Origin of the sequence: Simplicispira lacusdiani (assembly GCF_003604195.1) — a bacterium.
Classification (GTDB): domain Bacteria; phylum Pseudomonadota; class Gammaproteobacteria; order Burkholderiales; family Burkholderiaceae_C; genus Simplicispira; species Simplicispira lacusdiani.
On sequence record NZ_QXGR01000006.1, the window covers coordinates 168,600 to 223,014 of the forward strand.

Annotated in this window: 55 protein-coding genes and 1 tRNA gene (2 of these 56 only partly in view); 29 read left to right on the forward strand and 27 right to left on the reverse strand. The window is 67.2% G+C overall.

Going from position 1 to position 54,415, the window contains the following annotated elements:
* Both chrA and D8S75_RS10300 read left to right on the forward strand, forming a co-directional pair.
* Positions 1-922 carry the 3' portion of a chromate efflux transporter gene (gene chrA / locus D8S75_RS10295; RefSeq protein WP_119966245.1) on the forward strand. The gene continues 329 nt to the left of window position 1, outside the view, so the window shows 922 of its 1,251 coding nt (coding positions 330-1,251); its start codon lies off the left edge, out of view; it ends in the stop codon at positions 920-922.
* Between the two features lie 106 nt (positions 923-1,028).
* Positions 1,029-1,985 (forward strand): AEC family transporter, encoded by a 957-nt coding sequence (locus D8S75_RS10300; protein WP_119966246.1) that lies wholly within the window; start codon positions 1,029-1,031, stop codon positions 1,983-1,985.
* Positions 1,986-1,991: 6 nt separating this feature from the next.
* On the opposite strand, the gene D8S75_RS10305 is transcribed toward D8S75_RS10300, so the two are convergent.
* The 5 genes from D8S75_RS10305 to D8S75_RS10325 form a co-directional block, all read right to left on the reverse strand.
* A complete protein-coding gene (locus tag D8S75_RS10305) occupies positions 1,992-2,393 on the reverse strand; it encodes a GFA family protein (protein ID WP_119966408.1) in 402 nt (133 codons plus the stop codon).
* Between the two features lie 20 nt (positions 2,394-2,413).
* Positions 2,414-2,671, reverse strand: coding sequence for a hypothetical protein (locus D8S75_RS10310; RefSeq protein WP_119966247.1), 258 nt, complete (start codon positions 2,669-2,671; stop codon positions 2,414-2,416).
* An 18-nt stretch (positions 2,672-2,689) separates the two neighbouring features.
* A complete protein-coding gene (gene pdxH, locus D8S75_RS10315; protein ID WP_198673180.1) occupies positions 2,690-3,346 on the reverse strand; it encodes a pyridoxamine 5'-phosphate oxidase in 657 nt (218 codons plus the stop codon).
* 31 nt (positions 3,347-3,377) lie between these two features.
* Positions 3,378-3,896 carry a superoxide dismutase family protein gene (locus D8S75_RS10320; protein ID WP_119966248.1) on the reverse strand — a complete coding sequence of 173 codons (519 nt, stop codon included), beginning with the start codon at positions 3,894-3,896 and terminating at the stop codon, positions 3,378-3,380.
* A gap of 123 nt (positions 3,897-4,019) precedes the next feature.
* Positions 4,020-4,613, reverse strand: a complete 594-nt coding sequence (locus D8S75_RS10325) for a gamma-glutamylcyclotransferase (RefSeq protein ID WP_119966249.1) — start codon at positions 4,611-4,613, stop codon at positions 4,020-4,022.
* A gap of 47 nt (positions 4,614-4,660) precedes the next feature.
* On the opposite strand from D8S75_RS10325, the gene D8S75_RS10330 reads away from it, so the two are divergent.
* Positions 4,661-5,158, forward strand: coding sequence for an OmpA family protein (locus D8S75_RS10330; RefSeq protein ID WP_119966250.1), 498 nt, complete (start codon positions 4,661-4,663; stop codon positions 5,156-5,158).
* 200 nt (positions 5,159-5,358) lie between these two features.
* On the forward strand, positions 5,359-5,952 hold the full coding sequence (locus tag D8S75_RS10335; protein WP_119966251.1) for a lysophospholipid acyltransferase family protein: 594 nt from the start codon (positions 5,359-5,361) through the stop codon (positions 5,950-5,952).
* Between the two features lie 206 nt (positions 5,953-6,158).
* Here D8S75_RS10335 and D8S75_RS10345 read toward each other — a convergent pair whose 3' ends face one another.
* Positions 6,159-6,608 carry an Lrp/AsnC family transcriptional regulator gene (locus tag D8S75_RS10345; RefSeq protein ID WP_119966252.1) on the reverse strand — a complete coding sequence of 150 codons (450 nt, stop codon included), beginning with the start codon at positions 6,606-6,608 and terminating at the stop codon, positions 6,159-6,161.
* A gap of 140 nt (positions 6,609-6,748) precedes the next feature.
* On the opposite strand from D8S75_RS10345, the gene D8S75_RS10350 reads away from it, so the two are divergent.
* Positions 6,749-7,870, forward strand: coding sequence for a saccharopine dehydrogenase family protein (locus tag D8S75_RS10350; protein ID WP_119966253.1), 1,122 nt, complete (start codon positions 6,749-6,751; stop codon positions 7,868-7,870).
* 13 nt (positions 7,871-7,883) lie between these two features.
* Here the strand turns inward: D8S75_RS10350 and D8S75_RS10355 are convergent, their stop codons facing one another.
* From D8S75_RS10355 to D8S75_RS17745, 3 genes are all read right to left on the reverse strand, one after another.
* On the reverse strand, positions 7,884-8,582 hold the full coding sequence (locus tag D8S75_RS10355; protein WP_119966254.1) for a DUF3334 family protein: 699 nt from the start codon (positions 8,580-8,582) through the stop codon (positions 7,884-7,886).
* 111 nt (positions 8,583-8,693) lie between these two features.
* Positions 8,694-10,523, reverse strand: a complete 1,830-nt coding sequence (locus D8S75_RS10360; RefSeq protein WP_119966255.1) for an AMP-dependent synthetase/ligase — start codon at positions 10,521-10,523, stop codon at positions 8,694-8,696.
* 33 nt (positions 10,524-10,556) lie between these two features.
* Positions 10,557-10,748, reverse strand: a complete 192-nt coding sequence (locus D8S75_RS17745; protein ID WP_232829010.1) for a hypothetical protein — start codon at positions 10,746-10,748, stop codon at positions 10,557-10,559.
* 3 nt (positions 10,749-10,751) lie between these two features.
* Between D8S75_RS17745 and D8S75_RS10365 the strand changes: the two genes are divergently transcribed.
* On the forward strand, positions 10,752-11,567 hold the full coding sequence (locus tag D8S75_RS10365) for a tetratricopeptide repeat protein (protein ID WP_119966256.1): 816 nt from the start codon (positions 10,752-10,754) through the stop codon (positions 11,565-11,567).
* 25 nt (positions 11,568-11,592) lie between these two features.
* Here the strand turns inward: D8S75_RS10365 and D8S75_RS10370 are convergent, their stop codons facing one another.
* Entirely contained in the window at positions 11,593-12,234 is a 642-nt protein-coding gene (locus tag D8S75_RS10370; protein WP_119966257.1) for a GntR family transcriptional regulator, read from the reverse strand.
* A gap of 119 nt (positions 12,235-12,353) precedes the next feature.
* On the opposite strand from D8S75_RS10370, the gene scpA reads away from it, so the two are divergent.
* The 6 genes from scpA to bioB all read left to right on the forward strand — a co-directional run bounded on the left by scpA (position 12,354) and on the right by bioB (position 21,439).
* On the forward strand, positions 12,354-14,522 hold the full coding sequence (scpA, locus tag D8S75_RS10375) for a methylmalonyl-CoA mutase (protein WP_119966258.1): 2,169 nt from the start codon (positions 12,354-12,356) through the stop codon (positions 14,520-14,522).
* A 192-nt stretch (positions 14,523-14,714) separates the two neighbouring features.
* A complete protein-coding gene (meaB, locus tag D8S75_RS10385; RefSeq protein WP_119966260.1) occupies positions 14,715-15,743 on the forward strand; it encodes a methylmalonyl Co-A mutase-associated GTPase MeaB in 1,029 nt (342 codons plus the stop codon).
* Between the two features lie 42 nt (positions 15,744-15,785).
* The gene (locus D8S75_RS10390; protein WP_119966261.1) at positions 15,786-17,318 is read left to right on the forward strand and encodes an acyl-CoA carboxylase subunit beta; all 1,533 of its coding nucleotides are present in this window, start codon (positions 15,786-15,788) and stop codon (positions 17,316-17,318) included.
* 27 nt (positions 17,319-17,345) lie between these two features.
* Positions 17,346-19,394: an acetyl-CoA carboxylase biotin carboxylase subunit gene (locus D8S75_RS10395; protein ID WP_119966262.1), complete on the forward strand. Its 2,049-nt coding sequence runs from the start codon at positions 17,346-17,348 to the stop codon at positions 19,392-19,394.
* A 129-nt stretch (positions 19,395-19,523) separates the two neighbouring features.
* Positions 19,524-20,000: a VOC family protein gene (locus D8S75_RS10400; RefSeq protein ID WP_119966263.1), complete on the forward strand. Its 477-nt coding sequence runs from the start codon at positions 19,524-19,526 to the stop codon at positions 19,998-20,000.
* Between the two features lie 392 nt (positions 20,001-20,392).
* Entirely contained in the window at positions 20,393-21,439 is a 1,047-nt protein-coding gene (gene bioB / locus D8S75_RS10405) for a biotin synthase BioB (protein ID WP_119966264.1), read from the forward strand.
* Here the strand turns inward: bioB and D8S75_RS10410 are convergent.
* From D8S75_RS10410 to D8S75_RS10440, 7 genes are all read right to left on the reverse strand, one after another.
* On the reverse strand, positions 21,429-22,613 hold the full coding sequence (locus tag D8S75_RS10410; RefSeq protein WP_119966265.1) for a response regulator: 1,185 nt from the start codon (positions 22,611-22,613) through the stop codon (positions 21,429-21,431). The genes bioB and D8S75_RS10410 overlap by 11 nt on opposite strands.
* Positions 22,610-25,657 (reverse strand): response regulator, encoded by a 3,048-nt coding sequence (locus D8S75_RS10415; protein WP_119966266.1) that lies wholly within the window; start codon positions 25,655-25,657, stop codon positions 22,610-22,612. Before D8S75_RS10415 ends, D8S75_RS10410 begins: the two co-directional genes overlap by 4 nt.
* Before the next feature lie 10 nt (positions 25,658-25,667).
* On the reverse strand, positions 25,668-26,159 hold the full coding sequence (locus D8S75_RS10420; protein ID WP_119966410.1) for a putative pterin-binding protein: 492 nt from the start codon (positions 26,157-26,159) through the stop codon (positions 25,668-25,670).
* 314 nt (positions 26,160-26,473) lie between these two features.
* Positions 26,474-26,668 (reverse strand): YgaP family membrane protein, encoded by a 195-nt coding sequence (locus tag D8S75_RS10425; RefSeq protein ID WP_119966267.1) that lies wholly within the window; start codon positions 26,666-26,668, stop codon positions 26,474-26,476.
* A gap of 52 nt (positions 26,669-26,720) precedes the next feature.
* A complete protein-coding gene (locus tag D8S75_RS10430) occupies positions 26,721-27,167 on the reverse strand; it encodes an OsmC family protein (RefSeq protein WP_119966268.1) in 447 nt (148 codons plus the stop codon).
* A 15-nt stretch (positions 27,168-27,182) separates the two neighbouring features.
* The gene (locus D8S75_RS10435; protein WP_119966269.1) at positions 27,183-27,476 is read right to left on the reverse strand and encodes a rhodanese-like domain-containing protein; all 294 of its coding nucleotides are present in this window, start codon (positions 27,474-27,476) and stop codon (positions 27,183-27,185) included.
* Positions 27,477-27,488: 12 nt separating this feature from the next.
* Positions 27,489-27,698, reverse strand: coding sequence for a YgaP family membrane protein (locus D8S75_RS10440; RefSeq protein WP_119966270.1), 210 nt, complete (start codon positions 27,696-27,698; stop codon positions 27,489-27,491).
* A 150-nt stretch (positions 27,699-27,848) separates the two neighbouring features.
* Here D8S75_RS10440 and D8S75_RS10445 point away from each other — a divergent pair, with 150 nt between their 5' ends.
* Positions 27,849-28,187 carry an ArsR/SmtB family transcription factor gene (locus D8S75_RS10445; protein ID WP_119966271.1) on the forward strand — a complete coding sequence of 113 codons (339 nt, stop codon included), beginning with the start codon at positions 27,849-27,851 and terminating at the stop codon, positions 28,185-28,187.
* A 260-nt stretch (positions 28,188-28,447) separates the two neighbouring features.
* On the opposite strand, the gene D8S75_RS10450 is transcribed toward D8S75_RS10445, so the two are convergent.
* Positions 28,448-28,933 (reverse strand): MarR family winged helix-turn-helix transcriptional regulator, encoded by a 486-nt coding sequence (locus D8S75_RS10450; RefSeq protein ID WP_119966272.1) that lies wholly within the window; start codon positions 28,931-28,933, stop codon positions 28,448-28,450.
* Between the two features lie 53 nt (positions 28,934-28,986).
* Between D8S75_RS10450 and D8S75_RS10455 the strand changes: the two genes are divergently transcribed.
* Entirely contained in the window at positions 28,987-29,538 is a 552-nt protein-coding gene (locus D8S75_RS10455; RefSeq protein WP_119966273.1) for a PaaI family thioesterase, read from the forward strand.
* A complete protein-coding gene (gene gloA / locus D8S75_RS10460; protein ID WP_119966274.1) occupies positions 29,535-29,948 on the forward strand; it encodes a lactoylglutathione lyase in 414 nt (137 codons plus the stop codon). Before D8S75_RS10455 ends, gloA begins: the two co-directional genes overlap by 4 nt.
* A 56-nt stretch (positions 29,949-30,004) precedes the next feature.
* Here the strand turns inward: gloA and D8S75_RS10465 are convergent, their stop codons facing one another.
* Positions 30,005-31,180 (reverse strand): GGDEF domain-containing protein, encoded by a 1,176-nt coding sequence (locus tag D8S75_RS10465; protein WP_157982629.1) that lies wholly within the window; start codon positions 31,178-31,180, stop codon positions 30,005-30,007.
* Positions 31,181-31,413: 233 nt separating this feature from the next.
* Here D8S75_RS10465 and D8S75_RS10470 point away from each other — a divergent pair, with 233 nt between their 5' ends.
* Positions 31,414-31,551 carry a hypothetical protein gene (locus tag D8S75_RS10470; protein WP_232829011.1) on the forward strand — a complete coding sequence of 46 codons (138 nt, stop codon included), beginning with the start codon at positions 31,414-31,416 and terminating at the stop codon, positions 31,549-31,551.
* A gap of 7 nt (positions 31,552-31,558) precedes the next feature.
* Here D8S75_RS10470 and D8S75_RS10475 read toward each other — a convergent pair whose 3' ends face one another.
* The 4 genes from D8S75_RS10475 to D8S75_RS10490 all read right to left on the reverse strand — a co-directional run bounded on the left by D8S75_RS10475 (position 31,559) and on the right by D8S75_RS10490 (position 34,613).
* On the reverse strand, positions 31,559-32,239 hold the full coding sequence (locus D8S75_RS10475; RefSeq protein ID WP_119966277.1) for a hypothetical protein: 681 nt from the start codon (positions 32,237-32,239) through the stop codon (positions 31,559-31,561).
* Positions 32,236-33,225 (reverse strand): MlaD family protein, encoded by a 990-nt coding sequence (locus tag D8S75_RS10480; protein ID WP_119966278.1) that lies wholly within the window; start codon positions 33,223-33,225, stop codon positions 32,236-32,238. Before D8S75_RS10480 ends, D8S75_RS10475 begins: the two co-directional genes overlap by 4 nt.
* Before the next feature lie 20 nt (positions 33,226-33,245).
* Positions 33,246-34,043 (reverse strand): MlaE family ABC transporter permease, encoded by a 798-nt coding sequence (locus tag D8S75_RS10485; protein WP_370807597.1) that lies wholly within the window; start codon positions 34,041-34,043, stop codon positions 33,246-33,248.
* Positions 34,044-34,148: 105 nt separating this feature from the next.
* The gene (locus D8S75_RS10490; protein ID WP_119966280.1) at positions 34,149-34,613 is read right to left on the reverse strand and encodes a Cd(II)/Pb(II)-responsive transcriptional regulator; all 465 of its coding nucleotides are present in this window, start codon (positions 34,611-34,613) and stop codon (positions 34,149-34,151) included.
* A gap of 63 nt (positions 34,614-34,676) precedes the next feature.
* Between D8S75_RS10490 and D8S75_RS10495 the strand changes: the two genes are divergently transcribed.
* From D8S75_RS10495 to D8S75_RS10520, 6 genes are all read left to right on the forward strand, one after another.
* Positions 34,677-35,306 (forward strand): cation efflux transmembrane domain-containing protein, encoded by a 630-nt coding sequence (locus D8S75_RS10495; RefSeq protein ID WP_119966281.1) that lies wholly within the window; start codon positions 34,677-34,679, stop codon positions 35,304-35,306.
* Between the two features lie 12 nt (positions 35,307-35,318).
* Positions 35,319-35,939 (forward strand): hypothetical protein, encoded by a 621-nt coding sequence (locus D8S75_RS10500; RefSeq protein WP_119966282.1) that lies wholly within the window; start codon positions 35,319-35,321, stop codon positions 35,937-35,939.
* A 98-nt stretch (positions 35,940-36,037) separates the two neighbouring features.
* On the forward strand, positions 36,038-36,658 hold the full coding sequence (locus D8S75_RS10505; protein WP_119966283.1) for a YitT family protein: 621 nt from the start codon (positions 36,038-36,040) through the stop codon (positions 36,656-36,658).
* A gap of 131 nt (positions 36,659-36,789) precedes the next feature.
* Positions 36,790-37,317 carry a DUF411 domain-containing protein gene (locus D8S75_RS10510; RefSeq protein ID WP_198673181.1) on the forward strand — a complete coding sequence of 176 codons (528 nt, stop codon included), beginning with the start codon at positions 36,790-36,792 and terminating at the stop codon, positions 37,315-37,317.
* Positions 37,314-38,321 carry a P1 family peptidase gene (locus tag D8S75_RS10515; RefSeq protein WP_119966284.1) on the forward strand — a complete coding sequence of 336 codons (1,008 nt, stop codon included), beginning with the start codon at positions 37,314-37,316 and terminating at the stop codon, positions 38,319-38,321. The genes D8S75_RS10510 and D8S75_RS10515 overlap by 4 nt, the downstream gene beginning before the upstream one ends.
* A gap of 34 nt (positions 38,322-38,355) precedes the next feature.
* On the forward strand, positions 38,356-39,681 hold the full coding sequence (locus tag D8S75_RS10520) for a TAXI family TRAP transporter solute-binding subunit (protein WP_119966285.1): 1,326 nt from the start codon (positions 38,356-38,358) through the stop codon (positions 39,679-39,681).
* 36 nt (positions 39,682-39,717) lie between these two features.
* Here the strand turns inward: D8S75_RS10520 and D8S75_RS10525 are convergent, their stop codons facing one another.
* Positions 39,718-42,066 (reverse strand): DUF1631 family protein, encoded by a 2,349-nt coding sequence (locus D8S75_RS10525; protein ID WP_119966286.1) that lies wholly within the window; start codon positions 42,064-42,066, stop codon positions 39,718-39,720.
* A 49-nt stretch (positions 42,067-42,115) separates the two neighbouring features.
* Complete coding sequence (ettA, locus tag D8S75_RS10530) at positions 42,116-43,777, reverse strand: energy-dependent translational throttle protein EttA (RefSeq protein ID WP_119966287.1); 1,662 nt, start codon at positions 43,775-43,777, stop codon at positions 42,116-42,118.
* 253 nt (positions 43,778-44,030) lie between these two features.
* Here ettA and D8S75_RS10535 point away from each other — a divergent pair, with 253 nt between their 5' ends.
* The 3 genes from D8S75_RS10535 to D8S75_RS10545 all read left to right on the forward strand — a co-directional run bounded on the left by D8S75_RS10535 (position 44,031) and on the right by D8S75_RS10545 (position 48,094).
* Positions 44,031-45,788: a DEAD/DEAH box helicase gene (locus D8S75_RS10535; RefSeq protein WP_119966288.1), complete on the forward strand. Its 1,758-nt coding sequence runs from the start codon at positions 44,031-44,033 to the stop codon at positions 45,786-45,788.
* 278 nt (positions 45,789-46,066) lie between these two features.
* Positions 46,067-47,911, forward strand: a complete 1,845-nt coding sequence (locus D8S75_RS10540) for a M14 family zinc carboxypeptidase (protein WP_119966289.1) — start codon at positions 46,067-46,069, stop codon at positions 47,909-47,911.
* 106 nt (positions 47,912-48,017) lie between these two features.
* Positions 48,018-48,094 (forward strand) — tRNA-Arg (locus D8S75_RS10545).
* 629 nt (positions 48,095-48,723) lie between these two features.
* Here D8S75_RS10545 and thpR read toward each other — a convergent pair.
* The gene (gene thpR, locus D8S75_RS10550; protein WP_157982630.1) at positions 48,724-49,236 is read right to left on the reverse strand and encodes an RNA 2',3'-cyclic phosphodiesterase; all 513 of its coding nucleotides are present in this window, start codon (positions 49,234-49,236) and stop codon (positions 48,724-48,726) included.
* Between the two features lie 106 nt (positions 49,237-49,342).
* On the opposite strand from thpR, the gene D8S75_RS10555 reads away from it, so the two are divergent.
* Positions 49,343-49,678, forward strand: coding sequence for a hypothetical protein (locus D8S75_RS10555; RefSeq protein WP_157982631.1), 336 nt, complete (start codon positions 49,343-49,345; stop codon positions 49,676-49,678).
* A gap of 441 nt (positions 49,679-50,119) precedes the next feature.
* Positions 50,120-50,875 carry a hypothetical protein gene (locus D8S75_RS17450; protein WP_157982632.1) on the forward strand — a complete coding sequence of 252 codons (756 nt, stop codon included), beginning with the start codon at positions 50,120-50,122 and terminating at the stop codon, positions 50,873-50,875.
* A gap of 292 nt (positions 50,876-51,167) precedes the next feature.
* On the opposite strand, the gene D8S75_RS10565 is transcribed toward D8S75_RS17450, so the two are convergent.
* The gene (locus D8S75_RS10565; protein ID WP_119966293.1) at positions 51,168-52,127 is read right to left on the reverse strand and encodes a MerR family transcriptional regulator; all 960 of its coding nucleotides are present in this window, start codon (positions 52,125-52,127) and stop codon (positions 51,168-51,170) included.
* Positions 52,128-52,308: 181 nt separating this feature from the next.
* On the opposite strand from D8S75_RS10565, the gene D8S75_RS10570 reads away from it, so the two are divergent.
* Complete coding sequence (locus tag D8S75_RS10570; RefSeq protein WP_119966294.1) at positions 52,309-53,610, forward strand: NAD(P)/FAD-dependent oxidoreductase; 1,302 nt, start codon at positions 52,309-52,311, stop codon at positions 53,608-53,610.
* A protein-coding gene (locus D8S75_RS10575; RefSeq protein WP_119966295.1) for a DUF1365 domain-containing protein crosses the window boundary here: on the forward strand, positions 53,607-54,415 show its 5' portion. It continues 4 nt past the right edge of the window; 809 of the gene's 813 nt are visible here — the first part of the coding sequence; the start codon lies at positions 53,607-53,609; its stop codon lies beyond the right edge, outside the window. The genes D8S75_RS10570 and D8S75_RS10575 overlap by 4 nt, the downstream gene beginning before the upstream one ends.

Sequence of the window (54,415 nt, forward strand, 5' to 3'; positions counted from 1 at the left end):
CCTGGGGCTGGCCTCCGGCGCCATGGCGCCGGGCGCGGGCGCGCTGCACGGGCTGAAGGTGGTGGCCGTGGCCGTGGTGGCGCAGGCGGTGTGGGGCATGGCGCGCAGCCTGTGCGTGGGCCGTGCGCGGGTCACGCTGATGGCGCTGGCGGCCTGCGCGGTGCTGCTGTGGCCGAACGTGTGGGCGCAGGTGGGCGTGATGCTGGCGGCCGGCGTGGCGGGCTGGTGGCTGTTTGGCCGGGGCCAGGCGGCACGGCCCGGTGCCGTGCCTGCACCCGCCGATGAGGCGCTGCGCGTGCCCGTGCGGCGGCGCACCGGGGCAGCGCTGCTGCTGCTGTTCGCCGCGCTGCTGGTGCTGCTGCCGCTGGCCGTGCGACTGTGGCCGGGCACGCTGCTGGCCCTGTTCGATGCCTTCTACCGCGTGGGCGCGCTGGTGTTCGGCGGCGGCCATGTGATGCTGCCGCTGCTGCAGGCGGTGGTGGTGCCGCCGGGCTGGGTGTCGGCCGACGCCTTCCTGGCGGGCTACGGCGCCACGCAGGCGGTGCCAGGGCCGTTGTTCACCTTCGCGGCCTTCCTGGGCGCGGCCATGGCGCCGTGGCCGGGCGGCTGGCTGGGAGCCGTGGTGTGCCTGGTGGCCATCTTCGTGCCCTCGTTCCTGCTGGTGGCGGGCGCGCTGCCGTTCTGGGAGCGGCTGCGCCGCGATGCGAACGCGCAGGCCGCGCTGGCCGGGGTGAACGCCGCCGTGGTGGGGCTGCTGCTGGCGGCGCTGTACCAGCCGGTGTTCACCAGCGCCATCCTGGGCGCGGCGGATTTCGGGCTGGCGCTGCTGGCTTTCGTGGCGCTGGTGTTCTGGCGCGTGCCGCCCTGGGCCGTGGTGCTGGCCAGCGGCGTGGGCGGAGCCCTGCTGGCGCATGGGGTATAGGTTTTGCATAAAAATGGCCTCCAGCGCTTGATGGACAAGCGCCAGCAGCTATCAAATCAATAGTATTCAATCCCCGCCGCGCAGTGCCTTGCGGGCGATTCGCACCTTGAACTCACCTGTCTTCAACGCCCTGGTCCCGGTGATCCTGTTCATCGCCATGGGCTTCATCGTGGGGCGCCGTGGCTGGATACGCGCAGCGGCCGTGAAGGACCTGTCCAACCTGGTGTTCATGGTGCTCACGCCCGCGCTGCTGTTCCGCACCATGAGCACGGTGCATGTGCAAGACCTCGATTTCGGGCCCATCGCCATCTATTTCGCCGCGGCAGGGCTGGTGTTCGCGGCCACGCTGGCCATGACGGGCTTCTCCAGCTTGGCGGCGGCGCGGGCGCTGGCCCACACGTTCAGCAACACCATCATGATCGGCGTGCCGCTGGTGGGGCTGGCGTTCGGCCAGCAGGGGCTGGTGACGCTGTTCACGCTGATTTCGGTGCATTCGCTGATCCTGCTGACCTCGGCCACGGTGGTGTTCGAGCTGGCCGTGGCGCGCGAGCACCGCAGCCGCGCGGGCCATGCCCACCAGGCCCTGTGGCGCACGGTGCTGCAGGCGGTGCGCAACGGCATCGTGCATCCGGTGCCGCTGCCAATCATCGCAGGCCTGCTGTTCGCGCAGACCGGGCTGGTCGTGCCGCAGGTGGTCGACAAGCCGCTGCAGTTGCTGGGCCAGGCGCTGGGCCCGCTGGCGCTGCTGCTGGTGGGGGTGACGATGGCGTTCTCCACCGTGGGGGCGCATTTCCGGGCGGCGCTGCGCATCGCACTGGTGAAGAATCTCGCGCTGCCGCTGGTGCTGGCCGCGCTGGGCTGGGCCGCTGGGCTTTCCGGCCTGCCGCTGGCGGTGATGGTGGTGGCGGCCTCGCTGCCCGTGGGCGCCAATGTGTTCCTGTTCGCCCAGCGCTACGAGGTGGCGCAGGACGAGGTGACGGCCAGCGTGGCCGTGTCCACGGCGCTGGGGCTGCTCACGGTGCCGGTGGTGCTTTTGCTGGTGGCGCGGTACGTGCCGGCCTGAGCGGGTTCACAGGTGGCCGCAGAAGGCGGGGGCGCTGTCCCAGCGGTCGTGCATGCCGTCCACGTGCACGATGGCCAGCCTGGAAAGCTCTTCCTCTGAAATGCCTTCCAGGCAACCCAGGTTCACGCCGTACATCTTGCCGATGGGCGTCTCGGTGCCGATGCCGAAGGGCCGCACGCCGCAGTGCCGGCAGAAGTAGTGCTGGTTCTTGCGGCTGTTGAACAGGTATTGCGTCAGTTCCTGCTCGCCCGCCAGCAGCCGAAAACCGCCCTCGCGCGCCACGGCGGGCCAGAAGCGCGTGCGCCGGCAGATCGAGCAGTTGCAACGGTAGGTGGGTTCGCTGAGGTCCAGGTCGGCCTCGAAGCGCACCGCACCGCAGTGGCAGGAGCCTTGGTAGGTTTGCAGCATGGCCGGTCCTTTCGTGGCGGTCATCGGTGTTCGCGTGGATGGCTGTGCCGGTCCATGGCCAGCCCGACCACGGCGGCACCGAGGGAGGATGCCACCAGGCTGACCAGCACCGCGATAGGCCAGAACGGGTCCAGATGGCCCAGGTACAGCCAGTTGGCCGCCTGGAACAGCACCGGGGGCAGCAGCACCGCGACGGCCAGGGCCATGCGGCCCCGCAAGTACCGGAAAGCGGGCACGCCCACCAGCACGATCAGGGCGGCAAGCAGCAGGTAGGCCATGTGAGCCTCGGAGGGGGCTCAGGGTGCCAGCCGCTCGCGCACCCAGCCTTCGCCCTCCTGGCGGTAGCGCAGGCGGTCGTGCAGGCGGCTCTTGCGGCCTTGCCAGAATTCCCACTGGTCGGGCTTGAGGCGGTAGCCGCCCCAGTGCGGCGGGCGCGGCGGGCTGAGCATGAACTGGGCGCCGTACTTGGCGGCGTTGGCCACCAGCACGCCGCGCCCGGCGATCACCTGGCTCTGCGGGCTGGCCCAGGCGCCGATGCGCGAGTCGAGCGGGCGGCTGTGGAAGTATTCGTCGCTCTCGGCGTCGCTCACCTTCTCCACGGTGCCCTCGATGCGCACCACGCGCTCCAGCTCCAGCCAGTGGAACTGCAGCGCCGCATAGGGGTTGCCCGCCAACTGACGGCCCTTGCGGCTTTCGTAGTTGGTGAACCAGACGATGCCGCGTTCGTCGTAGCCCTTGATGAGCACGATGCGCGTGCTGGGCCGCAGGTCGCTGCCCACGGTGGCCACGGTCATGGCGTTGGGTTCGGTGACCTGCGCGTCGAGGGCTTCCTTGAGCCACTGGTCGAACTGCCGCAGCGGGTCGGCGTGCGAGGCGTCTTCGTTGAGTTCGGCGCGCTCGTAGCTCTTGCGCAGATCGGCGATGGATGTGGAGGGGCTGCTCATGCCCGCCATTGTGCCGTGGCCTTATATCGTCAACACGTTCTTAGTCGCGCTGGATGACTGCGCAAGCGAGGCGCGGGCCGGCGTTGCCAGTCGGCTGGGTGGCGTAGTCGTCGGGATCGCGGTGCACGATCAGGCCTCGGCCCACCACGTCGGTGCTGCCGCTGCCCAGGCGGATGCTGCGCGAGTCGAAGCTGAACCGCGCCACGCCCTTGGCGTCGGCCTTCAGGCTGGGCAGGTCGCCCGTGTGGTGCATGCCTTCGCCGTGGCGGCCGTGCGCCTGGCCGGCGGGATTGAAGTGACCGCCGGTGCTCAGGCCGTCGCCGCTGGAGCAGTCGCCTTTTTCATGGATGTGGAAGCCGTGCTCGGCGCCGGGCTTGAGGCCGCTGATCTGGCCGCTGACCTGCACCACGTCTCCCATCTGCGCGAAGCGCACCGTGCCCGCCACGGCGTTGCCGCGCGTGGGTTCGAGCGCGGCGCGGGCCGAGGGGCCGGACGGGTAGGCTGAGCAGCCGGCGATCGCGAGAGCGGCCAGGGCGAGCAGGGTGAACCGTGGTGTCATGGCGTGGATTCCTTGATGCAAGTTAAGAAAACCCGCACTCTAAGCCCGCTCCGGCTTTCTTGCAGCGGCGCGTTCCGGCCGCTGCGGCAATAAGTCACGTCCGGCGCATGAACGTGCAGCCGCCTAGGGTTTCCTTGGCGAGAGCCTGAGCAGTTGGCCCAGCGCCCGGTCGTGGATGCCGACCTTGCGCAAGCCGTGGTAGGTGTCGTGTGCGTAGTCGTGCGTGCTGCCATAGCGGCCGCTGGCCTGCAGGAAGATGCGGCGGTATTCGTCGGGGTGCAGTTCACCCGTGAAATTGGGGCTGCTGCGCGAGAGCGTGAAGGCCAGCGCGCGCACCGTGCCCTGCGGTGTGTGGCAGGGGAGCCAGCGCGGGTCGTACACGCCCGTGGGCATTTCGCGCTGCCACAGGTTCACCAACACCTGGCGGGCGTGGCGCTGCTCGACGCGGAACACCACGCCCCGGCAACTGCCGCCCGAGAGCATGCCGAACACCAGGCCCGGGCATTCGGGCGTGCCCCGGTTGACGCGGCTCCACATCTTGAGCGCACGGTGCCAGCCGTGCACGCGGGCGGGGCGCTGCTCGGCGAAATCGAAGTCGGGCCGCCAGATCAGCGAGGCGTAGCCGAAGACCCACAGGTCGTCCTGGCCCCCCCAATCCTGTAGCGCCCGCTCCAGCATGGGCGCGGGGTCGCGGGTGGGTGCGGTGAAAGTGCTCATAGAATCAAGGGTTTCCCCGACCCTCATTATTCACGGAGTCTTTCCCCATGTCCTTCAGCAGTTCCGACGACGACGGCCAGCAGCGCTTTGCCCTGGGTTTCCTGTTTGCCCTGATCACGCTGATCGTGGCCACCGTGGTGGGCGTGGCTGTCCACAAGAGCGGTTCCGCGCGGGCCCCCAAGACCGTGGCCGCCGCCGTGGCGGCCGAGGATGCCGCCAGCGTGCGCGTGGAAAACGGCGTGGTGAAGTTCTTCTTCGCCACGGCCAAGGCCGACCTGGCCGTGGGCGCCGCCGAAGCCCTGGCCGATGTGGTCAAGGGCGTGGCCGAGGGCAAGAAGGCCATGGTCTCGGGCTTCCATGACGCCACCGGCGATGCCGCGCAGAACGCCGAGCTGGCCAAGAGCCGCGCGCTGGCCGTGGCAGAAGCCCTCAAGGCCCTGGGCGTGGCCGAGGACCGCATCGAGCTGAAGAAGCCCGAGCAGACCGAAGGCAGCGGCAGCAACGCCGAGGCCCGCCGCGTGGAAGTGGCGCTGTCGGCCTCCTGATGCGCTGAGCCTCACTGCGCACGCACCACGGCGTTGCCGGGCACGGGCCCGCAACGCCGTTTTTCATGGGGCGCGTGGAGCAGGGTGGGGCTTGTAGTCTTGCCTTGGGTCAAGTCGGCATGGGCATGGCTTGGTACACTCGCGCCGATTTGTAGCAGGAAGTATCAAGAGCCCTTGGTGCATTCAAGCAGCGCGTTTCCATGCACCACCACACCATTTTCGATACGCCGGTCGTCAACACCCTGCTGCGCGGGCTGTCCATCGGTATCCTTCGCGCCACCGGCTGGAAGGTGGAGGGGCAGCTTCCGGCGCACGCCGCCAAAAGCGTGCTCATCGCCGCCCCGCACACCAGCAACTGGGACCTGCCCTACACGCTGATGCTGTCTTTCGTGCTGCGCCTGCGCGTGTACTGGATGGGCAAGCAAAGCATCTTCCGCTGGCCGTTCGGCCCTCTCATGCGCTGGCTGGGCGGCATCCCGGTGAACCGCAGCCAGGCCAACAACCTCGTGGCCAGCTCGGCGCAGGCCATGCGCGAGGCCGAAGGCCCCATGCAGCTCATCGTGCCGCCCGAGGGCACGCGCGGCAAGACGCGGCATTGGAAGACGGGCTTCTACTTCATCGCCCAGCAGGCCGGCGTGCCCATCGTGCTGGCCTTCGTGGACTACGAGCGCAAGGTCGGCGGCCTGGGCCCGCTGTTCGAGCCCACGGGCGACGTGGAGGCCGACATGGCCCGCATCAAGGCCTTCTACGCGCCCATCAAGGGCAAGAACGCGCACCAGTTCGATATTGGATGAAAATCGGCTCTAACGCTTTATAGGTAAGCGTTAGTAGCTATAAAAATATTGCATTTTTGCGCTCTGCGCACGACGCATGCTACTGGCCTGGCCCAGGTCAGCGGCCACCGCGCAAGGGCCGCCCCGCCGCGCTGGTGGCGTCCCCCTGCCCGCATCGCGTTGCGATGCGAGAGCGGGGGGAAGGCGCGCAGCGCCACAGGGGGGTGTTACCCCACACTCCGGCGGTCGATCTTGCGGCTGAGCACGATGCTGGTCTGCGTGCGGTGCACCCCGTCCATCTGCCCGATCTGGTCGAGCAGGGCGTCGAGCCGCTCGTGGCTGGGGCAGCGCAGGAACACCAGGTAGTCGAACTGGCCGCTCACGGCTGACACCTCCTCCACCTCGGGCATCGCGCCCAGCGCGCGCAGCACGGCCGGCGCCGTCTGCGGCAGCACGCTCAGGCTGCACCAGGCGCGCACGGCGGCGCTGTCCATGCGCGCGCCCAGGCGCACGCCGTAGCCCGCCACCACGCCCTCGCGCTCCAGCCGCGCGATGCGCGAGACCACGGTGGTGCGCGCCAGGCCCAGGCGCCGCGCCAGGGTGGCGGTGCTTTCGCGCGCGTTGGCCTGCAGCAGGCTCAGGAGCTGGCGGTCGGTGTCATCCAGGGGGTGGGTCATGGTGTGTCGTTCAATTTCGCCGGAATGACGAATATTAAAACGATATTCGTCGATTTAGATGCTACACATTGACAGCACCTCGGCCTAGCATGTCCCTGGGCCGCACGACGGCCGAAACCAACGACACGAGGAGACACACCATGACCACCCCCCGCCGTTCCATCACCATCCTGGGCGCCGGCCACATTGGCTTCGCCATGGCCCTGCTGCTTGCCCGCAGCGGCGACTACGACGTGCTCGTGGCCGACCGCGACCCGCAGCGCCTGGCCGCCGTCGCCGCGCTGGGGCTGCCCACGCAGGTGGCCGGCAACGACGACGCGCTGCGCCTGGCCGTCGAGGGCCGCTTCGCCGTGCTCAACGCGCTGCCGTTCCATTGCGCCGTGGGCGTGGCCACGCTGTGCGCCCGGGCCGGCGTGCACTATTTCGACCTGACCGAGGACGTGCGCAGCACCCAGGCCATCCGCTCGCTGGCCGAAGGCGCGCGCAGCGTGCTCATGCCGCAGTGCGGCCTGGCGCCGGGCTTCATCGGCATCGTGGGCAACGACCTGGCACGGCGCTTCGACGAGCTGCACAGCCTGCGCATGCGCGTGGGCGCGCTGCCGCGCTACCCGCAGGGCGCCCTGCGCTACAACCTGACCTGGAGCACCGAGGGGCTGATCAACGAATACTGCAACCCCTGCGAGGCGATCGTGGACGGCGCGACCACCACGGTGCCGGCGCTCGAAGGGCTGGAAACCTTCGCGCTCGACGGCGTGGAGTACGAGGCCTTCAACACCTCGGGCGGCCTGGGCACGCTCACCGAGACGCTGGCGGGCAAGGCGCGGCAGGTGGATTACAAGTCCATCCGCTACCCCGGCCACTGCGCCATCTTGAAGCTGCTGCTCAACGACCTGCGGCTGCGCGACCGGCGCGACCTGCTGAAGGAAATCTTCGAGGCCGCCATTCCGACCACCGAGCAGGACGTGATCGTGGTGTTCGCCAGCAGCACGGGCCTGCGCGGCGGGCATCTGGTGCAGGATTCGTACTCGGCCCGCATCGTGGGCACCGAGGTGGCGGGGCACCGGCTCAGCGCCATCCAGCTCACCACGGCGGCGGGCATCTGCACCGCGCTGGACCTGGTGGCGCAGGGCCGGCTGCCGCAGGCGGGTTTCGTGGGGCAGGAGCAGGTGGCGCTGGACGACTTCCTGGCCAACCGCTTTGGCTGCGTGTACGGCGCGCAGGCCCACGAGAACGCACTGGTGTGCGACGTGGGCTGCGTCTGATGGAAAAGGCTTCTTACATCCCCAGCGACCGCAGCAGGTCGTCGGTGTCGGAGGCCGCGTTGGCGGCCGCTGGCGCCGGGGCGGCGGGCGCGGCGGCCTGGGCATGGGCCTGGGCGATCAGCGCGTCGGGGTCGGGGATGTCCTGGGCCTCGAAGTCGTAGAGCTTGACGAACTCCGTCTTGTCGATGGCCAGCTCCAGATAGAAGATGTTGTTGGCGCCGGTGTAGAAGGTCACGCGCCGGGCCTCGGGCTGGTCGAGGTTGGCGTCCACGCTGAGCATCACCTGCTTGTTCAGCACCAGCATCTTGGGCTGGTTCTGGGTGATGTGGGTGTGCAGCTCGCGGTGCACCTTGCCGGTGAAGTCGCCCACCACCTGGTTCATCAGCTCGCCCATCACGTTACTGACCTCGTCCGAGGTGTAGGAGCTGGCCAGGTCGCTCTTGGACAGGCCCATGTTGAGCAGGTAGTTGGAGTACAGCTCCATGGCCGCCTGGGCCGAGAAATTGATGATGACCAGGCCCGAGAAGCCGCCGTCGAACAGCACGAAGCAGCCGATGTCGGGCTTGAGGCAGGTGCGCGTGATGCGCTGGATCATGCCGGAGTAGCGGATCTGGCTCTGCGTGGCCACGGTGAGCACCCGGGTCACCGAGTTGCACAGGCTGCTCAATAGGTCTTCGGTGCCGAAGACGACGGTTTCTTCTGGGGACTTCATGGGCCGGGCGGGGTGCTGTAAGTAAACGTATGCGTAGCATAGGGCACGGCGCCCGCGCCGGCCAGATGTTTCGGCGGGTTTGCACTCTGGCGCGCCTTTTGCGCCACGCCGTCAGCGCTTGTACATCGCTTCGATGGCCGCCGCGAAATGCGCCATGAGGTTGCTGCGCTTGAGCTTGAGCGTGGGCGTCATGAAGGTGTTCTCGATGGTCCAAGGCTCCAGCGTGAAGTACACGGCGCGCGGCACGGCGTAGCGCGCGAAGCTGGCCGTCTGCCGGGCGATGCGTTCGAGCGCCGCCTTGTGCACGGCGGGGTGGTTCAGGCTGGCTGGGTCCTTGGCGTCCAGGCCCGTCTCGCGCGCCAGGCGCAGCCATTCCTCGCGGTGCAGCACGGCCACGCAGGCGATGAACGGCAGGTTCTCGCCCACCACGAAGGCCTGCTCGAACAGCGGATCGGCCATGATGGCCAGCTCCAGGTCGGCCGGCGGCACCTTCTCACCCGTGGAGGTGACGATGATTTCCTTGATGCGGCCCCGGATGTGGATGCGCCCGTCGATGATCTCGGCCTGGTCGCCCGTGCCCAGCCAGCCATCGGTGGAGAGGATGCGGGCCGTGTCTTCCGGGCGGTTCCAGTAGCCCTTCATGACGATGGGGCCGCGCACCTGCAGTTCGCGGTTGTCGCCGATGCGCACCTCCACGCCGGGCAGGGCGCGGCCCACGCTGGCGGGGCGGTTGTCCTTGGGCGTGTTCACCGACACCACGGGTGCCGTCTCGGTCATGCCGTAGCCCTGCAGCAGCGGCAGGCCCAGGCCCAGGAAACAGCGCGCGATGGCGGGCGAGAGCGGCGCGCCGCCGCTCACGGCCACGCGCACGCGGCCGCCAAACTGCTCCAGCAGCGGGCGGGCCACCAGCGGCTCCAGCACGATCCAGGGCAGCCTAGCCCAGGCTCCGGCGGCGCGTTCCTCGTCCGCGCCGGGCGTGGGCAGGCCGTGCACCAAGCTAAAGCGCCGCCAGCCCACGGCCACCGCGGCCTCGAACAGCCGCGTCTTGAGGCGCGAGGACGCCAGCTTTTCCAGCACCTTGGCATGCACGCGCTCGTAGATGCGCGGCACGGAGATCAGCACCGTGGGGCGCACGGTGCGCAGGTCTTCCGCCAGCAGCGCCACCGAGCGCGCATAGGCGACGCAGCTGCCCGCCGCCATGGGCAGGTAGTAGCCGGCGGTGCGCTCGAAGGTGTGTGACAGTGGCAGGAAGGACAGGAACACGTCCTCCACCGTGGGCTGGATGCGCTGCAGCACGGCCTTGACGTCGGAGACCACGTTGCGGTGGGTCAGCATCACCCCCTTGGGCTTGCCGGTGGTGCCCGAGGTGTAGACGATGGCCGCCAGGTCGGCCGCGCAGGGCGGCGTCTGCATGGGCGGATGCTTCGAGGCGCGGGCCAGCCAGTCGGCCAGCGGAACCACGGGCACGGGGGCGGTGGTGTCGCCGCTGGCGCCGGGGCGGGTGAGCACCACGGCCTTGAGCTGGGGCAGCGGCGTGCCCACGGCTTGGATGCGCTGCCACTGCTCCACGTCTTCCAGCACCAGCAACGAGGCTTCGCAGTCCGAGAGGATGTAGGCGATGCTGCCCGGGTTGTCGATGGCGTGCAGCGGCACCGGCACGCAGGCATAAGCCAGCGTGGCCTGGTCGATGCTCATGGCGTCGAGCCCATTGGGCAGCAGGATGGCCACGCGCGCGCCCGTGGGCAGGCCCATGGTGGCCAGGGCGCGGGTCCAGAGGCCCACGCGCTCGCGCGCCTGTGCCCAGGTCAGGCTGGCCCAGGCCTGGGCATTGTTGTCGTAGGCGCGGTAGGCCTCGGCGTTGGGGGTGGCGGCGGCGCGGTAGGCCAGCAGCTGGGGCAGCGTGTGCACGCTGGCGAGGTCGGCGGGGGCGAAGGTCGTCATCAAGCTCAAAGGGAGGCGGCTGCAATCCCTGCATCAGGGGCGCGCGGCTTGCGCAGGAGCCTGCGCAAAGCTTTTGATCATATCCTTCGACTGCAAAGCGGCCCCCAGGCGGTCATTGACGGGAGAGAAATGGTTTGTTCCTGGTTGCGGAATAATGGTCTCGATGAAATACGTGCCAAATGCCTGTGCGCGAAAGGTGCGGGGCGTTGATTCAGCAAGGCCCATGCAATGAAGAACGAGCGCCAGGGATTTGTCAATGCGCTTCTCTTCGTGCTACTGCTGAGCCTTGCGTTCTTTGCGTGGAAAAACGCCATGCGCTACGGCAATATGGCCCATCGGAACGCGAACTACGGCCTTGCCAGCATGTGGTACCACCTTGCGGCCCATACCGGAGATGCCAATGCGCAGAACAATCTGGCGGGCTTCTATGCGCAAGGCCTGGGCGTGGCGCGCGACGATGCGGTGGCCGCGGCATGGTTTGAGAAGGCCGCGACCCAAGGGGTGTCCGCGGCCAAGTTCAACTTGTCCAATTTCTATGAAGAAGGGCGCGGAGTCCCTAGGGATATTCGCAAGGCGGTGGCATTGCTCGAAGAGGTCGCCCAGCAGGGGGACGCCGTGGCGGCTTTCAACCTGGGCCATATCCACGCCACCGGACGCGATGACTTTCCGCAGAATATGGAGCGGGCTGTTTTCTGGTACGAGAAATCGGCAAAAACCGGATACACCTCGGCCGAATACAACCTTGGCGTTCTTTATTCCACGGGTACCGGCGTGCCCCGCGATTTTTCGCTGGCCGCGCAGTGGATTTTGAAAGCGGCACAGAAAAACCACCACAAGGCGCAAATGGACTATGGGTTCATGCGGATGCTCGGTGCCGGTGTGCCGATGGACAGAGAAAACGGCCTGGAATGGCTCAAGCGCGCGGCGCAGGACCCGGCGACGCTCGTGCTGATGAAGGAAAAGTTAGTGCTCCTGTGCAGGGCGAACCCCGACGCGGCGCGGCGGGAGGCCTGTCTCAGGTGGGTGGAGCAAGGTCCGAAGTAGCGCAGCGGCGCAGGCTGCCGCACCGTCAATGGGGGCTCGCCGCCTCCAGCCCCTGCGCGAAATGCGCCTGCATGGCACGCACCGTGGCGTCGGCGTCGCGCGCCGCCAGCGCCTCCATGATCGCGCGGTGCTCGGCCAGCGAATCCTCGATGCGGCCCTGCTTGAGCAGCGAGTTGTGGCGGTTGAGTTTCATCACCTTGCGCAGGTCGGCCACCATCTGGCTGCGCCAGCGGTTGTCCGACAGCTCCAGCAGCCGCATGTGGAAGCGCTCGTTCACCGCGAAGAAGCGATCGCGCTCGGCCGTGGCGGCCTCCAGCTCGGCGTGCAGGTCTTGCAGCGAGCGCAACTGTTCGGCCGTGGCGGTGCGCGCCACCACGCCCGCGCCGTCGCTCTCCAGCAGGCTGAGCAGGTGGTAGACGTCGCGCAAGTCCTTCTCGGACATCTCGGTCACGTAGGCGCCGCGCCGTACCTTCATGGTCACCAGGCCCTCGGCGGCCAGCACCTTGAGCGCCTCCCGCAGCGGCGTGCGGCTGATGCCGAACTCCTCGGCGATCTTCAGCTCGTCGATCCAGCTCCCGGGCTCCAGTTCGCGGCGGAAGATGCGCTGGCGCAGCAGCTCGGCCACTTCTTCATAGAGTGCGCGGGGCGTGAGGGTGAGGGCAGACATGGACGGGATTGTAAGCCGCAAAGAATATTTTGAATGAATAATTATGAATGATGTAAACTTGCCGTTACACCAGGGAATGCCCTGAAGCTGTCCAATGCAACCGTCGGAGAACACCCGCAATGAGTGACCACCCCAACAAGACCACGCCCGAATTCGCCAGCGCGAGCCTCGAAGCCTGGAACAAGGCCGCCGCCAAGTCGGCGCCGGGCGGGGACGTGAACGCCCTGAACTGGGTCACGCCCGACGGCATCACCGTCAAGCCGCTCTACACCGCGCAGGACACGAAAGACCTGCCCTACGCCGACACGCTGCCGGGCTTCGAGCCCTTCCTGCGTGGCCCGCAGGCCACCATGTACGCAGTGCGCCCCTGGACGATTCGCCAGTACGCGGGCTTCTCCACGGCCGAGGAATCCAACGCCTTCTACCGCAAGGCGCTGGCCGCCGGCGGGCAGGGCGTGTCGGTGGCGTTTGACCTGGCCACGCACCGGGGCTACGACAGCGACCACCCCCGCGTGACCGGCGACGTGGGCAAGGCTGGCGTGGCGATCGATTCGGTGGAGGACATGAAGATCCTGTTCAACGAGATCCCGCTCGACAAGGTGAGCGTCTCCATGACCATGAATGGCGCCGTGCTGCCGGTGCTGGCGGGCTACGTGGTGGCGGCGGAAGAGCAGGGCGTGTCGCAAGACAAGCTCAGCGGCACCATCCAGAACGACATCCTCAAGGAGTTCATGGTCCGCAACACCTACATCTACCCGCCCAAGCCGAGCATGCGGATCATCGGCGACATCATCGAGTACACGGCCAAGAACATGCCGAAGTTCAACTCGATCTCGATTTCGGGCTACCACATGCAGGAAGCCGGCGCCAACCAGGCGCTGGAACTGGCCTTCACCCTGGCCGACGGCAAGGAATACGTGAAGACCGCCATCGCCAAGGGCATGGACGTGGACGAATTCGCCGGGCGCCTCTCCTTCTTCTGGGCCATCGGCATGAACTTCTATCTGGAAGTGGCCAAGATGCGCGCCGCGCGCCTGCTGTGGTGCCGCATCATGAAGGGCTTCAACGCCAAGAACCCCAAGAGCCTGATGCTGCGCACGCACTGCCAGACCAGCGGCTGGAGCCTGACCGAGCAGGACCCGTACAACAACGTGGTGCGCACCACCATCGAGGCCATGGCGGCCGTGTTCGGCGGCACGCAGAGCCTGCACACCAACGCGCTCGACGAAGCCATCGCGCTGCCCACCGAGTTCAGCGCCCGCATCGCGCGCAACACGCAGCTCATCATCCAGGAAGAAACCCACATCACCAACGTGATCGACCCCTGGGCCGGCAGCTACATGATGGAGAAGCTGACGCAGGACATGATGGACGCCGCCTGGAAGATCATCGAGGAGGTCGAGGCCATGGGCGGCATGACCCAGGCCGTGGACAGCGGCTGGGCCAAGCTGAAAATCGAAGCCGCAGCCGCCGAAAAGCAGGCGCGCATCGACTCCGGCAAGGACGTGATCGTCGGCGTGAACAAGTACAAGCTGGCCAAGGAAGACCCCGTGGACATCCTGGAGGTGGACAACCTCAAGGTGCGCGACGGCCAGATCGAACGCCTGAAGAATATCCGGGCAAAACGCGATGCAGCCCAGGTGGAAAAAGCGCTGGCTGCTCTCACTTCTGCAGCAGAATCCGGCCAGGGCAACCTGCTTGACCTGGCCATCAAGGCCGTGCGCCTGCGCGCCACGGTGGGTGAAGTTTCCGACGCGCTGGAAAAGGCCTTCGGGCGCCACCGCGCCGACACGCAAAAGGTGACCGGTGTGTACGCTGCTGCCTACGATTCCGCCGAAGGCTGGGACAAGCTCAAGTCCGAGATCGACGCCTTCGCCGCGCAAGAGGGCCGCCGCCCCCGCGTGATGATCGCCAAGCTGGGCCAGGACGGCCACGACCGGGGCGCCAAGGTGGTGTCCACCGCCTTCGCCGACCTGGGCTACGACGTGGACATCGGCCCGCTGTTCCAGACCCCCGAGGAATGCGCGCGCCAGGCCATCGAGAACGACGTGCATGCCGTGGGCATCTCCACCCTGGCCGCCGGCCACAAGACGCTGGTGCCGGCCATCATCAAGGCCCTCAAAGAGCAGGGCGCGGACGACATCATCGTCTTCGTCGGCGGCGTGATCCCGGTGCAGGACTACGACTACCTCTACGAAGCCGGCGTGAAGGGCATCTACGGCCCCGGCACGCCGATCCCGGCCAGCGCCAAGGATGTGCTGGAGCAAATCCGCAAGGCCCGCGCGTGATGCCATGACCAAAGTGGGACGTGCGGGGGGCGCTCTGGGCTGCATGGCCATCTTCACTGTCTTTGCGGCAGTGTGCTGGCTTGAGAGCATGCATGGCGTGTCCTTCCTCTTGCTTGCCCTTGGCGTGTGCTTCATGCTCATCTTTACTTTTGCGTCTGAGGACACCATCAAATTGATCGGATCGTGGTGGGTATGAACAGCGAGCAATTGGTTCACGGTGTGCTGAATGGTGGGGCCGCAGCCCAGCGTCGCGCCATGGCCAAGGCCATCACGCTGCTCGAATCGACCCGCGCCGACCACCGCGCGCAGGGCGATGCGCTGCTCACGCAGCTGCTGCCGCACACGGGCAAGGCGTTCCGGCTGGGCATCAGCGGCGTGCCCGGCGTGGGCAAGTCCACCTTCATCGAGGCGCTGGGGCTGTACCTGATCGCCCAGGGCCTGCGGGTGGCCGTGCTGGCGGTGGACCCGTCGAGCAGCGTCTCGGGCGGCTCCATCCTGGGCGACAAGACGCGCATGGAGCACCTCTCCATGCACGAGCAGGCCTACATCCGCCCCAGCCCGAGCAGCGGCACGCTGGGCGGCGTGGCCGAGAAGACGCGCGAAAGCATGCTGGTCTGCGAGGCTGCGGGCTACGACGTGGTGATCGTCGAGACCGTGGGCGTGGGCCAGAGCGAAACGGCCGTGGCCAACATGACCGACATGTTCGTGCTGCTGCAGCTGCCCAACGCGGGCGACGATTTGCAGGCCATCAAGAAGGGCGTGATGGAGATCGCCGACCTGGTGGCCATCAACAAGGCCGACATCGACAAGGCAGCCGCCACGCGCGCCGAGGCGCAGATCGCGTCCAGCCTGCGCCTGCTGAGCCAGCACGGCAACCCCGAGCACGCCCACCACGACACCACGCAGTGGCACCCGAAGGTGGTGCAGATCAGCGCGCTGCAGGGGCAGGGCATCGACGCCTTCTGGGCGGCCGTCACGCAATACCGCCAGCTCCAGACCGCCAACGGCCGCCTGGCCGCGCGGCGCGAGAAGCAGGCCCTGGCCTGGATGTGGGAGCGCATCGACGCCGGCCTCAAGCACGCCTTCCGCCAGCACCCGCAGGTGCGCGAGCTTTTGCCGCGCCTGCAGCAGGACGTGGCAGCGGGGCGCGTGGCGGCCTCGACTGCGGCAAGAAATCTGCTTTCAGCCCAATATGGGCAAGCGCAAGCAGCTATAGATTAAGTAGCAAACAACACCACCCAAAGTTCACACAAAGGACGAACCATGCAAGACATCCTGGACCAACTGGAGAAAAAGCGCGAGCTTGCGCGCCTGGGCGGCGGGCAAAAGCGCATCGACGCGCAGCACGCCAAGGGCAAGCTCACGGCGCGCGAGCGTATCGAGCTGCTGCTCGACGACGGCACCTTCGAGGAATGGGACATGTTCGTCGAGCACCGCTGCACCGACTTCGGCATGGAAGGCAACAAGATCCCCGGCGACGGCGTGGTCACCGGCTACGGCATGATCAACGGCCGCCTGGTGTTCGTGTTCAGCCAGGACTTCACCGTGTTCGGCGGCGCGCTGTCGGAAACGCACGCCGAGAAGATCTGCAAGGTCATGGACCAGGCCATGAAAGTGGGCGCCCCCGTGATCGGCCTGAACGACTCGGGCGGCGCGCGCATCCAGGAAGGCGTGGCATCGCTGGGCGGCTATGCCGACGTGTTCCAGAAGAACGTGCTGGCTTCCGGCGTGGTGCCGCAGATCAGCATGATCATGGGCCCCTGCGCGGGCGGCGCGGTGTACTCGCCCGCCATGACCGACTTCATCTTCATGGTGAAGGACAGCAGCTACATGTTCGTGACCGGCCCCGAGGTGGTCAAGACCGTGACGCACGAGGAAGTGACCGCTGAGGAACTGGGCGGCGCCATCACCCACACCAGCAAGAGCGGCGTGGCCGACATGGCGTTCGACAACGACGTCGAGGCGCTGCTCATGCTGCGTCGCCTGTACAACTACCTGCCGCTGAACAACCGCGAAAAGGCCCCGGTGCGCCCGAGCAACGACCCGGCCGACCGCGCCGACCTGTCGCTCGACACCCTGGTGCCCGACAACCCGAACAAGCCGTATGACATGAAGGAACTCATCGTCAAGACGGTGGACGACGGTGACTTCTTCGAGCTGCAGCCCGAATACGCCAAGAACATCATCATCGGCTTCGCCCGCATGGAAGGCCAGACCGTAGGCATCGTGGCCAACCAGCCCCTGGTGCTGGCCGGCTGCCTGGACATCAAGTCGAGCATCAAGGCCGCGCGCTTCGTGCGCTTCTGCGATGCCTTCAACATCCCCGTGGTCACCTTCGTGGACGTGCCCGGCTTCATGCCCGGCACCAGCCAGGAATACGGCGGCATCATCAAGCACGGCGCCAAGCTGCTCTACGCGTATGCCGAGTGCACCGTGCCCAAGATCACCGTCATCACGCGCAAGGCCTACGGCGGCGCCTACGACGTGATGAGCTCCAAGCACCTGCGCGGCGACGTCAACTTCGCCTGGCCCAACGCCGAGATCGCCGTGATGGGCGCCAAGGGCGCCGTGGAAATCATCTTCCGCGAGGACAAGAACGACCCCGTCAAGCTCGCCGCCCGCGAGGCCGAGTACAAGCAGCGCTTCGCCAACCCCTTCGTGGCCGGCGCGCGCGGCTTCATCGACGACGTGATCCTGCCGCACGAGACGCGCAAGCGCATCTGCCGCTCGTTGGTCATGCTGCGCGACAAGAAGCTCGACAACCCCTGGCGCAAGCACGGGAACATTCCGCTCTAAGAAGAACAAGAACCCAGGAGATCACACATGTTCACCAAAATCCTGATCGCCAACCGTGGCGAAATCGCCTGCCGCGTGATTGCAACGGCCAAGAAGATGGGCATCCAAACTGTCGCCGTCTACTCCGACGCCGACAAGGAAGCCCGCCACGTCAAGCTGGCCGACGAGGCCGTGCACATCGGTGCGGCGCCCTCGCGCGAGTCGTACCTGCTGGCCGACAAGATCATTGCCGCCTGCAAGCAGACCGGCGCGCAGGCCGTGCACCCGGGCTACGGCTTCTTGAGCGAGAACGAAGCCTTCGCCAAGCGCTGCGAGGACGAGGGCATTGCCTTCATCGGCCCCAAGGCGCATTCCATCGCGGCCATGGGCGACAAGATCGCCTCCAAGAAGCTGGCTCTGGAAGCCAAGGTCAACACCATTCCCGGCTACAACGACGCCATCGCCGGCCCCGAGCAGGCGGTGGAGATCGCCAAGGGCATCGGCTACCCCGTGATGATCAAGGCCTCGGCCGGCGGCGGCGGCAAGGGCCTGCGCGTGGCGTTCAACGACAAGGAAGCGTTCGAAGGCTTCGCTTCCTGCCAGAACGAGGCACGCAACAGCTTCGGCGACGACCGCATCTTCATCGAGAAGTTCGTGCAGGAGCCGCGCCACATCGAGATCCAGGTGCTGGGCGACAGCCACGGCAACGTGATCTATTTGAACGAGCGCGAATGCTCCATCCAGCGCCGCCACCAGAAGGTGATCGAGGAAGCGCCGTCGCCCTTCATCAGCGAGGCCACCCGCAAGGCCATGGGCGAGCAGGCGGTGCAGCTGGCCAAGGCCGTGAAGTACCAGTCGGCCGGCACGGTGGAGTTCGTGGTCGGCAAGGACCAGGACTTCTACTTCCTGGAGATGAACACCCGCCTGCAGGTGGAGCACCCGGTGACCGAGTGCATCACCGGCCTGGACCTGGTCGAGCTGATGATCCGCGTGGCCGCCGGCGAGAAGCTGCCGCTCACGCAAGCCGACGTGAAGCGCGACGGCTGGGCCATCGAGTGCCGCATCAACGCCGAGGACCCGTTCCGCAACTTCCTGCCCTCCACCGGCCGCCTGGTGCGTTTCGCGCCGCCCGAGGAGAGCATGTTCCAGTCCGACACCAGCAAGAAGCATGGCGTGCGCGTGGACACCGGCGTGTACGAGGGCGGCGAGATCCCGATGTACTACGACTCGATGATCGCCAAGCTCATCGTGCACGGTACGGACCGCAACGACGCCATCGCCAAGATGCGCGCCGCGCTCAACGGCTTCGTCATTCGCGGCATCAGCAGCAACATCCCGTTCCAGGCCGCGCTGCTGGCGCACCCCAAGTTCGTCACGGGCCAGTTCAACACCGGCTTCATCGCCGAGCACTACGGCAAGGGCTTCTCGGCCGAGGACGTGCCGCACGACGACCCGGACTTCCTCGTCGCGCTGGCCGCCTACATGAACCGCCGCTACCGCGCGCGCGCCTCGGGCATCAGCGGCCAGCTGGCCGGCCACGAGGTGAAGGTGGGCGAGCAGTTCGTGGTGGTGACGCTGGGCCACGAGGGCCAGAACACGCACACGGCCGTGACGGTCTCCGATTTTGAAGACAAATCGGGCTCCAGCGTCGTGCAGGTGAGCGCCAAGAGCTATCAGATCAATAGCACCGCGACGCTGGGCCAGATCCGCGTGCAGGGCAGCTGCAACGGCCAGGGCTTCACCGCCCAGGTGGAGCGCGGCGTCGGCAAGAACCCGCTGGCCCTGCGCATCGCGCACAACGGCACGCAGATCGAGGCCATGGTGTTCTCGCCCCTGGGCGCGCAGCTGCACCAGCTCATGCCCTACAAGGCGCCGCCGGACCTGTCCAAGTTCCTGCTCTCGCCCATGCCGGGCCTGCTGGTCGATGTGGCCGTGCAGCCCGGCCAGAAGGTGCAGGCCGGCGAAAAGCTCGCCGTGATCGAGGCCATGAAGATGGAGAACATCCTCTTCGCCGCGCAGGACGGCGTGGTGGGCAAGATCGTGGCCGGCAAGGGCGAGTCGCTCGCGGTGGACCAGGTGATCCTGGAATTCCAGTGATCCCGCACGCGGTCAAAAACAGGGGCCTCGTGCCCCTTTTTTGAGTGTTTTTGGCCTCTGGCGCTTATGCAGCAAGCGCGAGCAGCTATCAATAATGAAGCGGCCTGGGTGCCGCAACAGGAGAAACCCATGACAGCCAACACCCCGCAACGCCCCTTCAAGGTGCTCGGTATCCAGCAGGTCGCCATTGGCGGCATCGACAAGCAGCGCATGAAAACCCTGTGGGTCGACATGCTGGGCCTGCAGCAGACCGGCACCTTCCAGAGCGAGCGCGAGAACGTGGACGAGGACATCCTGGCCATGGGGCAGGGCGCCTTCAAGGTCGAGGTGGACATCATGCAGCCGCTCGACATCGAGAAGAAACCCGCCGTGCACACCACGCCACTCAACCACATCGGCCTGTGGATCGACGACCTGCCCAAGGCCGTGGAATGGCTCACGGCCCAGGGTGTGCGCTTCGCGCCCGGCGGCATCCGCAAGGGCGCGGCGGGCTACGACATCACCTTTCTGCACCCCAAGAGCAACGACGAGTTCCCGATCGCGGGCGAGGGCGTGCTCATCGAGCTGGTGCAGGCGCCGGCCGACGTGATCGCGGCGCTGGGCTGATACCGGCCGGGCATTTCCTTTGGAGCGAGGCGGGAGCGATCCCGCCTCGCTTTTTTTGTGCCTGTCGCGGGATGGACCCTGCGCCGCTGCCGCGAACGTCGCGTCATGAAGCGGCGTTTTGTGCGCCGTTGGCTGCGGGTTTGCGTGATTGTCTTGATCGTGCGCTCATTGGCCGCTATCCCTCTGACATCGGCATGCAAAACCGCAGATGGAAGCGCGCAGATCAACCACGAATGAATTGGCAGGATTTATTACCTTGCGAGCGATTCATTCTCCGAAATATGGGCGCAGAATCGCTGCCGCGCCACAGTCCGCCATGCCAACGGTGGCGCAATTTGTTACCAACCGCGAACCCATGCCATGGGTCTCGCCGTACTCGGAGGACTCTCTTCATGCCCACCACTGCCACGCCCCATCCCGTCACAGTGCACCCACGCCCCGCGCCCATCGCGGCCACGGGCCCCTGGACGGTGGAAGCCGTGCAGGCCCTGCTGGACCGGCCGCTGCTGGACCTGGTGTACGAGGCGCAGACGGTGCACCGCCAGCACTGGCCCGACGCCAGCATCGAGCTGGCCACGCTGCTGTCGGTGAAGACCGGCGGTTGCCCCGAGAACTGCGGCTACTGCCCGCAGGCGGCCGAGTTCGAGACCGGCGTGAAGGCCGAGAAGATGCTGGCCGTGGACGAGGTGCTGCGCAACGCCCAGGCCGCCCGCGACGCCGGCGCCACGCGCTTTTGCATGGGCGCGGCCTGGCGCGCGCCCAAGGACCGCGACATCGAGAAGATGGCCGAGCTGATCGGCGCCGTGAAGGGTCTGGGCCTGGAGACCTGCGCCACGCTGGGCATGCTCGAAGCCCACCAGGCCCGGGCCTTGAAGGAAGCCGGGCTGGACTACTACAACCACAACCTCGACACCGCGCCCGAGTACTACCAGGACGTGGTGAGCACGCGCCAGTACCAGGACCGGCTCGACACCCTGGAAAACGTGCGCGCGGCCGGCGTCAAGGTGTGTTGCGGTGGCATCGTGGGCATGGGCGAGGCGCCGGTGCACCGCGCCGGGCTGATCGCGCAACTGGCCAACCTGGGGCCGTACCCGGACTCGGTGCCCATCAACAGCCTGGTGCGCGTGCCCGGCACGCCGCTGGCCGACAGCGAGCCCATCGACCCGTTCGATTTCGTGCGCGTGATCGCCGTGGCCCGCATCACCATGCCCAAGGCGCGGGTGCGCCTCTCCGCCGGGCGCCAGCAACTGGGCGAGGCGGTGCAGGCGCTGTGCTTCCTGGCCGGGGCCAACTCGATCTTCTATGGCGACAAGCTGCTGGTGACAGGCAACCCCGACGCGGACGCCGACGCGCGGTTGCTGGCCCGGCTGGGCCTGCGGGGCTACCAGGCCACCACCAGCGTGGACGACACGCTGCCGGTGCAGCCGGTCAGGGCTTGAAGTCCGGCGCGCCGGCTTCGTCGGGCAGGTCCTTGGCCAGCCGTTCGCGCTGGGCGTGCAGGGTCTGCTCGCCATCGGCGAAGCGCAGCGCGATCTGGCGGAACTCCTCGGACAGTTCCATGAAGGAGTCCACCAGGTCGGGATCGAAGTGGCTGCCCCGGCCGTCCTGGATGATGCGCACGGCCTCCTCGTGGCTGAAGGCGCGCTTGTACACGCGCTCGGAGATCAGCGCGTCGTACACGTCGGCCACGGCCATGAGCCGCGCCGACAGCGGGATGGTGTTGCCCATGAGGCCCTGCGGGTAGCCCGATCCGTCCCACTTTTCCTGGTGGCTGTAGGCGATTTCCTTGGCGTAGCGGAAGAAGGGGTTGCCGTGCGAGGTCTGGCTCTCCGCCGCCAGGATGGCTTCCAGGCCCAGCGTGGTGTGGGTCTTCATGACCTCGAATTCCTCGGGCGTGAGCTTGCCGGGCTTGAGCAGGATGCGGTCGGGAATGCCCACCTTGCCAATGTCGTGCAGCGGCGCGGACTTGAAGATCATGTCGATCGCGTCGTCGGTCAGCTCGTCCTTGAAGCGCGGGTGGTCCTTGAGCTGGAGCGCCAGCGCCTTCACGTAGTACTGCGTGCGCTGGATATGGTTGCCGGTTTCGTTGTCGCGCGTTTCGGCCAGGGAGGCCATGGCGCGGATGGTCACGTCCTGCAGCTCGGCCACCTCGCGGGTGCGGCGCGCCACCTCCAGCTCCAGGTAATGGTTGTGGTTGGTCAGGATGTCGCGCGCCCGCTTGACCTGCAGGTGGTTGCGCACCCGCGCCAGCGTGATGGCGGGGTTGATGGGCTTGGTGATGTAGTCCACCGCGCCCAGCTCCAGGCCCACGGTTTCGTCGTCCGAGGCGCTCATGGCCGTGAGGAAGATGACCGGAATGTCCTCGGTCTCGGGGTTGAACTGCAGGCGGCGCAGCACCTCGTAACCGTCCATCCCGGGCATCATGATGTCGAGCAGGATCAGGTCGGGCTTGCTTTCGCCGGTGGCGATCTCCAGCGCGCGTTCGCCGCTGTTGGCGAGCTTGACCTTGTAGTCGGTGCGCAGCAGGCTGCTCATCAGCGTGAGGTTGTCGGGGGTGTCGTCCACCACCAGCACGGTGCATCGGCCCTGGGGTTCCAGTAGCGGGTTGGTCATGGTGCGTTCCCTCCTTGTGTCGTTGTGTGCGGCGTGGCGCGCAGCGCGGCCAGCGCCCGTGGAAAATCAAACTGCTCCAGCGCGTCCGCCAGGCTGGCATGGGCCGGGCCGAGAACGGCCCGGAGCGTGGGCGCGGATTCATGGAACAGCGCAATGGCGTCCGCGTCGTCGTCGGCCAGCAGGGTGTCGAGCCGCGCGAGCAGCGCGCGCGCGGCTCCATCGTCCGGCCCGGCGCTGTGCTCGGGGGCCGCCATGGCGGCGGCGGGCGTCGGGTCTGGCAACGCATCGCGCAGCGCCTGCACCAGCCGGGCGCAGCCGGCCTCGGTGGGGGAGAGCAGGGCATCGAGCGTGTCCATGGGGGCCTGCCGGGCAATGGCCAGTTCGGCCGCCTGCGCCTGCTCGGCCAGCGTGGCGGCGCCGATGGTGGCGGCCGTGCCCTTGAGGGTGTGCAGGGTGCGCTGCGCGTCCTGCCACTGGCCGGCGGCCAGTTGCGCGCGGGCTTGCGCCACGGCGTCGGCCTGCCCCACGGCGAACCGGCGCAGCAAGCCTTCGTAGGCATCGGCCTTGTGCAGCACGCGGCGCAGCCCGGCGGTGGTATCCAGGCCATCGATGCGGCGCAGTGCCTCGCCCAGTGCCGCAGCCCCGGGCGGCGCAGCGGCCGGTGCGGGAGGCGCGTCCGCCTGGGTGCGGGGGGCTATCCAGCGCAGCAACTGGCCGAACAGTTCCTCGGGATCGATGGGTTTGGCGATATGGCCGTTCATGCCGGCCTGCAGGCAGCGGTCCCGGTCGGCGCTCATGGCGTTGGCCGTCATGGCCAGCACGGGCAGCCCCGCCCAGGCCGGGTTCTGCCGCAGCAAGCGCGTGGCCGTGAGCCCGTCCATCACGGGCATCTGCATGTCCATCAGTACCGCGTCGTAGGGGTTGCGGGCCAGCATGTCCAGGGCCGCCTGCCCGTTGTCGGCCACGTCCACCACCAGGCCCGCCTCGCCCAGCAGCTCGGCGCCCACCTGCTGGTTCAGGTCGTTGTCGTCCACCAGCAGCACGCGCGCGCCGCGGATGGACTGCAGTGCCTCCAGCGTGGCGCTGCTGTGCGGTGCCGGTGGCGGCGCGTCGTGGCTGGCCAGCGCGGAATGCCCGAGCGCGCGCATGGCGGCGTCGAACAGCTGCGAGGGGCTGACCGGCTTGGTCAGCATGTGGGCGATGCCGCTGCGCTCCAGTTCCTTGAGGGCGTCGTCGCGGCCATGGGCGGTGACGAGCACGGACGCGGGCGGCGCGGCCAGCCGCGCCAGTTCGGCGTGGGTGGCGAAGCCGTCCATGCCGGGCATCTTCCAGTCGAGGAAGGCCAGTTCGAAGGGCGAGCCCGCCGCCTCGGCCCGCCGGGCCAGCGCGACGGCCTCCTCGCCCGAACGTGCCGTGGTCACGACAAAGCTCATGGGGCCGAGCATGCCGGCCATGATCTGGCACGCCTGCTCGCTGTCGTCCACCACCAGCACGCGGCGGCCGCGCAGGTCGGGCGTGGGCAGCAGGGCTTCGTGCCGGACCTGCCCCAGGCCGAGGCGCGCGGTGAACCAGAAGGTGCTGCCCTGGCCGGGCGTGCTGGCCACGCCCACTTCGCCGCCCATCAGCTCGGCCAGCCGCTTGGAGATGGCCAGGCCCAGCCCGGTGCCGCCGTATTTGCGCGTGGTGGAGGCGTCGGCCTGCTCGAAGGAGCGGAACAGCCGCGACTGCTGCTCTTCGCTCAAGCCGATGCCGGTGTCCTGCACCTCGAAGCGCAGCAGCAGCCCCGGGCCGGCCGTGCCGTCCGGCGCGGCCTCGCGCACGCGCACGACGATCTCGCCCTCGTCGGTGAACTTGATGGCGTTGTTGGCGTAGTTCACCAGGATCTGGCCGAGCCGCAAGGGGTCGCCGCGCAGTTCGTCGGGCAGGGCGGGGGACACGTCGAACATCAGCTCCAGCCCCTTGGCGGCGCATTTTTCGGCGAGCAGGTTGGCCACGTTGTCGAGCACGCCGCGCAGGTCGAAGTCCACCACCTCGACCTCCAGCTTGCCGGCTTCGATCTTGCTGAAGTCGAGGATGTCGTTGATCAGTCCCAGCAGGTGCTGGCCCGAGCGTTGGATCTTCTGGACATAGTCGCGCTGCTTGGCCGACAGCTCGGTGTTCAGCACCAGGTGCCCCAGGCCGATGATGGCGTTCATGGGGGTGCGGATCTCATGGCTCATGTTGGCCAGGAAGTCTGATTTCATCTGCGAGGCGTCTTCGGCCTTGGCCCGCGCGACCACGAGTTCCTCCTCGTGCTGGCGCAGGGATTCGTTGGCGTCGCGCAGTTCGGCGGTGCGCTGCGCGACGCGGGCCTCCAGGGCCTCCTCGTTGCGCTGCAAGGCCGTCACCAATTCGGCCTGCGCCGCCAGGGCCTGGGATTTGGCCTGTTCGCGCGCCACGAACTGGCGCGCCATGGCGAAGGCCAGCAGAAAGGTCAAGAGCGCCTGGAAGCCGGTAAGCGCCGTGGTCAGCAGCGTCTGGCGCTGCACCTCGGCGTTGCGCTGGTCGCCCAGCAGGGCGGACAGGCGCGCGGCGTTGAGCGCCACTTCCTGCACGGTTTCGCGCAGCCCGCCCAGTTCCTCGCGCAGCAGCGCCATGTTCTTGCGGCTGGAGCCGGCGTCCACGCTCTGGCCGAAATAGTTGTCGCCCATGGACACGAACTGCTGCAGGGCCCTGAGCGCCACCGGGTAGATCGGCTCGTTCTGCATGAGGCTGCGGGCGGTGCCGGCCTCCAGGGCGCTGAAGCGGCTGAGGAACAGGTCGTAGCGCAATGCCACGGTGTCGAGCGGCATGCTCTGCGGATCGGTCACGAACTGGTGGAGCGAGTGGTTGAGCCGCTCGTATTCCACGTTGAGCTGCAGGAAGGACCACAGCGCGTTCACGTCGCCCCGGCGCATGACCGCCTCGACGTTGCGGTACTGCTGGTACTGCACCACGCCGACGGCCACGTACACCAGCACCAGGCCTGCGGTGACAAGTTTCAGGAAATGCTTGCTGCGCAGCATGCACGCCTTGTCAACGGATGCGCAGCACGCTCAGCTGCCAGGCGGCACGGTTGTAGTACAGCTCCGAGCGCAGCTCGGCCTTGGTGTCGAAGGGGTAGACGATGAACAGCGGCCCTTTTTCGCGCACCGGCATGGGTCGGTTGTTCATGAGCCGGGCGACGATGGCGTCGTGGCGGTGGATGTCGTCGAATGGAATCTCGGTCTTGTAGTCGTTCAGCGCCACGGCCGTGATCTTGCTGCCCTTGCCTCCCGCCGCAGCGATCACGTCGCGCAGCAGGGGGCCGGTGAAGGTGACCGCATCGGGATACCAGGGGGTGCGCGTGGTGAAGCTGCGCTGGGGGAGTTTCTCCAGCATCTGCATGTCGAACTGCGCCTTGTTGCCCTGGTTGGTTTCGCTGATACCGCCTTCGATGGTGAGAACCACCGGGCCGGTCGGCTTGTCCAGGGCCCATACCAGGGAGCCGCAAAGCACCAGGCCCAGAGCCAGGGCCGAGGCTTGCATGGCGGCCAGAGCCCTGCGGTAGGGCATGGCATGTGGCAGGCGGCGATCAGACATCGTGCATTCCCCCTCGTGGCGGTTGCCCACGCGGCAAGGGTTCGCCGCGCTGAACACCGGATGGGAATGGTTATAGCAGCCGCCCGTTAATTCTGTAAGGAATATTTGGGGTGCACGCATGTGCCGTGTGGCGTCCGCGCCGCCGCCAGGCCGTTCGCGCCACCGGCCTGGATGCTATCTAAATAATAGCCGCAAGCGCAATACAGACGGCATGAAAGCCGATTTTCATGAAAAATCTTCGGCCTCCACGCCGGGAGCGGCTACTTGCGTTCCATCGGGCAGGTATTGATGCCCAGCAGCGTGTAGGCCGGACAGAAGCGGAACAGCCCGGTGGCCAGCGGCACCACGCCAATCCAGCCCCAGAGGCCCACCGTGCCGGTGGCGGCCAGGCCGATCAGCACCAGGCCCGCCAGAATGCGCAGTACACGGTCCACGGTTCCTACGTTGAGTTTCATGGGAGTTTCCTTTCGTTGACGGTGGCGCGCCGGGATGGCGCGCCTTTTCCATTCATTTCAGGCGCAGGCCCTCGGAGTCGAACACCTGCAGTTCGATGGGAATACCCTGGCCCACGCTCTGGGTCACGGTGCAGTAGGCCTCGAACTGTTCCAGCACACGGTCCAGGTGCTGCAGCGTGGATGCGGGCACGCCCAAATGCAGCGTGGCCGTCATCTTGAGCACGCGCAGGCGCTTTTGCTCATTGCGGCCGACCTCGGCCTCGACGGTGCAGCGCAGGGGCTCGGGTGCTTGCTTGAACTTGCGCAGCGCGAACAGCAGCGAGTCCGACAGGCAGTTGCCCACGGCCGCCGCCAGCAATTGCACCGGCGAAGGCCCCTGGCCCGAACCCAGCGGCGCGGGCTCGTCGGCCACCAGGATGGCGATGGCCGGGCCAAAATCGACATCGAAACGGTAGTCCTGCTGCTGGCGCAGGGTCACGCTTTCAGTGCTTTCACTCATGGTGTCTTTCTGTGGTCAAGGGACACGCCGGATGCCCAGCCCGGTCTGCATGGCCACCATGCCGACCGAGCCGCCATTGCGCACCCGGCTATAGCCGAGCTGCTGCAGCCCGTGCAGCGCCATCTGCGAGCGCGCACCGGAGAGGCAGTAGAGCAGCAGATCAGCCGAAAGGTCCGGGAGCAGGGCGCGGGCGTCCTCCATCAGGCGGTCCAGCGGCAGGTTCAGGGCGCCATCGACATGGCCCGACTGGTATTCGCCTGGGGAGCGAACGTCCACCAGCATCGGCCCCTTGGCTTGGCTTGGCTGCATCGCGTGCTCCGATCAGCAGCCAGGCTGGATGCCCAGCTTGCGCAGGATGTTCTCCAGAAGGCACCATTTGGTCAGCCCGCTCTGCAGCAGGTTGGCGCCGACGAATGCCGTGAAGGCCAGCCACCAAGTATTGACGAACAGCGGGCTGCCCGGCACCCCCAGTGCCAGGGAGAGCAGGATGAAGGTGCCGGCCAACAGGCGCACCACTTGCCAGGAAGTCATGTTTTCTCCTTTGCGTGAGCAGGAATGGATGGTTGAACGAATTATTTAACCAAACAGCTAATTAGTCAAATGCTGTATCATTGAGTTGCCGGCGCACAGGGTGCGCGTGCCGGTGCCTTATGCTTGCACCCTTACCAGGTCTTCCGCGCCATGAAAAATCTTCCTCCCGAGGCCCTGCAGCAGGTGGCCTCCTATTTCCAGACCCTGGCGGAACCCACGCGCCTGCGCATCCTGAACTACCTCCGTGATGGCGAACACAACGTGGGTGAGCTTGCCCAACTCTGTGGCTATACAGCCGCGAATATTTCGCGCCATCTGTCGCTGATGACCCAGCAAGGCCTGGTCCGGCGCGAGAGCCGGGGCACGAGCGTCTACTACAGCATCGCCGATGAATCGGTCTACGCGCTCTGCGATCTGGTGTGCGGCAGCATCGCGCGGCAGTACGAGCGCAACGCCAAGAGCCAGCACGCCATCTTTTCGCGCGAATAGCGAACAGTGGGTGGAACTGGCCCCCTCCAGGTTTTGTTATTTAACATAATATACATCGTATCTACTCAAGCAAGGCGGCAAGCTGCGCCGCCATGACCCGGGCACCCGCCCCTGGCGCGCTTCGCTACGGGCTGCCGGGACGGCTCATTCGGGCACGCCCTGGACCCCCGAGGCCGCGTACTTATCGGTACAGCTGGTATTCGCTGAAGCCGCACGGCTTCGTCGCATCGCTCACATGCAAAGTGAGCCGCTGTGCGGGCCTATTCGTCGTCCTCGGCCTTGCCACTTACCGGGGCGAGCAGGTCAAGCGACTCGTCCACCAGCGCGTGAAGCGCCAGCACGCGTTCCACGCCCAGCAATTGGTTCAGGCTCAGCTGCGCTGTCTTCCAGCAGCGCTGCGCCTCCTCGCGCTTGGCACGGCCCTCTGCGGTGATGCGCACGACGCGGCTGCGCGCGTCGCTGCCCTGTTCCATGACCACCCAGCCGGCATCAAGCAGGGGCCGGAGATTGCGCGTGAGCGTGGAAGGCTGCATCCACATGGCTTGGGCCAGGTCGCCCAGGCGCAGCGGTCCCAGCTTGAGCACATGCGAGAGCAGCGAATACTGCGTGGCCTTGAGACCGCTGGGCACCATGGCCATTTCGTAATGCTGCGCCACGCGGCGCATGAGCTGGCGCAGCTTGAGGTTGGTGCAGCCCTGCGGTATCGCCGCGACGGGTGGCGCCAAGGTGACTTTGGTGGCTTGCATGGTTTTTATTGTATCTGCAATAATTGCATATGCAAATTTAAGTAGAGGCTTTCATGACGAACCATAGCACCCTGGAACAATGGCTGGCGCAGGAACGCGAAACGCAGGCCCGGCTGGATGCCGGCGCGGGCCCCGGCGTGGCCCGGCCCGACCAGATCGCCGGCCTCACCGGCCTGCAGCAGATGCAGGCTTTGCTGCGCGGCGAACTGCCTTACGCCACCATCGCCCGGACGCTGGATTTCCTGATCGTCGAGGTGGACGAAGGCCGCGCCGTCTTCCAGGGCGCGCCCGGCCCGACGCACCTCAATCCCATGGGCACGGTGCATGGCGGCTGGTACGCCACCCTGCTCGATTCGGCCCTGGGTTGCGCCGTGCACACACGCATGGAACCAGGCCGCGGCTACACCACGGCGGAACTGGGCGTGAACCTGGTCAAGGCCATCAGCCCCAAGGTCCAGCGTGTGCGCGCGGAAGGCCGCGTGCTCCACTGCGGGCGCCAGCTGGCCACGGCCGAGGCGCGCCTCGTGGGCCCCGATGGCACGCTGTACGCCCACGCCACGACGACCTGCCTGGTTTTCGATCTGCCGGCACAATCGCGGGCATGAGAATCCTTCACACCATGCTGCGCGTGGGCAACCTCCAGCGCTCCATCGACTTCTACACCCAGGTGCTGGGCATGCAACTGCTGCGCACCTCGGAGAACCCCGAGTACAAGTACTCGCTGGCCTTCCTCGGTTTCGACGGGGGCAACCCCGGGCAAGCCGAGATCGAGCTGACCTACAACTGGGGCGTTGAAAGCTACGACCATGGCAGCGCCTACGGCCACATCGCCCTGGGCGTTGCCGATGCCTACGCGGCCTGCGAGCGCATCAAGGCGGCCGGTGGCAATGTGACGCGCGAGGCCGGCCCGGTCAAGGGCGGCACCACCGTGATCGCGTTCGTGACCGACCCCGACGGCTACAAGATCGAACTGATACAGCGCGCCGAGAGCGCCAGCGGCGCGGGCCTGCGCTGAAATCGCTATCTATTTGGTAGCTGCTGGCGCCCTGTTGGAGGGCGCTAAAGCCATTTTCAATCATCATCGGGCTGCTTGCACACGACGCGGTCACGCCCCTGCTCCTTGGCCAGGTAGAGCGCCACGTCGGCCAGCCGCAGCGCGTCTTCAAGGCGTTGGTGCGATTGCGGCCGCACGTAGGCCAGCCCGATGCTGATGCTGACACGCCCATCCGGCCCGAGGGCCGCATGCGGCAGGTTCAGCGCAGCCACGCCGGTGCGGATCTTCTCCAGAATGGCCCGCAGGTGCTCTTCGCTCACGTCGTACCACAGGCCGACGAACTCCTCGCCACCATAGCGCGCCGTGATGTCCAGCGGGCGGCGCGCGTGGCTGCCAATGACCTGTGCGACCATTCTCAGCGTCTCATCGCCTGCTGCATGGCCGTAGTGGTCGTTGTAGCGCTTGAAGTGATCGACATCCATCATCGCCACGCCCAGCGCATGCCGCTCGCGCAAGGCCTGGCGCCAGTTGCTTTCGGCCCGCGCGCTGAAGGCGCGGCGGTTGAGCAGGCTGGTGAGGAAATCCTTTTCGGCCAGGTCCTGCAGCTGCTTCTGCGCCAGGAAGTTCTGCCGCGCGGCATATTCCAGGAAGTAGCAGCCCACCGAGCCGATCACGTTCGAGGTGCCAAGGAAAAACGCGTTGTACAGCAGCACCGCGCCAGGCATTCCGGCAAGCCATTCCATGCCGAGGTAGGCCGTGCAGGTCAACCAACCGCACAGGGCGGCTGGGACAAAACGCAGGCCCGTGAGGAAGTAGAAATAAAACGTGACGAGAATGATGCCTTCATAGGGCAAGGGAAAGGCGTGGACACGCGCCAGCCAGATGATGGCCACCACGCCCAGCCCGCAGGCGAGCGAGGCCGTGCCGCCTATCCACTGCAGCCAGCGGTGCAGCCGGGGCCGGTAGGTGGCCAGCCAGGCCAGTGCCAGGACCGGCATCAGGCCCAGGCGCAGCGCCAGGATGCGCGAGCGCACCGGCTCGGGCAGGCTGATGGCGTCGAGCACCGCGAACAGCAGGAACAACGCCATGGCCACCAGCAGTGCCCAGCGCATGCGCAGCAGGTACACGGACAGGTGGTAGCGACGAAACTCCTTCTCCAACCCGCCGGCAAACTTCAGCAGGCGCAATCCCTCGGGGTCTTGCCCGGACTGGAGGGTGCCATGGTCTGCTGATTCCGGTCCCGGTGGGTACACGCGCTGCCTTCCTTGGTCCACAAAACTGTGTCACATCGTAACAGCGCCAAAGGCACGCGCAACCATTGGATACGGACTGGGGAATTCGTCTGACAACCATCAAGGCGCGGGATCGCTCTAATCGTTCAGGTAGCCCATGTCCATGGGTGCGCCACTCCACGAAAGGCCCCGCCATGCCCCACCGACTGACACCACCACGCCCACAGGCGCCGCTGCGTGCTCTGGGGGCATTCGTGACCGCCGTTCTGCTGGCCCTGGTGGCTTCCGCTGCACTGCTGCTGCCTGACACGACCGTGCAGTCGGTCGATTCGATGTCCGGCGTGCTCGAAGGCCTGGGCCGCACGCTGGATACGGAACTGGCGGGATACTGAGGCCTGCTCAGGGCAGCGCCCCGCCCTGCTCCACCAGCAAGATGCGCCGCCGCAGGCGCGCGGCCTCCTCGGCCTGCCCCGAGGCTTCGGCGTGCTGTGCCTGCACCAGCAACCAGGCCAGCAGCGGACGGCGCCAGCCTTGCCGGGATGCCGTGTCCACGGCCAGACGCAGGGTGGCGGGATCGGCCTGCCCGGCCTGCAGCAGCACCCCCGCAGCCACCAGCCGGGAGAGCGGATCGGCCATGGCTTCCAGCACGGGGGCCTTGGCACCCGCCGCAGCGGTGGCCGCCGCCCGCTGGGCCGGGGGAAGCAAGGCCGCATCCTCGGGAGGCAGGCGTCCCGCCAAATAGTCGGCATAGGCACGCTCGCTCGCGCCGGCATCCGGGCGCAGGGCATCGAAAGCGCCGCAGGGGCCGAGTTCCAGACTGGCCGCGCGGGCCGCGCACTCCAGCAGAACCACCCGGGCCAGCAGGGCGGGTTGGCCGGTGCGGGCGGTTTCCTGGTGCGCGCGGCTGAATTCCAGCGCGGCCACCCGGGTCTGGCCCGACAGATAGGCCTCCACCGCTTTTTGCGCCGCGCCGTGGGCGTTCAACTGCCAGTCGGGTACCGGCGGCTGGCTGGTGCAGGCGGCCAGCGCCAGGCAGGCCAGCAGGCCAAGCCATCTGCGAGGTGTCGATTGGCTGGTCATGGCAGCGTTACCTCGGTGTCGCGCGCAAAAGGCCATTTGCGGTTGATTTCGTTGACCAGGCCTTCGATCTTGCGCAGGTTGGCTTCGACCTCGGCCCGCAGCGCACCCAGGTCGGCCGTGCCCTCGCGCACGTTGGCGCCCACGGCCTGCGCCTCGGCCAGCACGGCATCGACCTTTCGCAGGCTGGTGCGCGTGTCGGCCAGCAGGCCACCGAGCTGCGCCACCGTGCCCTGTACCTCGGGCAGCACGCCGCGCGGACCGAACACCTGGGTGTCGGCCTTGGCGGCCATGCCGTCGATGCGGGCCAGCAAGGCGTTGGTGCGGTCGAGCGTGGCGACGATCTTGCGCGCATCCTGCTCGTTGCCCATGAGCACCTGCAGCGCGCCGCCCGGCCCCTTGAGGCGCTCGGTGAGTTCCTGCGCGTTGGACAGGCTGGCACCCAGGGCGGAATCCTGCGCCGTGAGGGCATTGAGGTTGGCCAGCAGCTCGCGCGCCGATGCCATGAGCTGCGGGATCTCGGAGGTGGCGTCGCCGCGCAGCACCGGGCGCACGGCACCGTCGGGCAAGGGCGCGTCCTGCAGCATGCCGCTGTAGGCGCGGATGTTCGTACCGCCCACCACGCCGCGCACCAGCGTGAAGATGCTGGAGACACGCAGCCAGTGTGCGTCCTTGCGCGCCACGTCCACGACGATGCGCACATCGCCTTGCTCGGCCAGTTCGATGCGCCGCACCCGCCCGATGGGGAAGCCGGAAAACGTCATGTCCATGCCCACGACCACGCCCTCGGAATCATCGGCCGTGAGCACCAGGGTCTGCGTGGGCTCGAAGGCGCCACGCGCATGGAGCAGGTAGAGGGTCGACCCCGCGATGAGCACCAGCGTGAAGGCCAGCAGGGCCAGCGCCTTGAGGTGCAGGTGAGGCACGGGACGCAGCATCTCCTCGGCCATGCCAGGCGGCGCGGATACGGGCGGTGCGGGGTCTTGCATGGCGCGGCTCCTTCGGGAATTCAGTAGTAGTTGCCCACCAGCGAGGCCACTTCGATCAGCAGCAGCACGGCGAACATGCGTGCCAACCCCCCCAGCTCTGAATCCAGGGCGGAGGTGTCGCCGGAATCGTGCATGGCGCTGGCCATGGGAATCAGCGCCACGGCCAGGCTCGACAGCGCCGTCTTGAGGCCGAAAACCAGCGTGACCGCTGGCGAGAACACATGGCCGAACATGCGCGTGTAGCCCGGCAGGCCCGCCAGATTGAAGCCGTACACGCCCAGGTAGGCCATCACGAGCGCGACCACGCACGAAAGCGCGGCCAGCGTGACGCAGGCGAACATGCCGGCCGCGACGCGCGGCAGCAGCTCCATGCGTACCGGATCCCCTCCCTGGCTGCGCAGGGCATCGAAATGCCCCCGCTGGCGCAGCGCGGCCAGCCGCACGCCGCCGGGGATGGTGCAGCGCATGGCCACGAACAACGCGGCCGTCAGCGGGATGAGTTCAAGCACCAGCACGCGGATGACCATCTCCAGCGCATAGACCGACAGTCCGTAGCTCAGCGCGGTGACCACCACGATGCGCGTGAGCACCAGGCTCAGCAACGCCGCCAGCAGTGTGAAACCGGGCAGGATGGGCACCGTGTCGAGGTAAACCTGGCGGGCCAGGCGCCGCCGCGCGGCCGGGCCGTAGCTCGACGGTGAAAGCAGCAGCACCATGGCCACCGCCCCCAGGTAGACGATGCGGCCCCAGGCCAGCGCCCAGCGCCGCAGCGCGCGCCAGAAGCGGTCGGGCAAGGTGGGGGCCAGCACGCGGGACATCATGGCCGCATGATAGCGCGCGGCTCTTGTTTTTTGGGCAAAAATAGCATCAAACGCTTTAACCACAAGCGCCAGCAGCTATATATTCAATAGCATTTTACCGTCTCATACATGGCGCTTGGTGGCCGGGGCGCGTACCGCGCCCGGCAGCGCCTGCGCATCGGCCCGTGCGTGCAGGGCCTCGATGATGCGGCAGTGATCGCCGCTGCCGTCGCAGCGCTCGCGCAGGGCCAGGAGATCCTGCTCCAGGGCCTGCAATTCCTGCAAGCGCGTGCGTACATGCTCCAGGTGGCTGTCCAGCGTCTCGCGGGCAGCGTCACAGTCGGCCTTGGCGGACAGGTCCAGCTCCAACAGGGTGCGCACCTCGTCGAGCGACATGTCCATGGCCCGGCACAGGCGGATGAAGCGCAGGCGGTGCACGTCCGCGCCGCCATAGAGCCGGTAACTGTTGTCGCCGCGTCCGCCCGGCGTGAGCAGGCCTTCCTTTTCGTAGTAGCGGATATTGGCGGCGCTCACGCCCGACAGGCGGGCGGCTTCGCCGATACGATAGTGGGTCGTGTTGCCGGGCATGCTTGACCTTCGAGTGGCTTGAGGGTTTCCAATCATCCTACATTCACAACGTCCGGAGAAACCATGTCTGCCCATTGCCATGACGGCTGCCACAGCGCCCCCGCCAGCGCCGACCCGCGCTACCGCCGCATCCTGGTCTTCGCGCTCATCGTCAATGCCGCCATGTTCGCCGTCGAGCTGGGCGCCGGCATGCAGTCGGGCTCGGCCTCGCTGCTGGCGGACGCCATCGATTTCCTGGGCGATGCCGCCAACTACGGCGTTTCGCTCTGGGTCCTCGCCATGGCATTGGCCTGGCGCGCGCGCGCCGCGCTGCTCAAGGGCGCCAGCATGCTGGCGTTCGGCATCTTCGTGATCGGCCGCGTGGCCTGGGGGGCCTGGCAAGGCGTGCCGCCCGAGCCCTGGACCATGGGGGGCATCGGTTTCCTGGCCCTCGCGGCCAATCTCTCCGTGGCGGCGCTGCTCTACGCCTGGCGCGAGGGCGATGCCAACATGCGCGGCGTGTGGCTGTGCACCCGCAACGATGCCCTGGGCAATCTCGCCGTGGTGGCTGCCGCGGTGGGCGTTTTCGGCACCGGCACGGCCTGGCCCGACCTGGCCGTGGCGGCCATCATGGCGGGCTTGGCCATCCATGGCGGCTGGAGCGTGATCGGGCAGGCCCGGGGCGAACTGCAGGGGCTGGCGGCCCGGACTTGAACCCATCGGCACATGCGTATCCTGAGCGTTCTCAAATGGGGGCTTCTGCTCTGTGGAGCCTTTCTGGCCATCGAGGCCTGGCGCACGCGCGACGCCGGTCCGAAGCCATCCCTGCAGCGAGAGCAGGCAGTGCATGCCCTCGCGCAGGAGCCGGTCCAGACCCCGAGCCAGGCGGTGCCCTTCGCCGTGGGCGAGTACGAGTTGCGTCCGGTGGCGGACTTTTCCGTGCGGGCGCGCATCCTGGGGCGCGAGAACTACCGCGTGGGCCGCGAGGCGGACCTCTCGCCGCTCGACTTGGCGCTGGGCTGGAAGCGCATGGCCGATCCAGCCGTATACCAGGCCCTGAATATCACCCAGGGCGGGCGCTGGTACCGCTACTCGTGGAAGGACCAGCCGCCGATTCCGGTGCGGGAAATCATTGAATCCTCGGCCAACATGCACATGATCCCGGCCAGCGCGGCCGTGCGCCGGGCCCTCGATCGGGCTCGCGAGGGGCGCACCATCGAGCTCGTGGGCAAGCTGGTGGAGGTGCGCCACCCCAGCGGATGGCGCTGGAACAGCTCGCAGTCGCGCTCGGACAGTGGTGCCGGGGCGTGCGAGCTGGTCTATGTGGAGTCGGCCGTGGTCGAATGACCCGCGCGGCACGACCGGCCCCGAAAGCCCGGCGACAGCACGGTGCGGCACGGGCGTGGTCCAATCGGCATCCCTCGCGTCCGCTCGCCACACCGTCCATGAATCGCCCTCCCGCCCCGCACGCCCCCGTACCACATTCCGCCACAGAGGATGCGGTGGCCATCTTCACGGGCGTGCTGATGATTTCGGTCGGCGTGGCCTTCTTCACCAGTGCCGGGCTGCTCACGGGTGGCACGGCCGGCCTCGCCTTCCTGCTGCACTACGCCACGGGCATCGGTTTCGGCAAGATCTTCTTCGTGCTCAACCTGCCGTTCTACTGGCTGGCGCTGCGCAAGCTGGGGCGCGAGTTCACGCTCAAGACCTTCGCCGCCGTGCTGCTGCTCTCGCTGCTGACCGAACTGCAAGTGCAGTTTCTCGCGTTCACGCGCATCGAGCCGCTGTATGCGGCCATCGCGGGCGGGCTCATCACCGGCACGGGCTTCCTCGCGCTGTTCCGCCACCGCTGCAGCCTTGGCGGCGTGGGCATCGCGGCACTGTACCTGCAGGACCGCTACGGCTGGCGTGCCGGCAAGATCCAGATGGGCGTCGATTGCTGCATCGTGCTGCTGGCCCTGTGGACGGTGGAGCCGGTGCGCGTGGCCTGGTCCATCGCCGGGGCCGTGGCGCTGAACCTGGTGCTCGCCATGAACCACCGGCCCGGGCGCTACATGGTGGTCTGAGCCGGAACCATTGGCGCTGTCCCGGGCTCCCATGCAGGACTGTGCCGCACAATGCGCGGCGATCCGGTAACCTTGCCCCATCCGATGAACACCGCGCGCGGCACTGCACCGCTGCGCCACAGGAACTTGCCATGACCGCACCGCACGCCCTCCCCACCCCCATGCGCAGCCGCCGCCAGTGGCTGGCCGCCGCCCTGCCCTGGCTGGGCGTGGGCATCGCCGTGGCCGCCTTGCCGCCCCTGGCGCGCGCGACGGCTCCGCAGGGCACGCCCGTTGAAATGTGGAAAGACCCCAGTTGCGGCTGTTGCCAGGACTGGGTGGAGCACATGCAGGCCAACGGATTCACGTTCACGGTGCACGAAACCGGCAACACCGGCGCCCGGGCCCGCCTGGGCCTGCCGCAAAAGCTTGGCTCCTGCCACACCGCGCTCGTGGGCGGCTATGTGCTCGAAGGCCATGTTCCCGCCAGCGATGTGCGCAAGCTGCTGCAGCTCAAGCCCAAGGCCCTGGGACTGGCGGTGCCCGGCATGCCCGTGGGTTCGCCCGGAATGGACGGCGCCGTCTACGGCAACCGGCGCGACCCTTATGACGTCCTGCTCGTCGCCCGCGACGGCAGCACCAAGGTCTTCAGCTCCTACCACCGCAGCCCCAAGGCATGAGCCCCCACGCCCCCGATCCGGGCAGCATCACGCGCGTGGCGGGCATCGAGGTCGGCCACTACACCGACAGCCGCCGCCCCACGGGCTGCAGCGTGGTCATCGCCCGCGAAGGGGCCGTGGCCGGTGTCGATGTGCGCGGCGCGGCCCCGGGCACGCGCGAGACCGACCTGCTCGACCCCTGCAATCTCGTTGACAAGGTGCATGCCATCATGCTTTCCGGCGGCAGCGCCTGGGGCCTGGAGGCCGCCACGGGCGCCGTGCGCTGGCTGGAGGAACAAGGCGTGGGCCTGGACATCGGCGTGGGCCGGCTGCCCCTGGTGCCCTCGGCCGTGCTGTTCGACCTGATGGTGGGCGACATGCGCGTTCGCCCCGATGCCGCCGCCGGCCATGCCGCGTGCGCGGCGGCTTCGCTCGCCGATCCGCTGGAAGGCAACGTGGGCGCGGGCGCGGGCGCCAGCGTGGGCAAGATGTTCGGCATGGCGCGTGCCATGAAGGGGGGCATCGGCAGCGCCTCGGTCACCGTCGACGGCGTCACGGTGGGCGCGCTGATCGCCTGCAACGCCGTGGGCGACGTGCTCGACCCCGATACCGCCCGGCCCGTGGCCGGCGCCCGCACCGCCGATGGCCGCCGCCTGGCCGACACCCGGCGCGCACTGCTGCGCGGCGAACTCGCGCAATCCCTGCTGGCGGGCACCAACACCACCATCGGCGTGGTGGCCACCGACGCCACCATCAACAAGGCGCAGGCACACCGCCTGGCCGTGGCCGCGCACGACGGCCTGGCGCGCAGCATCAACCCCGTGCACACCCAGCTCGATGGCGACACCCTGTTCACCCTGGGCACGGGAAAGGCTGGCAAGAACCCCGGCATGCTGCTGCTGTGCGCCATGGCCGCGGAGGCCACGGCCCGCGCCACGCTGCGCGCGGTGCGGGCGGCGCGCGGCATCACCACGGCCGAAGGCCTGCATCTGCCGGCCATGACCGACCTGGACCAGGGCCAATGAGTGCGCAAAAATAGCGCGAACAGGCCCTGAAACCATGCCGCACGCCCTCCGCTCTGCCCTGCTCACGCTGCGCGACCTGATCGTTTCGGCCGGTCCGCTGGCCCTGCTTCCCGTGCTGCTGCTGGTCCTGGCCTACTGGTGGCTCAAGCCCACGCCGCCCCAGACCGTGGTGCTGGCTACCGGGCCCGCGCAAAGCGCCTACGAGGAGTTCGGCAAGCGCTACCAGAAGACCCTGGCAACCAACGGCATCCAGGTCCGGCTGCTGCCCAGCGAAGGCTCGCTGCACAACCTGCAACTGCTGCGCGAGGGCCAGGCCGACCTGGCCTTCGTGCAAGGCGGCACGGCCGTGCTGGAGCCCACGGACCACGACGGGTTGCGCTCGCTGGGCAGCCTGTTCGTCGAGCCGCTGTGGCTGTTCTACCGCGCGCAGTCCGCGTACCGTGTCCACCCCTCGGGCCGGCTGGACGGCCTGCACCAGTTGCGCGGCATGCGGGTGAACGTGGGCACCGCCGGCAGCGGCGTGCCCACTCTGATGGAGAAGCTCGTCGAGGCCAACCGCATGGAAGCCGGCGCGCTGAAGATTTCCCGCCTGGAGCAGACCCCGGCGACAGTGGCCTTCCTGGGCGGCGAGCTCGATGTGCTGGTGTTCGCCTCGGCTCCCGAATCGCCCATGGTGCAGATGCTGCTGCAGACGCCCGGCGTGCGGCTGATGGATTTCCCGCAGCACGAGGCCTATGGCCGGCGTTTCCCGTTCCTCTCGCCTGTCACGCTGCCCCGGGGCGTGGTGGACCTGGCCGGCAATGTGCCTGCCACGGATGTGCGGCTGGTGGCCTCCACCACCGCCTTGCTGGCGCGCGAGGGCACGCACCCCGCCCTGCTGCAGCTCTTCGCCCAGAATGCCCAGGCCCTGCACAGTGGCGCGGGCTGGTTCAACCGGGCACGCGAATTCCCCAACACGCGCCACAGCGAGCTGGAGATCGCGCCCGAGGCCGATCGCGCCATCAACGAACCCGTGCCCCTGCTGCAGCGCTACATGCCGTTCTGGCTGGCCAATCTGATCGAGCGCATGTGGATCGTGCTGGGCATCGTGATCGCCATCATGCTGCCGCTTTCGCGCATCGTGCCGCCCCTCTACCAGTTCCGGGTGCGCTCGCGCGTGTTCCGCTGGTACGGACGGTTGAGGGTGCTGGAGGAGGACATGGCTCTCGGCCGAATGCCGGCGAGTGGGCTGGCGCAAGCGCTGGACGAACTGGAGGCTCAGGTTTCCCGGGTGATCGTTCCGCTGGCCTATGCCGACGAGCTGTACGCCCTGCGCAACCATATCCAGCTGGTGCGCAAGAAGCTGCCTCCGGCCGCCTGATGCCGGCGCAAAGCCTCATGCCCACGCGGGCGCGGGTCAGCGGGTGGTTTTCTTGCCCGATGGCGGGCGCTTGACGCGGGCAGCGTCGGCGGCGCGCTCCCGGTCTGGCACGATGCGCAGGGCGCCTTCGGCCGCGAGCTTGTCGCGCATGCGCCGTGTCATCGACTGGGTACTGTTGTCGGCCGCCGTGAACAAGAACAGCGTCTTGTGCGGGCTGGTCCAGGTCAGTTGCGTGCGCATGACCTTGCCGTTGGACACCAGGTCGACCCAGGTGCCGATCAAGAAACCATCGTCCAGCTCCGACTTGGCCGCCTGGGCCAGGTCGGTTTCCAGGTCGACGTCCACCTGGGTCTGCGGCGGCTCGGCATCGGTGTCCTCGCCCGCCAGCGAATCGACGATTTCTTCGGCTTCTTCCCGTTCGGCGGACGACGCATCCAGCACCTGCTGGTGGAGATACACCAGCCGCTCGATGAAGGCATTGGTGCTGTCCTCGGGGTGGCCGATGGTGGCCAGCCCTTCGCGCAGCTTGTCCAGCATGCCGGGAATCGCATCCACCAGCTGCGCCAGATCGGCACCCACCATGGCGGGCTGAACGCTCCAGAACAGCTGAGGGACCAACGCCAGGAAGCCTCCCGGGTCTTCTTCGGCGCTGCCGTCGGGATTGTTGATCTGCGCCAGGGCCACCACGTCGGCCCAAGGACCCGCCGCGAAGTCCATGACATCCGCAGGCACATTGGCCACCCCTGGCAAGGCGCGGATGTTGGCGGCCGTCTTTTCCGCCAGCAACTCGCGCCGGTGGGTGTCATGCTGCGCCTTTTCCTCGGCTTCGCGCCGGGCCTGGATTTTTCGCTCTTGCGATTCCCATGCGGCATCGAGCGCCTTGAGCACGGCCTCGAAAGGCGCCCCATTGGTGATTTCGAGCTGCGAAAGATGGCTTACCGCCTGATCCACCAGGCGCATGAAGCGCTTGAACCGGGAAGAATCCTCGTTGGTGAAGGCCAGGCTGCGCTGCGTCAGCTCGTCCAGCAGGCGGCGCGCCGGATGGTTGCCGTCGCTGAAAAAGAGGGCGTCGTGGCGCACCAGCTTGCGGATGGCGGGCTCAAGGTTCTGCATGGCCCGCTGCATGGGCGGCAAAAGGCGCGCATCCTGGGAAATGTTCTCCATCATCCGGGCCACTACCTCGGCGGCCACGGCGGGCGAATCGACGGCGCTGCCATAAGCCACGCCATAGAGGCTGCGGGTGGATCCCTGAGCGCTTGGCGCATAGCCTGGTTGCCCACTGGGCATGTAACCCGGCTGGCCGCTGGGGACATAGCCTGGCTGGCCCTGCGCCAGGCGCCCCACCAGGCGTTCGAGTTGCGCGATGTCCTCCATGGCCTCGGAAACGGCCGCGCTCGGGTAGCCACCGCCGGCCGGTGGGGCGGCCCCCGGCGGCACGGCCATGCCGGGCTGCGGAGCGCGCATGGAATCGAAGGGATCACCGCTGCCCGCGAGCATCTGGCGCAGGATGCCGACGGTCAGCAGGGCTTCCTCGGCTTCCGCGGCGAGCATGCCGGGGCCTGGATCGCTCCAGCCCGAGCCCATGCCGGCGCGCCCATACATCGATGGGCTGCCGTAGCCCGTGGGGGGGGCGCCATACATGCCGCCACCGTAGCCGGTGCCGCCCGCGCCAGTCCAGCCGCTGTTGTAGCCGCCACCGTAACCGGTCTGGCCGCCACGGCCCAGGCCCGCCATGGCAGACATGCCATAGCCCACTGGCTGGATGCCCTGCTCGCGCAGACTCTGGATGGCGCGCTTGTAGACATCGACCAACTGCGTTCCCAGCAGATCGCGCATGTTCTGCATCCAGAGGTCACGCACCGGTGCCGCCACCCCGGTTTCGCCCACCACCTGCTGCAGCGCGCGGATGTAGTTCTCGGGCCGCAGGGGGTTGCGCTCGGGCTGCACGCGGTTGAAGCCCTGCGCCGCGCTGACGAGGCCGTTGAGCTCCGCCAGGACCGCGTCGGTGGCATGCAATGCCAACTGGTGGGCGCGCGAGAGTTCGACCTGCGCCTGCACCTCGTCGTCGTCGATCAGCGACAGCTCGCCGAAATCCAGCGTGGAAGATTCGCTCTGGCGCGGCTTGGCGGCCCCCGTGCCGTCGGCGAAGATCTCCAGCAAGGCCATGGGATAGGCCTTCACCATGGCGGCTTCGTGCTGGTTCAACTGCTGCAGCGCATCGCTGGCCAGATTGCGCCGAGCGATGTCGCGCAGCTCGGACTCCTGGCTCGACAAAGCACCGCGCGTGACCTTGATCAGCTGGGTGATGAGCGCCTCCCCCTCACGCACCGCGTTGACAACGCAGGCCCGGAAAACCGTTCTGGAACGAATGGCTGGGTGTTGCATGGCAGTGCGATGAAGAGTGGCGTCGGACCCCGTGGTGCCTATCGTACTGCTACTTCAGCGCCTTGAAACGCATGCGGTGCGGACGAGCGCCCTCCTCGCCCAGGCGTTTCTTCTTATCGGCTTCGTACTCCTGGTAGTTACCGTCAAAGAAGGTCCATTGGCTGTCGCCCTCGGCGGCCAGGATGTGGGTGGCGATGCGGTCGAGGAACCAGCGGTCGTGGCTGATGACCAGCACCGTGCCCGCGTATTCCAGCAGCGCGTCTTCCAGCGCGCGCAGGGTTTCCACGTCGAGGTCGTTGGAGGGTTCGTCGAGCAGCAGGACGTTGCCGCCCTGGATCAGCGTCTTGGCCAGGTGCAGGCGTCCGCGCTCGCCGCCCGAGAGCATGCCCACCTTCTTCTGCTGGTCGCCGCCGTTGAAGTTGAAGCGGCCGCAATAGGCACGGCTGGCCATCTGGAACTTGCCGATGTTGAGCATGTCCAGACCGCCCGAGACGTCTTCCCAAACGGTTTTTTCGTTGGCCAGCACGTCGCGGTGCTGGTCCACGAAGGCCATCTTGACGGTCTGGCCGATCACCACTTCGCCGCTGTCGGGCTGCTCCTTGCCGGCGATCAGCTTGAACAGCGTCGACTTACCGGCGCCGTTCGGGCCGATGATGCCGACGATGGCGCCCGCCGGGATGTTGAAGCTCAGGTTGTCGATCAGCAGGCGGTCGCCGAAGGACTTGCTGACGTTCTTGAACTCGATGACCTGGCTGCCCAGGCGGTCGGCCACAGGAATGAAGATTTCCTGCGTCTCGTTGCGCTTCTGGTATTCGTAATCGCTCAGTTCCTCGAAGCGCGCGATACGCGCCTTGCTCTTGGCCTGGCGGCCCTTGGCGTTCTGGCGCACCCACTCCAGTTCCTTCTTCAGGGCCTTGGCGCGGGCTTCCTCGCCCTTCTGCTCGGCCTCCAGGCGGTTCTGCTTCTGCAGCAGCCACTCGGAATAGTTGCCCTTGTAGGGAATGCCGTGGCCCCGGTCGAGTTCGAGAATCCACTCGGCCGCGTTGTCGAGGAAGTAGCGGTCGTGGGTGATGGCCACCACGGTGCCGGGGAAACGCTGCAGGAACTGCTCCAGCCAGTCCACCGATTCGGCGTCCAGGTGGTTGGTGGGTTCGTCGAGCAGCAGCATGTCGGGCTTGGACAGCAGCAGGCGGCACAGCGCGATGCGGCGCTTTTCACCACCCGAGAGCACGCCGACCTTGGCGTCCCAGGGCGGCAGGCGCAGCGCGTCGGCGGCGATCTCCAGTTGGTGCTCGGAGTCGGTGCCGGCCGTGGCGATGATGGCCTCCAGGCGCGCCTGCTCGGCGGCCAGGGCGTCAAAGTCGGCGTCCTCCTCGGCGTAGGCCGCGTACACCTCTTCCAGCTTGGCCTTGGCGGCGAAGACCTCGCCCATGGCCTCTTCCACGCTCTCGCGCACCGTGTGCTCGGGGTTGAGCTGCGGCTCCTGCGGCAGGTAACCGATCTTCAGGCCCGCCATGGGGATGGCCTCGCCCTCGATCTCCTTGTCCACGCCCGCCATGATCTTGAGCAGCGTGGACTTGCCCGAGCCGTTGAGGCCCAGCACACCGATCTTGGCACCGGGGAAAAAGGAGAGGGAAATGTCCTTCAAGATCTGCCGCTTGGGCGGCACGGTCTTGCTGACACGGTTCATGGAATAGACGTATTGGGCCATCTGTAGTGATCAAACCTGCAAAGCAAAAGGAGCGGAGGATTTCCGCGAACAAACCTCGATTATCGACTCATGCGACAATACCTGAAGTCGGGCACTCCAGTTGTGCGCGATATCAGCACTACGCTGGGGACGAAGCAAGCCTTTGCCGGCTCCCACCTTTGAACCTCGTCAGCCTGACACTGGCTCGGCAATCACCCATTACGGGAGTGCCGACAGGCCGACATCCAGCGCCCGGATGGGCGCATCCCGATCCATGACATTTGACGATCTGAACCTGGCTCCGGCCATCATGAAGGCTGTGCGCGAGCAAGGCTACGAACACCCCACCCCCATCCAGGCACAGGCCATTCCGGCCGTGCTGCAAGGCCAAGACCTGCTGGCCGGCGCCCAGACCGGCACCGGCAAGACCGCCGCCTTCACGCTGCCCATGCTGCAGCGCCTGTCGCAGGAATCCGCACCCAAGAGCAAGTTCGGCGGCAAGGGCGTGCGCGCCCTGGTACTCACGCCCACGCGCGAACTGGCCGCGCAGGTGGAAGAATCCGTGCGCCAGTACGGCAAGTACCTCGACCTCAACTCCACCGTCGTCTTCGGCGGCGTGGGCATGAACCCGCAGATCGACCGCATCAAGCGCGGCGTGGACATCCTGGTGGCCACCCCCGGCCGCCTGCTCGACCTGCAGCAGCAGGGCTTCCTGGACCTCTCCACCGTGGAAGTGCTAGTGCTCGACGAAGCCGACCGCATGCTCGACATGGGCTTCATCCACGATGTGAAGAAGATCCTGGCCCTGGTACCCAAGGACAAGCAGAGCCTGCTGTTCTCGGCCACCTTCAGCGACGAGATCCGCGATCTGGCTGCCACCCTGCTCAAGAACCCGCAGAGCATCCAGGTCACGCCGCGCAACACCACGGTGCAGCGCATCGCGCAGGTGATCCACCCCGTGGGCCGCAGCAAGAAGAAGCAGGTGCTGGCGCACATCATCCAGCAGCACAACTGGAGCCAGGTGCTGGTGTTCACGCGCACCAAGTTCGGCGCCAACAACGTGGCCGAATACCTCACCAAGAACGGCATCAACGCCATGGCGCTGCACGGCAACAAGAGCCAGAGCGCGCGCACCCAGGCCCTTTCGGGCTTCAAGAGCGGCGACATCCGCGCCCTGGTGGCCACCGACATCGCCGCGCGCGGCATCGACATCGACGACCTGCCGCACGTCGTGAACTACGAGATCCCCAACGTGCCCGAGGACTACGTGCACCGCATCGGCCGCACCGGCCGCGCCGGGCGCGAAGGCCAGGCCGTCAGCCTCGTCTGCATGGACGAGGAAGGCTTCATGATGGAGATCGAACGCTTCACCAAGCAAGAGATCCCGGTCCAGGTCCTCGAAGGCTTCGGCCCCGAGGACGGCGAAAAGGCCGAGCCCATCGCCATGGGCCGCCAGACCATCTGGGGCGGCGCCGGCAAGCCGCCCAGCCGCGACGTGATGCAGGCCGCCGCCAAGGCCGCCCGCACCGAGATGATGGAACGCATCCGCGCCAACAAGACCAGCCAGGGTGGCCGGGGCGGCAGCCGCTCGGCCGAAGGCCAGGGCGGTGGCGGTCAACGCAGCGGCGGTGGTGGCAATGGTGGCAACAACGGTGGTGGCCGCAACGCCTCGCGCGGTGGCGGCCAAGGCCAAGGCGGCGCTCCGCGCGGCCAGGCACCGGCGCGCAGCCGGCCCGCCGGCGGTGGCGGTGGTGGAAGCCACCGCTACGAGGACCAGCCGCCGCGCGACAACGCCCACCTGGGCACCCATGGCGGCCACAGCATGCCATCCAACCGCAGCTCCAGCCACTCGGGCCAGCCCGATCCCATGCGCACCAGCGTCGACAGCATGGCCGACCGTGGCCGCCGTGGCGGCGGCTCCCGCAATGGCGGTTATGGCGGCGGCGGTGGTGGTGGCTACGGTGGTGGCCGCAGCGGCGGTGGCGGCGGTTCGCGCGGCCCTGGCGGCTCGCGGGGCTCCTACGGCCGCTGACCCCTTGGGCCGCGCGGCACGGCCATCCACCCTGTTTTGGCATTAAAACGGCTTCCAGCGCCCGACGGGCAAGCGCCTCCAGCTATTAAAAATATAGCTTTTGGTGCCTTACCCGGCCCTGTGACGTGGCCGCAGGGCCACATCCTGAAGCACCAGGGCCACCGCCAGAAACCGGTGGCAACGGGCCGGCATGCGGTGTGCCGTTGCGCCGGGTAATATCGCGCCCTGGCCCGGTCCGGACCTCCCGGACACCCGGGGCCCCATCGGCTTATCGCACCATGACAATGCCCCTGCCCCACGGCGCCCCGGCGCACCACGACCCCCGCACCCCACAGGCCCACGGGCGCTGGCTGCTCTTGCCCGCATTGCTGGCCGCCGCCGTGCTGGCCGCCTGCAGCAGCACGCCGCTGCCGCCCTGGCCCGCCAAGGCGCCGGCCCCGCAACCCACGCGTGCCGCACCCGTGCCGCCGCCGCTGGGCACGCCGCAACCGGGACCCGTGGCCTCGCCCGTGCCGGCGCCGCTGCCAGCGCCCCGCGCGGTGGCCATGCCCACCGCGCCCCAGGTCGGCACGCTGCAGGATCTGCCCTACAGCGCCGCCGTGGCCGCCCGATTCCCGGACCCGGCCATCCGCTACAGCACGCCCGGCCTGGCGGACAACCGGCGCGCCTTCACCACCAACGCCGAAGTCGGTCAATGGCTGGACCAGTTGGCCCGCACGCCCGCGCCCGGCGGCACCGTGGCCGGCGTGCTGCAGTTGGGCCCTTCGCAGCGCGGCACGCCCATTCCGGCGCTGGTGCTCACCCGTGCCCGCGACATCCACCCCGACACCCTGATGGCCGGCAAGCGCCCCACGGTGCTGTTGATCGGACAGCAACATGGCGATGAACCCGCAGGCAGCGAGGCCTTGCTGGTGGTGGCCCAGGAACTTGCGCACGGCCTGCTGGAACCCCTGCTCGACCAGATCAACGTCGTCATCGTGCCCCGCGCCAACCCCGATGGCGCCGAGGCCGGCACCCGCGCGACCGCGAACGGCGTGGACATGAACCGCGACCACCTGCTGCTGAGCACCCCCGAGGCCCGCGCCCTGGCCGTTCTGGCGCGCGACTACCGCCCCATCCTCGTGCTCGACGCCCATGAATTCACCGTCGCCGGCCGCTACCTGCAGAAATTCAACGCCCTGCAGCGCCACGACGCGCTGCTGCAGTACGCCACCACCGGCAATGTCCACGAATTCCTGACCAAGGCCTCGAAGGAGTGGTACCACGAGCCCATGGTGCGCACCCTCAAGGCGCAGAACCTCAGCACCGAGTGGTACCACACCACCTCCACCCGGCCCGACGACCTGCGCATGTCCATGGGCGGCGTCCAGCCCGACACCGGGCGCAACGTCAATGGCCTGAAGAACGCCGTGAGCCTGCTGGTCGAGACACGCGGCATCGGCATCGGCCGCACGCACATCCAGCGCCGCGTGCACACGCAGATCACCGCCATCACCAGTGCCCTGCGCAGTACAGCGGAGCGCGCCGCCAGCCTGGAACAGGTGCGCTCCTTCGTGGCCCGCGACACCATCGCCAAGGCCTGCCGCGACCAGACCGTGGTGGAGGCGGCCCAAACCCCCGAGCAGCACGACCTGACCATGCTCGACCCCGAAACCGGCGCCGACCGCGTGCTGCGCGTGGACTGGAACTCCTCGCTCAAGCTGCGCACCCTCAAGCAGCGCGCGCGCCCCTGCGGCTACTGGCTGGCCGCCGAGGCCGGCGCCGCCGTGGAGCGGCTCAAGCTCCTGGGCCTGCAGGTGCTGCGGGTGGCCGAGCCCGGCTCGCTGCTGGCCGACACCTACCAGGAAACCGCGCGCGAAACCGGCTCCCGCCAGGACGTGCGCGGCCCCATGGCCGATGGCGGCGGCATCGTGCGCGCCCAGGTCGCGCTGGTGCGCAGCGCCATCGACGTGCCCGCCGGCAGCTACTACGTGCCGCTCAACCAGACCCTGGCGAACCTGGCGGTGGCCGCCCTGGAGCCCGACACGCAGAACAGCTACTTCGCCAACCGCGTGATCGAACGGCTCGAAGACTCCGCCCGCATCATGGGCACGCCCAGCCTGGTGTTCGAGGAAGCACAGTAACCCCGCCCAAGCCGCGCCGGCTCGCCATTCCGGGGCCCTGGTGCAGGTATGATCGAAGGCTTCGCCATCGAAGCGCATGCCCAGTGCCTGCGCGTCGATGCACCGGCTGCCCGTAGCTCAACTGGATAGAGCAATAGCCTTCTAAGCTATAGGTCGGGGGTTCGAGTCCCTCCGGGCAGGCCAGCCTTTTCTTCCCGCGCATCCAGCCCGCATCCTGCGGGCTTTTTCTTGGCTGATCCACCCTTGCGCCACTCCGGCGCCCGCGCAGTCTCTGAAGGGGGACGGCACCACCCGCCTTGGCCCATCCGGCGCCGCGCAATGGGCGCAAGTCGTTGTACGCGCCGCCCTGCTCGCCCGATCCGCCCAAGGACTGAATTTTTAATGAAATCAGCCTCTATCCCTTTGCAGGAAAGCGCTGGCAGCTATCAAATCAGAAGCATCAAAAGCCATGGGGAGCCGCGTCTGACACAGGGCGGTGTCCACCCCGCCACGGGCTAGCACAAAAAGCACCCGAAAACGGCCGTGAAGCGCACTTATGCACAAAATTTATGTTGCACCACAGCATGATGCACTGCCGGGATTTTCATCGAACAGCGGACAGAAGACTTCCGTAAGTCATTGATTTTCAATGGGTTGCCGGTTTGCTTGAATCTTGGGCATTTCAATCAACTCCTTGTGGCACATGGCTTTTGGCTTGCGCGGCAGAAGTTCTCAACAATGTTATCCACAGAAATCTGGGATAAGTACCCTATTCACTTTGTATTCAAGGGCTTACAACCGTTTTTGCCTGCGAAACATCAAGTCGCGATGCACTATCCGCCATAGCGGCGGAGCACCTGGTAGCGCGCCGCCCCGTCGCCCGTCGAAACGGCCAGTACATAACTATCGGCCCGCCATTCCACGGGCTGGAACGCCGTGGGTGCTCGTGCCGCATCGGCGTGGCGCGCCAGCGTGACATGGGGGCGGAACGGGCGCGCCTCGATGGCCACGCCCTGCGGCCGCAGCACCCCGGCGAGCCGGTCGTGAAGCTGGCGCAAAGGCAAGGGAAGCCGCGTGGCCTCCAGCACGGCCAGCCCCCGGTGCCACAGCGCCGGCTGGTCGAACCGCAGCGTGAACGGTTCCATGCCCACATCCACCCCGGCCGCGAGCACCGGCACCTGCGCGGCCGGCACGGGCCCGATGAAATGCAGCGTGACATGCCAATCCGGCGGCGCATACCGCGCGCAACCGGGCGGCCAAGTCCAGCCGGCGGCATGATCGGCCAACTGCTGGCGGGTGGCGGCGTCGGGCCAGAGAGCGAGGAACAGGCGCAGGCGTGGCGGCATGGATCGTTCGGGATTCCGTCGGAGTTTGACAGCGTGGCGGAACACGGCACACTGCACCCGAAGGCACAGCGCGCCCACCACACTACACCCACAAGGAGCTTTCGACATGACCGCACCGACAGCCCCCCACGATGTGCCACGCCTGTCCGGCATGGCGTTCAAGGAGGCATGGGACTGGAGCTACCCACCCGCAGTGGAATCCACCGATGTGCTGCGCGTGAACTACGACATCCACGCCGTGGGCCGCGACGGCCTGTATCTGGTGGAAGAGATCGGCCACAGCGGCGTGGCCTGGCGCGGCTGCCGCCGCTACCGCACCAACCCCATCACCGGAGGACTGGAGCTGGACGCCTCGGGCACCGGCGAGTGGGTGGACGCATCAGTGGCCTCCACATGGCGCATCGCCGGCCGGGTGGAACGGGTGTACCGGCCCGTGGTCTGAGCAGAGGCCCGGTGATGATGGCGCATGCCTGCTGCTGGCAGCGGCAGACGCGTGTTCCTGTCGTTTCCTTCCGTCAGTCCAATACTTAACGCCCATCGAGCCTGAAAAATGACCGGCAGGAATCGACCCTGAGCCGCCGTTGAGAAGCGTCACCCGGAAGCTGCCTTTGATTTGCTGCCCGCTGGCTCACAGTCACCAATGTGCTGTTGGAAATCTCTGTCTCTGCCTACTGGCAAGCTATAGTTTGCCGAGTTGACGCGTGCCAAGTTTCGCAGAACTTTTATACCTGGATTTTTGAACAGACCATCCTCTGCAAACCTATGCTGTAAGCCACTTCAAGAAGAAATCAGTGTCCAGAATATCCCGCAGGTTTTGCGAGATACATCACGTTAGACTTTCTGAATACGCTAAAGCAGCAACTATAGGCAATCAAGAGATTACATGCTAATAGACCGCTTTCTCTTCTCTGCAAATTGGCTTCTTTTCGCGCTGACAGGCCTCTACGCGTACAGCATGCTCTTGCATCCGTGGCTTAAGGGAGGCTGGAAGTACGTACACGCAGTTTGGTACGACTGGCAATCCCTTAACGTTGGCATTCTTGCATTTCTCGCAAGCGTAATTGCCTTCAATATTTCAAGACATCACGCAGCACAACAACGGAGACGCGAGCTTGTAGCAGCACGTTCCTTCTTGCCAGAGTCACTTAGCGAGCTCTCTGAATACCTTCGAAGATGCAGTGTAGTTTTGTGTTCAGCATACTCAGGCACCAAACAGACTCATGCGCAACTCTCCCAAGATCAGCTTCCACGCCTCCCCAGCGGGTACAAAGAAATTTTCAGCCGCTGCATATCTTTAGCGGATAAAGAACTAGCAGAACACCTTTCCTACATTCTCGCCTGCCTGCAGATTCATCACGCCAGAATTAGCTCATTGCTCGAAGAGCAAAGGCCAAATTCTCGGTTCGTTGTGACTCGCCACAATGTGTTGACGTACATCTATAGACTCGGTGAGTTGCAAGCGCTCGTCAACAACACCTTCGACTATGCAAGAGGCGAAAAGGAGTTCATTGCAAAGCCGCTAGATTTCAGTTCCTACAAAACCGCTTATGCAAACTTGGGCACCCATCTGCACAATATCGATGATCTCGAAGATTTCACGAAACATGCGATTGAGCGAAATGCCAAACAGAACATCTGAGTTGGCGGGGCGGTCTCAAATCTGAAGTGCAACATCCTGCCTCCGCGCCCCAGCCTAAATAGGCGGTCAAGCGGACGCCAACAAGGGCCATGCCTTCGGCATCTTCATGTCTCTTATCGGTGCCCTCCGCCCTATCGGGCTCCGGCGCCGCTTACCTTGGGCGTTGAACGTCCTCTTTCATCTGCCGCCACAGGCCGCTCCTGGCCGCCAGAAGCCAAACGCGGCACCGATCATCCGTTGGCGGCCATCGCGCCCGACTCCGGGATTGGAATCAACATAACCCGCACCAGGTTCACGCCGTTTCCCGCCACTGCGCCACCAGGCGCCGCAGCTCCGACAGGGGTTGCACGGCCGTGATGCCATCGAGCGGCTTCTGGTAGAGCGCGCTGCAGGCTCCGCCCACCCACAGCGCCACCGATCCCGGCAATTGCGCGCGCAAGCTGCGCAGGCTGGGGAGCACGTTCGACCCGTTCTGCACGTTGGTGAAGCTCAGGGCCACCACATCGGCGCGATGGGCCTGGGCGGCCTGCACCACGTCGCCCAGCGGTGTCTGGGTGCCCAGCGAAATGCAGGCGCAGCCCTCCAGGGCCAGCAAGGCCTCCACCATCAGCAAGCCCAGGCCGTGCTGCTCTTGCGGCAAGGTGGTCAGCAGCACCCGGGGGCCGCCGGGGCCGGGCGGCGTGGTCAGCGAGGCGATGGCGTTGCGCATCACGCCGGTCAGCACCTCGGTGAACAGGTGCTCCTCGAACACCTCGAAACGGCCCTGCGCCCAGGCCTGCCCCACGGCCGTGGTCAGCGGGGCCACCAGCTCCGTGACGAAGGCCGCCAGGCCCATGCCGAGCTGGGCACGGACGAGGGCATGGCGCAGCGCCACAGGGTCGCTCGCGCTGATGGTGTCCAGCAGCTCCTGCAGCAAGGCGTCGTGCTCGCGCGCGGGTTCGCGGGGCTCCGTGCCGCTGGCGGTGTTCACCCCCCGGGGCGGCAGGTTCGCCAGTTGCTCCTGCAGCGCTTCGTTGTCCAGCCCCACCACCTTGCCGGGACGCAGGCCGGCATCGAGCAGCCGGCCGATGAGCTGGAGCCGCTGGACCTGCTCGGGCGGATAGCGCCGGTCGCCCGCCGCGTCGCGCAGCGGTTGCGGGAACCCGTAGCGCTTTTCCCAGGCCCGCAAGGTGTCCTTGGCCAGTCCGGTTTCCTTTTCGACGGCGGCGATGGGCAACGCCGAGGAAAGCTCGTCCAGCGTGTCCTTGGTCATGGCCTGCCCTCCCGGTGCATGGAATCCGAAGGGACGGAAAGGGTCTTGATTGTCATGGACAAAATGTGGTTATTGCGAGAATTGTCTAAGACAAACATAATTTTGTCTAATCAATTCTGCCGGTACGGGAATGGGGTGGCAGCCTGCCATTGTTTCCTGGGGCCGCATTGGAGCACTAGCCATGAAGATCGCAGTCATCGGGTCGGGGGTTTCGGGCCTGGCAGCCGCCCACCGCTTGCGGGGGGAAGCACGGGTGAGCCTTTTCGAGGCCGGCAGCTATTTTGGCGGGCATGCCCACACCGTGGATGTCACCCTGCCCGACACGCAGGGGGGCCAGGTCACGCATGGCGTGGACACGGGCTTCCTCGTCTTTAACGAGCGCACCTATCCGGGGCTGATCGCCCTGTTCGCGGAGCTGGGCGTGCCCACGGCGCGCTCGGACATGTCTTTTTCCGTGCAGGTGCCGGGGGCTGGGCTTGGGGGCGGGGTGCTGGAATGGAGCGGTTCCAGCCTGGCAACGGTGTTCGCCCAGCGCCGCAACCTGCTGCGCCCGCGCTTCTGGGGCATGCTGCAGGAGCTGCTGCGCTTCAACCGCTTGTGCACGGCGATTGCCGAATCGGGGGAGGAAGGCGCGCTGCAGCAGCCGTTGGGTGAATTCCTCACCCACCATGGCTTTGGCGCTGCCTTCCGCGACTGGTACTTCCTGCCCATGCTGGGCTGCATCTGGAGCTGCCCGACCGACCAGATGCTGCGCTTTCCGGTGGCGACCATGATCCGCTTCTGCCACAACCACGGTCTGATCCAGGTGAACGACCGGCCGCAGTGGTGGACCGTGGCCGGCGGTTCGCGGCGGTATGTGGAGAAGATCCTCCACGGCCTGGACACCCGGCTGGCGCAGCCGGTGCAGCGCATCGTGCGCGACGCGGCTGGCGTGCAGATCCACGCCGAGGGCCGAACCGAGCGCTTTGATGCCGTGGTGCTGGCCGTGCACAGCGACCAGGCTTTGCGCCTGCTGGCCCAGCCCACCGCGCAGGAGGCGGCAGTGCTTGGCGCCATCCGCTACCAGCCCAACCGCGCCGTGCTGCACACCGACACCCGCGTGATGCCGCAACGCCGCGCCGCCTGGGCGGCCTGGAACTACGAGCGCGCGGCGGATGCGGGCAGCGAGGCCGCGCGCGTGTGCCTGCACTACTGGATCAACCGCCTGCAACCGCTGCCGTTCGCCCAGCCGGTGCTGGTGTCGCTCAACCCGACGCGCGAGCCCGAGGCGGCGCGGGTGCTGGCCGAGTTTGAATACGACCACCCAGTGTTCGACCTGCCCGCCATCGCGGCCCAGGCGCGCGTGCCGCAGTTGCAGGGGGTGCGGCACACCTGGTACTGCGGTGCCTGGACGGGCTACGGCTTTCACGAGGACGGCCTGCAATCGGGCTACCGCGCGGCGGACGCGCTCCTGGCGCAACTGCGCCGCCGGGAGGCCGCATGAGCGCTGCCGCCGCTGAACGCCCCGTGGCGCACATCGGCTTTGGCCATGTGTGGCACGAGCGGCTGCGCCCGCGCCGGCACCGCTTCTGCGTGCCCACGTTCTTCCTGCTGCTGCCCATGCGCACGCTGCGCGACGATCCCGGCGCGGCGGGCGCGCTGGCCTGCAACCGGCCGGGCGCCCTGGCCTGGCGCGATGCCGACCATGGCGATGGCCGGTGCCCCGAGCACGGCGGCGCGCTCGCCTGGCTGGAGGAGGTGCTGCGCGGCGAGGGCATCGACGATGCACGGGGCGAGGTCTGGCTGCAGTGCTACCCGCGCGTGTGGGGCTACAGCTTCAAGCCGGTGAGCTTCTGGTACTGCCACCGCCACGATGGCAGCCTGCGCGCCATCGTGGCGGAGGTCAACAACACCTTCGGCGAACGGCATGCCTACGTGCTCGACCACGCCGTGTACGGCCAGACGCTGCAGGCGCGCAAGGTGTTCCATGTGTCGCCCTTCTGCCCGGTGGAGGGGGGCTACCACTTCGAGTTCCGCCGTGGCGGCCCACGAGGGTTGCCGTCGGCCCGGGCGCGCATTGACTACCACGACGCCCAGGGGCCGCTGCTGCGGACCGGGCTGGCCGGGCGCTTGCAGCCCCTCACCCCGGCCGCCCGCAGGCGGGCGCTGTGGCGCTATCCGCTCATGACCCTGGGCGTGATCGCCCGCATCCACTGGCATGCGCTGCTGCTGTGGTTGAAGCACGCGCCTTTCCACGCCAAGCCGATGCCTCCGGCGCGGCCCGTGTCCCGCTCTTCTTCGCAAGGTTA

Excerpts from the sequence above, each read along its gene's own strand:
- D8S75_RS10555 (WP_157982631.1), top strand. The coding sequence starts at position 49,343 with ATGACCGCACCGACAGCCCCCCACGATGTGCCACGCCTGTCCGGCATG.
- D8S75_RS10305 (WP_119966408.1), bottom strand. The coding sequence starts at position 2,393 with ATGCTGCAAACCTACCAAGGCTCCTGCCACTGCGGTGCGGTGCGCTTC.
- D8S75_RS10540 (WP_119966289.1), top strand. The coding sequence starts at position 46,067 with ATGACAATGCCCCTGCCCCACGGCGCCCCGGCGCACCACGACCCCCGC.
- D8S75_RS10445 (WP_119966271.1), top strand. The coding sequence starts at position 27,849 with ATGAAAAATCTTCCTCCCGAGGCCCTGCAGCAGGTGGCCTCCTATTTC.
- D8S75_RS10330 (WP_119966250.1), top strand. The coding sequence starts at position 4,661 with ATGTCCTTCAGCAGTTCCGACGACGACGGCCAGCAGCGCTTTGCCCTG.
- D8S75_RS10370 (WP_119966257.1), bottom strand. The coding sequence starts at position 12,234 with ATGTCTGCCCTCACCCTCACGCCCCGCGCACTCTATGAAGAAGTGGCC.
- D8S75_RS17745 (WP_232829010.1), bottom strand. The coding sequence starts at position 10,748 with ATGGGCCTTGCTGAATCAACGCCCCGCACCTTTCGCGCACAGGCATTT.
- D8S75_RS10495 (WP_119966281.1), top strand. The coding sequence starts at position 34,677 with ATGTCTGCCCATTGCCATGACGGCTGCCACAGCGCCCCCGCCAGCGCC.
- D8S75_RS10440 (WP_119966270.1), bottom strand. The coding sequence starts at position 27,698 with ATGACTTCCTGGCAAGTGGTGCGCCTGTTGGCCGGCACCTTCATCCTG.
- thpR (WP_157982630.1), bottom strand. The coding sequence starts at position 49,236 with ATGCCGCCACGCCTGCGCCTGTTCCTCGCTCTCTGGCCCGACGCCGCC.
- D8S75_RS10325 (WP_119966249.1), bottom strand. The coding sequence starts at position 4,613 with ATGAGCACTTTCACCGCACCCACCCGCGACCCCGCGCCCATGCTGGAG.
- D8S75_RS10535 (WP_119966288.1), top strand. The coding sequence starts at position 44,031 with ATGACATTTGACGATCTGAACCTGGCTCCGGCCATCATGAAGGCTGTG.
- D8S75_RS10570 (WP_119966294.1), top strand. The coding sequence starts at position 52,309 with ATGAAGATCGCAGTCATCGGGTCGGGGGTTTCGGGCCTGGCAGCCGCC.
- D8S75_RS10400 (WP_119966263.1), top strand. The coding sequence starts at position 19,524 with ATGACAGCCAACACCCCGCAACGCCCCTTCAAGGTGCTCGGTATCCAG.
- D8S75_RS10455 (WP_119966273.1), top strand. The coding sequence starts at position 28,987 with ATGACGAACCATAGCACCCTGGAACAATGGCTGGCGCAGGAACGCGAA.
- D8S75_RS10360 (WP_119966255.1), bottom strand. The coding sequence starts at position 10,523 with ATGACGACCTTCGCCCCCGCCGACCTCGCCAGCGTGCACACGCTGCCC.
- D8S75_RS10415 (WP_119966266.1), bottom strand. The coding sequence starts at position 25,657 with ATGCTGCGCAGCAAGCATTTCCTGAAACTTGTCACCGCAGGCCTGGTG.
- D8S75_RS10350 (WP_119966253.1), top strand. The coding sequence starts at position 6,749 with ATGACCACCCCCCGCCGTTCCATCACCATCCTGGGCGCCGGCCACATT.
- D8S75_RS10525 (WP_119966286.1), bottom strand. The coding sequence starts at position 42,066 with ATGCAACACCCAGCCATTCGTTCCAGAACGGTTTTCCGGGCCTGCGTT.
- D8S75_RS10565 (WP_119966293.1), bottom strand. The coding sequence starts at position 52,127 with ATGACCAAGGACACGCTGGACGAGCTTTCCTCGGCGTTGCCCATCGCC.
- D8S75_RS10345 (WP_119966252.1), bottom strand. The coding sequence starts at position 6,608 with ATGACCCACCCCCTGGATGACACCGACCGCCAGCTCCTGAGCCTGCTG.
- D8S75_RS10365 (WP_119966256.1), top strand. The coding sequence starts at position 10,752 with ATGAAGAACGAGCGCCAGGGATTTGTCAATGCGCTTCTCTTCGTGCTA.
- D8S75_RS10410 (WP_119966265.1), bottom strand. The coding sequence starts at position 22,613 with ATGACCAACCCGCTACTGGAACCCCAGGGCCGATGCACCGTGCTGGTG.
- D8S75_RS10355 (WP_119966254.1), bottom strand. The coding sequence starts at position 8,582 with ATGAAGTCCCCAGAAGAAACCGTCGTCTTCGGCACCGAAGACCTATTG.
- scpA (WP_119966258.1), top strand. The coding sequence starts at position 12,354 with ATGAGTGACCACCCCAACAAGACCACGCCCGAATTCGCCAGCGCGAGC.
- bioB (WP_119966264.1), top strand. The coding sequence starts at position 20,393 with ATGCCCACCACTGCCACGCCCCATCCCGTCACAGTGCACCCACGCCCC.
- meaB (WP_119966260.1), top strand. The coding sequence starts at position 14,715 with ATGAACAGCGAGCAATTGGTTCACGGTGTGCTGAATGGTGGGGCCGCA.
- pdxH (WP_198673180.1), bottom strand. The coding sequence starts at position 3,346 with ATGGCGGGCATGAGCAGCCCCTCCACATCCATCGCCGATCTGCGCAAG.
- D8S75_RS10450 (WP_119966272.1), bottom strand. The coding sequence starts at position 28,933 with ATGCAAGCCACCAAAGTCACCTTGGCGCCACCCGTCGCGGCGATACCG.
- D8S75_RS10520 (WP_119966285.1), top strand. The coding sequence starts at position 38,356 with ATGCCGCACGCCCTCCGCTCTGCCCTGCTCACGCTGCGCGACCTGATC.
- D8S75_RS10335 (WP_119966251.1), top strand. The coding sequence starts at position 5,359 with ATGCACCACCACACCATTTTCGATACGCCGGTCGTCAACACCCTGCTG.
- D8S75_RS10395 (WP_119966262.1), top strand. The coding sequence starts at position 17,346 with ATGTTCACCAAAATCCTGATCGCCAACCGTGGCGAAATCGCCTGCCGC.
- D8S75_RS10475 (WP_119966277.1), bottom strand. The coding sequence starts at position 32,239 with ATGACCAGCCAATCGACACCTCGCAGATGGCTTGGCCTGCTGGCCTGC.
- D8S75_RS10310 (WP_119966247.1), bottom strand. The coding sequence starts at position 2,671 with ATGGCCTACCTGCTGCTTGCCGCCCTGATCGTGCTGGTGGGCGTGCCC.
- ettA (WP_119966287.1), bottom strand. The coding sequence starts at position 43,777 with ATGGCCCAATACGTCTATTCCATGAACCGTGTCAGCAAGACCGTGCCG.
- D8S75_RS10505 (WP_119966283.1), top strand. The coding sequence starts at position 36,038 with ATGAATCGCCCTCCCGCCCCGCACGCCCCCGTACCACATTCCGCCACA.
- D8S75_RS10500 (WP_119966282.1), top strand. The coding sequence starts at position 35,319 with ATGCGTATCCTGAGCGTTCTCAAATGGGGGCTTCTGCTCTGTGGAGCC.
- D8S75_RS10485 (WP_370807597.1), bottom strand. The coding sequence starts at position 34,043 with ATGTCCCGCGTGCTGGCCCCCACCTTGCCCGACCGCTTCTGGCGCGCG.
- D8S75_RS10320 (WP_119966248.1), bottom strand. The coding sequence starts at position 3,896 with ATGACACCACGGTTCACCCTGCTCGCCCTGGCCGCTCTCGCGATCGCC.
- D8S75_RS10490 (WP_119966280.1), bottom strand. The coding sequence starts at position 34,613 with ATGCCCGGCAACACGACCCACTATCGTATCGGCGAAGCCGCCCGCCTG.
- D8S75_RS17450 (WP_157982632.1), top strand. The coding sequence starts at position 50,120 with ATGCTAATAGACCGCTTTCTCTTCTCTGCAAATTGGCTTCTTTTCGCG.
- D8S75_RS10510 (WP_198673181.1), top strand. The coding sequence starts at position 36,790 with ATGACCGCACCGCACGCCCTCCCCACCCCCATGCGCAGCCGCCGCCAG.
- gloA (WP_119966274.1), top strand. The coding sequence starts at position 29,535 with ATGAGAATCCTTCACACCATGCTGCGCGTGGGCAACCTCCAGCGCTCC.
- D8S75_RS10425 (WP_119966267.1), bottom strand. The coding sequence starts at position 26,668 with ATGAAACTCAACGTAGGAACCGTGGACCGTGTACTGCGCATTCTGGCG.
- D8S75_RS10480 (WP_119966278.1), bottom strand. The coding sequence starts at position 33,225 with ATGCAAGACCCCGCACCGCCCGTATCCGCGCCGCCTGGCATGGCCGAG.
- D8S75_RS10420 (WP_119966410.1), bottom strand. The coding sequence starts at position 26,159 with ATGCAAGCCTCGGCCCTGGCTCTGGGCCTGGTGCTTTGCGGCTCCCTG.
- D8S75_RS10390 (WP_119966261.1), top strand. The coding sequence starts at position 15,786 with ATGCAAGACATCCTGGACCAACTGGAGAAAAAGCGCGAGCTTGCGCGC.
- D8S75_RS10430 (WP_119966268.1), bottom strand. The coding sequence starts at position 27,167 with ATGAGTGAAAGCACTGAAAGCGTGACCCTGCGCCAGCAGCAGGACTAC.
- D8S75_RS10435 (WP_119966269.1), bottom strand. The coding sequence starts at position 27,476 with ATGCAGCCAAGCCAAGCCAAGGGGCCGATGCTGGTGGACGTTCGCTCC.
- D8S75_RS10515 (WP_119966284.1), top strand. The coding sequence starts at position 37,314 with ATGAGCCCCCACGCCCCCGATCCGGGCAGCATCACGCGCGTGGCGGGC.